The organism is Pseudomonas sp. PGPPP1, assembly GCF_002255865.1.
Lineage (GTDB): Bacteria > Pseudomonadota > Gammaproteobacteria > Pseudomonadales > Pseudomonadaceae > Aquipseudomonas > Aquipseudomonas cremoris.
Genome location: NZ_NKIG01000013.1, coordinates 1 through 56215, shown reverse-complemented (window position 1 = coordinate 56215; position 56215 = coordinate 1). Strand labels below are relative to the sequence as shown.

54 protein-coding genes (1 of these 54 cut by a window edge) are annotated in these 56215 nt (G+C 61.3%); 27 read left to right on the top strand and 27 right to left on the bottom strand.

Features of this window, described 5'->3' with window-relative positions; genetic code table 11:
• The 3 genes in view from CFE47_RS15920 to CFE47_RS15910 are tightly spaced (at most 12 nt apart) and all read left to right on the top strand, a layout consistent with a single transcriptional unit that may run on beyond the window.
• Nucleotides 1-185, top strand: the 3' end of a protein-coding gene (locus tag CFE47_RS15920; protein WP_286838349.1) for an ABC transporter substrate-binding protein. It extends 1156 nt beyond the left edge of the window; 185 of the gene's 1341 nt are visible here — the last part of the coding sequence; its start codon lies off the left edge, out of view; its stop codon occupies nucleotides 183-185.
• A gap of 3 nt (nucleotides 186-188) precedes the next feature.
• The gene (locus CFE47_RS15915) at nucleotides 189-956 is read left to right on the top strand and encodes an ABC transporter ATP-binding protein (RefSeq protein WP_185706552.1); all 768 of its coding nucleotides are present in this window, start codon (nucleotides 189-191) and stop codon (nucleotides 954-956) included.
• A 12-nt stretch (nucleotides 957-968) separates the two neighbouring features.
• The gene (locus tag CFE47_RS15910; protein ID WP_286838347.1) at nucleotides 969-2363 is read left to right on the top strand and encodes an FAD/NAD(P)-binding protein; all 1395 of its coding nucleotides are present in this window, start codon (nucleotides 969-971) and stop codon (nucleotides 2361-2363) included.
• Between the two features lie 103 nt (nucleotides 2364-2466).
• On the opposite strand, the gene CFE47_RS15905 is transcribed toward CFE47_RS15910, so the two are convergent.
• The 4 genes from CFE47_RS15905 to CFE47_RS15890 are packed head-to-tail and all read right to left on the bottom strand — an operon-like array spanning nucleotide 2467 to nucleotide 7078.
• On the bottom strand, nucleotides 2467-3714 hold the full coding sequence (locus CFE47_RS15905; RefSeq protein ID WP_286838345.1) for an efflux RND transporter periplasmic adaptor subunit: 1248 nt from the start codon (nucleotides 3712-3714) through the stop codon (nucleotides 2467-2469).
• Nucleotides 3704-5182, bottom strand: coding sequence for a TolC family protein (locus CFE47_RS15900; protein WP_286838343.1), 1479 nt, complete (start codon nucleotides 5180-5182; stop codon nucleotides 3704-3706). Before CFE47_RS15900 ends, CFE47_RS15905 begins: the two co-directional genes overlap by 11 nt.
• Nucleotides 5175-6374, bottom strand: a complete 1200-nt coding sequence (locus tag CFE47_RS15895; RefSeq protein WP_286838341.1) for an ABC transporter permease — start codon at nucleotides 6372-6374, stop codon at nucleotides 5175-5177. The genes CFE47_RS15900 and CFE47_RS15895 overlap by 8 nt, the downstream gene beginning before the upstream one ends.
• Nucleotides 6371-7078: an ABC transporter ATP-binding protein gene (locus CFE47_RS15890; protein ID WP_286838339.1), complete on the bottom strand. Its 708-nt coding sequence runs from the start codon at nucleotides 7076-7078 to the stop codon at nucleotides 6371-6373. The genes CFE47_RS15895 and CFE47_RS15890 overlap by 4 nt, the downstream gene beginning before the upstream one ends.
• Nucleotides 7079-7435: 357 nt before the next feature.
• Here CFE47_RS15890 and CFE47_RS15885 point away from each other — a divergent pair, with 357 nt between their 5' ends.
• Nucleotides 7436-8197, top strand: a complete 762-nt coding sequence (locus CFE47_RS15885) for a TetR/AcrR family transcriptional regulator (protein WP_286838337.1) — start codon at nucleotides 7436-7438, stop codon at nucleotides 8195-8197.
• Between the two features lie 180 nt (nucleotides 8198-8377).
• Here the strand turns inward: CFE47_RS15885 and CFE47_RS15880 are convergent, their stop codons facing one another.
• Entirely contained in the window at nucleotides 8378-9436 is a 1059-nt protein-coding gene (locus tag CFE47_RS15880) for an FUSC family protein (protein WP_185706567.1), read from the bottom strand.
• A 183-nt stretch (nucleotides 9437-9619) separates the two neighbouring features.
• Nucleotides 9620-11236, bottom strand: a complete 1617-nt coding sequence (locus CFE47_RS15875; protein ID WP_286838333.1) for an NADP-dependent glyceraldehyde-3-phosphate dehydrogenase — start codon at nucleotides 11234-11236, stop codon at nucleotides 9620-9622.
• A 138-nt stretch (nucleotides 11237-11374) separates the two neighbouring features.
• Between CFE47_RS15875 and CFE47_RS15870 the strand changes: the two genes are divergently transcribed.
• From CFE47_RS15870 to CFE47_RS15835, 8 genes are all read left to right on the top strand, one after another.
• Complete coding sequence (locus CFE47_RS15870; RefSeq protein ID WP_286838331.1) at nucleotides 11375-12238, top strand: Dyp-type peroxidase; 864 nt, start codon at nucleotides 11375-11377, stop codon at nucleotides 12236-12238.
• Nucleotides 12239-12463: 225 nt separating this feature from the next.
• Nucleotides 12464-12736, top strand: a complete 273-nt coding sequence (locus CFE47_RS15865) for a BufA1 family periplasmic bufferin-type metallophore (protein ID WP_178922626.1) — start codon at nucleotides 12464-12466, stop codon at nucleotides 12734-12736.
• The gene (locus CFE47_RS15860) at nucleotides 12733-13146 is read left to right on the top strand and encodes a DoxX family protein (protein WP_286838329.1); all 414 of its coding nucleotides are present in this window, start codon (nucleotides 12733-12735) and stop codon (nucleotides 13144-13146) included. Before CFE47_RS15865 ends, CFE47_RS15860 begins: the two co-directional genes overlap by 4 nt.
• 12 nt (nucleotides 13147-13158) lie before the next feature.
• Entirely contained in the window at nucleotides 13159-13920 is a 762-nt protein-coding gene (locus CFE47_RS15855; protein ID WP_286838326.1) for an alpha/beta fold hydrolase, read from the top strand.
• 25 nt (nucleotides 13921-13945) lie between these two features.
• Entirely contained in the window at nucleotides 13946-14218 is a 273-nt protein-coding gene (bufA2, locus tag CFE47_RS15850; RefSeq protein WP_286838324.1) for a BufA2 family periplasmic bufferin-type metallophore, read from the top strand.
• A gap of 80 nt (nucleotides 14219-14298) precedes the next feature.
• Entirely contained in the window at nucleotides 14299-15123 is an 825-nt protein-coding gene (gene bufB, locus CFE47_RS15845) for an MNIO family bufferin maturase (protein ID WP_286838321.1), read from the top strand.
• Nucleotides 15120-15869 carry an HvfC/BufC N-terminal domain-containing protein gene (locus CFE47_RS15840; protein WP_286838320.1) on the top strand — a complete coding sequence of 250 codons (750 nt, stop codon included), beginning with the start codon at nucleotides 15120-15122 and terminating at the stop codon, nucleotides 15867-15869. Before bufB ends, CFE47_RS15840 begins: the two co-directional genes overlap by 4 nt.
• Nucleotides 15862-16317, top strand: a complete 456-nt coding sequence (locus CFE47_RS15835) for an alpha/beta fold hydrolase (protein WP_286838318.1) — start codon at nucleotides 15862-15864, stop codon at nucleotides 16315-16317. The genes CFE47_RS15840 and CFE47_RS15835 overlap by 8 nt, the downstream gene beginning before the upstream one ends.
• Here CFE47_RS15835 and CFE47_RS15830 read toward each other — a convergent pair whose 3' ends face one another.
• Nucleotides 16318-17046, bottom strand: coding sequence for a carbonic anhydrase (locus CFE47_RS15830; protein WP_286838315.1), 729 nt, complete (start codon nucleotides 17044-17046; stop codon nucleotides 16318-16320).
• Nucleotides 17047-17245: 199 nt separating this feature from the next.
• Here CFE47_RS15830 and CFE47_RS15825 point away from each other — a divergent pair, with 199 nt between their 5' ends.
• Together CFE47_RS15825 and CFE47_RS15820 are read left to right on the top strand one after the other, a co-directional pair.
• Entirely contained in the window at nucleotides 17246-18610 is a 1365-nt protein-coding gene (locus CFE47_RS15825) for an MFS transporter (protein ID WP_286838313.1), read from the top strand.
• A 46-nt stretch (nucleotides 18611-18656) separates the two neighbouring features.
• Nucleotides 18657-19790, top strand: a complete 1134-nt coding sequence (locus CFE47_RS15820; protein ID WP_286838311.1) for an MFS transporter — start codon at nucleotides 18657-18659, stop codon at nucleotides 19788-19790.
• A gap of 32 nt (nucleotides 19791-19822) precedes the next feature.
• Here the strand turns inward: CFE47_RS15820 and CFE47_RS15815 are convergent, their stop codons facing one another.
• Nucleotides 19823-20344, bottom strand: coding sequence for a DUF3087 domain-containing protein (locus CFE47_RS15815; protein WP_286838309.1), 522 nt, complete (start codon nucleotides 20342-20344; stop codon nucleotides 19823-19825).
• Between the two features lie 117 nt (nucleotides 20345-20461).
• Here CFE47_RS15815 and CFE47_RS15810 point away from each other — a divergent pair, with 117 nt between their 5' ends.
• Both CFE47_RS15810 and CFE47_RS15805 read left to right on the top strand, forming a co-directional pair.
• Entirely contained in the window at nucleotides 20462-20638 is a 177-nt protein-coding gene (locus CFE47_RS15810) for a hypothetical protein (RefSeq protein WP_286838308.1), read from the top strand.
• A 14-nt stretch (nucleotides 20639-20652) separates the two neighbouring features.
• Nucleotides 20653-20847, top strand: a complete 195-nt coding sequence (locus tag CFE47_RS15805; RefSeq protein WP_185706594.1) for a DUF6021 family protein — start codon at nucleotides 20653-20655, stop codon at nucleotides 20845-20847.
• A gap of 32 nt (nucleotides 20848-20879) precedes the next feature.
• Here CFE47_RS15805 and CFE47_RS15800 read toward each other — a convergent pair whose 3' ends face one another.
• Nucleotides 20880-21116 (bottom strand): DUF6555 family protein, encoded by a 237-nt coding sequence (locus CFE47_RS15800; RefSeq protein WP_135288835.1) that lies wholly within the window; start codon nucleotides 21114-21116, stop codon nucleotides 20880-20882.
• A 120-nt stretch (nucleotides 21117-21236) separates the two neighbouring features.
• On the opposite strand from CFE47_RS15800, the gene CFE47_RS15795 reads away from it, so the two are divergent.
• The 11 genes from CFE47_RS15795 (at nucleotide 21237) to tssK (ending at nucleotide 35434) form a co-directional block, all read left to right on the top strand.
• The gene (locus tag CFE47_RS15795) at nucleotides 21237-22064 is read left to right on the top strand and encodes an arylamine N-acetyltransferase family protein (RefSeq protein WP_286838304.1); all 828 of its coding nucleotides are present in this window, start codon (nucleotides 21237-21239) and stop codon (nucleotides 22062-22064) included.
• Nucleotides 22065-22292: 228 nt separating this feature from the next.
• The gene (locus CFE47_RS15790) at nucleotides 22293-23300 is read left to right on the top strand and encodes a type VI secretion system protein TssA (RefSeq protein ID WP_286838301.1); all 1008 of its coding nucleotides are present in this window, start codon (nucleotides 22293-22295) and stop codon (nucleotides 23298-23300) included.
• 37 nt (nucleotides 23301-23337) lie between these two features.
• Complete coding sequence (gene tssB, locus CFE47_RS15785; protein ID WP_286838299.1) at nucleotides 23338-23838, top strand: type VI secretion system contractile sheath small subunit; 501 nt, start codon at nucleotides 23338-23340, stop codon at nucleotides 23836-23838.
• Nucleotides 23839-23917: 79 nt separating this feature from the next.
• Nucleotides 23918-25417 (top strand): type VI secretion system contractile sheath large subunit, encoded by a 1500-nt coding sequence (tssC, locus tag CFE47_RS15780; protein ID WP_286838297.1) that lies wholly within the window; start codon nucleotides 23918-23920, stop codon nucleotides 25415-25417.
• 21 nt (nucleotides 25418-25438) lie between these two features.
• Entirely contained in the window at nucleotides 25439-25918 is a 480-nt protein-coding gene (locus CFE47_RS15775) for an Hcp family type VI secretion system effector (protein WP_286838294.1), read from the top strand.
• 167 nt (nucleotides 25919-26085) lie between these two features.
• Nucleotides 26086-26604, top strand: a complete 519-nt coding sequence (gene tssE, locus CFE47_RS15770; protein WP_286838291.1) for a type VI secretion system baseplate subunit TssE — start codon at nucleotides 26086-26088, stop codon at nucleotides 26602-26604.
• Nucleotides 26601-28478: a type VI secretion system baseplate subunit TssF gene (gene tssF, locus CFE47_RS15765; RefSeq protein ID WP_286838289.1), complete on the top strand. Its 1878-nt coding sequence runs from the start codon at nucleotides 26601-26603 to the stop codon at nucleotides 28476-28478. The genes tssE and tssF overlap by 4 nt, the downstream gene beginning before the upstream one ends.
• Nucleotides 28463-29482, top strand: coding sequence for a type VI secretion system baseplate subunit TssG (gene tssG / locus CFE47_RS15760; RefSeq protein WP_286838287.1), 1020 nt, complete (start codon nucleotides 28463-28465; stop codon nucleotides 29480-29482). The genes tssF and tssG overlap by 16 nt, the downstream gene beginning before the upstream one ends.
• A complete protein-coding gene (gene tssH / locus CFE47_RS15755) occupies nucleotides 29475-32111 on the top strand; it encodes a type VI secretion system ATPase TssH (protein WP_286838285.1) in 2637 nt (878 codons plus the stop codon). Before tssG ends, tssH begins: the two co-directional genes overlap by 8 nt.
• Before the next feature lie 6 nt (nucleotides 32112-32117).
• The gene (locus CFE47_RS15750) at nucleotides 32118-34076 is read left to right on the top strand and encodes a type VI secretion system Vgr family protein (protein ID WP_286838283.1); all 1959 of its coding nucleotides are present in this window, start codon (nucleotides 32118-32120) and stop codon (nucleotides 34074-34076) included.
• Nucleotides 34077-34102: 26 nt separating this feature from the next.
• A complete protein-coding gene (gene tssK, locus CFE47_RS15745; RefSeq protein ID WP_286838281.1) occupies nucleotides 34103-35434 on the top strand; it encodes a type VI secretion system baseplate subunit TssK in 1332 nt (443 codons plus the stop codon).
• Between the two features lie 89 nt (nucleotides 35435-35523).
• Here the strand turns inward: tssK and CFE47_RS15740 are convergent, their stop codons facing one another.
• From CFE47_RS15740 to CFE47_RS15655, 18 genes are all read right to left on the bottom strand, one after another.
• Nucleotides 35524-35838, bottom strand: a complete 315-nt coding sequence (locus tag CFE47_RS15740; RefSeq protein WP_286838279.1) for a helix-turn-helix domain-containing protein — start codon at nucleotides 35836-35838, stop codon at nucleotides 35524-35526.
• Nucleotides 35839-36186: 348 nt separating this feature from the next.
• Nucleotides 36187-37650 carry an NADH-quinone oxidoreductase subunit NuoN gene (gene nuoN / locus CFE47_RS15735; protein ID WP_286838276.1) on the bottom strand — a complete coding sequence of 488 codons (1464 nt, stop codon included), beginning with the start codon at nucleotides 37648-37650 and terminating at the stop codon, nucleotides 36187-36189.
• 7 nt (nucleotides 37651-37657) lie between these two features.
• The gene (gene nuoM, locus CFE47_RS15730) at nucleotides 37658-39190 is read right to left on the bottom strand and encodes an NADH-quinone oxidoreductase subunit M (protein ID WP_010209575.1); all 1533 of its coding nucleotides are present in this window, start codon (nucleotides 39188-39190) and stop codon (nucleotides 37658-37660) included.
• Between the two features lie 49 nt (nucleotides 39191-39239).
• Entirely contained in the window at nucleotides 39240-41093 is a 1854-nt protein-coding gene (gene nuoL / locus CFE47_RS15725; protein WP_185706626.1) for an NADH-quinone oxidoreductase subunit L, read from the bottom strand.
• On the bottom strand, nucleotides 41090-41398 hold the full coding sequence (gene nuoK / locus CFE47_RS15720; protein WP_003174727.1) for an NADH-quinone oxidoreductase subunit NuoK: 309 nt from the start codon (nucleotides 41396-41398) through the stop codon (nucleotides 41090-41092). The genes nuoL and nuoK overlap by 4 nt, the downstream gene beginning before the upstream one ends.
• Before the next feature lie 2 nt (nucleotides 41399-41400).
• Nucleotides 41401-41904 carry an NADH-quinone oxidoreductase subunit J gene (nuoJ, locus tag CFE47_RS15715; protein ID WP_016974048.1) on the bottom strand — a complete coding sequence of 168 codons (504 nt, stop codon included), beginning with the start codon at nucleotides 41902-41904 and terminating at the stop codon, nucleotides 41401-41403.
• 9 nt (nucleotides 41905-41913) lie between these two features.
• Nucleotides 41914-42462: an NADH-quinone oxidoreductase subunit NuoI gene (nuoI, locus tag CFE47_RS15710; RefSeq protein WP_003174725.1), complete on the bottom strand. Its 549-nt coding sequence runs from the start codon at nucleotides 42460-42462 to the stop codon at nucleotides 41914-41916.
• Nucleotides 42463-42473: 11 nt separating this feature from the next.
• On the bottom strand, nucleotides 42474-43481 hold the full coding sequence (gene nuoH / locus CFE47_RS15705; RefSeq protein WP_185706628.1) for an NADH-quinone oxidoreductase subunit NuoH: 1008 nt from the start codon (nucleotides 43479-43481) through the stop codon (nucleotides 42474-42476).
• A complete protein-coding gene (nuoG, locus tag CFE47_RS15700; protein ID WP_286838270.1) occupies nucleotides 43478-46192 on the bottom strand; it encodes an NADH-quinone oxidoreductase subunit NuoG in 2715 nt (904 codons plus the stop codon). Before nuoG ends, nuoH begins: the two co-directional genes overlap by 4 nt.
• 135 nt (nucleotides 46193-46327) lie before the next feature.
• A complete protein-coding gene (nuoF, locus tag CFE47_RS15695; protein ID WP_105698604.1) occupies nucleotides 46328-47683 on the bottom strand; it encodes an NADH-quinone oxidoreductase subunit NuoF in 1356 nt (451 codons plus the stop codon).
• On the bottom strand, nucleotides 47680-48177 hold the full coding sequence (gene nuoE, locus CFE47_RS15690) for an NADH-quinone oxidoreductase subunit NuoE (RefSeq protein WP_286838268.1): 498 nt from the start codon (nucleotides 48175-48177) through the stop codon (nucleotides 47680-47682). The genes nuoF and nuoE overlap by 4 nt, the downstream gene beginning before the upstream one ends.
• A 2-nt stretch (nucleotides 48178-48179) precedes the next feature.
• A complete protein-coding gene (gene nuoC / locus CFE47_RS15685) occupies nucleotides 48180-49964 on the bottom strand; it encodes an NADH-quinone oxidoreductase subunit C/D (RefSeq protein ID WP_286838266.1) in 1785 nt (594 codons plus the stop codon).
• Nucleotides 49965-50037: 73 nt separating this feature from the next.
• Nucleotides 50038-50712 (bottom strand): NuoB/complex I 20 kDa subunit family protein, encoded by a 675-nt coding sequence (locus CFE47_RS15680; RefSeq protein ID WP_016975544.1) that lies wholly within the window; start codon nucleotides 50710-50712, stop codon nucleotides 50038-50040.
• Between the two features lie 10 nt (nucleotides 50713-50722).
• The gene (locus CFE47_RS15675; protein WP_003219575.1) at nucleotides 50723-51136 is read right to left on the bottom strand and encodes an NADH-quinone oxidoreductase subunit A; all 414 of its coding nucleotides are present in this window, start codon (nucleotides 51134-51136) and stop codon (nucleotides 50723-50725) included.
• Between the two features lie 644 nt (nucleotides 51137-51780).
• On the bottom strand, nucleotides 51781-53106 hold the full coding sequence (gene aceA, locus CFE47_RS15670; protein WP_105698602.1) for an isocitrate lyase: 1326 nt from the start codon (nucleotides 53104-53106) through the stop codon (nucleotides 51781-51783).
• Nucleotides 53107-53601: 495 nt separating this feature from the next.
• Complete coding sequence (locus CFE47_RS15665; protein WP_286838262.1) at nucleotides 53602-54339, bottom strand: secretin N-terminal domain-containing protein; 738 nt, start codon at nucleotides 54337-54339, stop codon at nucleotides 53602-53604.
• Between the two features lie 229 nt (nucleotides 54340-54568).
• On the bottom strand, nucleotides 54569-54991 hold the full coding sequence (locus tag CFE47_RS15660) for a GNAT family N-acetyltransferase (RefSeq protein WP_185706636.1): 423 nt from the start codon (nucleotides 54989-54991) through the stop codon (nucleotides 54569-54571).
• Nucleotides 54984-56150, bottom strand: a complete 1167-nt coding sequence (locus CFE47_RS15655; protein ID WP_185706638.1) for a ribosomal protein uL16 3-hydroxylase — start codon at nucleotides 56148-56150, stop codon at nucleotides 54984-54986. Before CFE47_RS15655 ends, CFE47_RS15660 begins: the two co-directional genes overlap by 8 nt.
• Nucleotides 56151-56215 lie beyond the last annotated feature (65 nt).

The window sequence follows — 56215 nt, the reverse complement described above, 5'->3', positions numbered from 1 at the left end:
CGTGCCGCGATCACGAAGGCGGCGGTTCGGCGCGGGTGCAGCAGTGGGACGGTGCCAACTGGACCCTGGTGAGCGAGTGGATTGCTGCCGACCGCGCATTACTGCGTCCGCTGATCGACGAAAAATCTGCCGCGTTTGCCAAGGAAAAAGGCCTGACGCCACGCACCTGCACCGGGGATGAATAAACCATGAGCCAGCCCGCCACCGACGCTGCGAACCCGTCGCTACTGACCGTCAACGACATTGAAGTGATCTACGACGGCGCGATCCTGGCGGTGGCCGGGGTGTCGTTGCAGGTGCCCAAGGGAGCCATCGTGGCCTTGCTCGGCGCCAATGGTGCGGGCAAGAGCACCACCCTCAAGGCCATTTCGGGGTTGGTGCGGGCCGAGCGCGCCGAGGTCAGCCGAGGGGTGATCGAATATGCAGGCCTGGACCTGGCGGGTGTCGACCCCAGCCAGCGCGTGCGCCAAGGCATGGTCCACGTGTTGGAAGGCCGCCATGTGTTCGGCCAACTGAGCGTGGAAGACAACCTGCGCAGCGGCGGCTTTGTACGGCGCCTGAGCCGCAAGGACATGGAGCACGACCTGGAACGTATCTACGCCTGGTTCCCAAGGCTCAAGACCAAACGTCACACCCGCGCCGGCCTGACCTCGGGCGGCGAGCAGCAAATGGTCGCCATTGGCCGTGCGTTGATGACCCGTCCTACTTTGGTACTGCTCGATGAACCGTCCATGGGTTTGGCGCCTATGATCGTGCAGGAGATTTTCGCGATCATCGCGCAGCTCAACCGCGAGCAGCAGGTGAGCTTTTTGATCGCCGAGCAGAACATCAACGTCGCGCTGAACTATGCGTCTCACGGTTACGTGCTGGATACTGGCCGAGTGGCCTTGAGTGGCAGCGCCGCCGAATTGCTGGCGCGGGGCGATTTGCATGACATTTATCTGGGTAAACAGTAAAGGCGAACTTGCATGACTGAATCCATCCGCAACGCTGATGTCCTGATCATCGGCGGCGGGCTAAGCGGCACGATGCTCGCGGTACAACTGTTACGCCTGCCGGGCCAGCGCGAGATCCTGGTGATCGAACCGCGCGCCGAGCTTGGCCGGGGCGAGGCCTACAGCGCCGTCGAACTGGGCCACACCCTGAACGGCAATGCGGCGCGCATGAGCGTCGATCCCGACAACCCTGACGACCTGACGCAATGGCTCACCGACTACATCGGCGCCGGTGGCTGGCCGGAGTCGGACCAGCAGCATGTGCCGATCAGCGAATTGTTCCCGCCTCGCGGGATCTTTGGCTTATATGCGCAGCAACGGCTGGCCGAAGCCAAGGCGCTGTCGGCGTCCACGGTTGCGCATGTGCGCGGCGAAGTGGTCGACCTGCAAGTCGATGAAGCCTCGACGCTGCTGACCCTCGATAACGGCCAGCAACTGCGTGGTGCGTTTGCTGTATTGGCCACCGGTATGTTCCCGGCGGCGCGCACGCCACAGACCGAGTCCAGCGGTTTGAACGCGGCGGCGGTAGACCCTTGGGACGTGCAAACCATGACGCGGATCGACCCGCACGCCACGGTGCTGATCATTGGTTCCGGACTGACCATGGTGGATGCCGTGGTGTCCCTGGAACAGGCTGGCCATCGCGGGCCGATCGAGATTTTTTCGCGCCACGGCCTGCTGCCCCATGTGCGTCGGCAACCGCCGAGCTGGGTCGACTTTCTGGGCGAAGACCACAGCCTGCGCAGCCCTAGGCAGTTGCTGCGCGAGGTGCGCCGCCAATGCCGGATTGCGCAGGCGCAGGGCATTGATTGGCAGTCGCCGCTGGACACGGTTCGCGCGCATATCGGCCGCTTGTGGAGCCAGGCCAGCGAGCGTGAAAAACGTCAGTTCGTGCGGCATGTGCGACCGTGGTGGGAAAGCCATCACCACCGTTCGCCACCGCTGAGTGCGCAGTTGGTGGCACGCTTGCATGAAGCGGGGCGGTTGCGGATTCGCGCTGCGTCGTTCAAGGGGCTTGAGCCTTCGTCCGACGGCGTGACCATCCGCTTGCGTCACCGTGGCGAGCACGCCGTTACGCAGGTGTCAGGTGCGGCGCTGATCAATTCCAGCGGCATCGAATACGACTGGCGCCGCGTGGCCCGGCCGTTGCCGCAGCAGTTGCTCAAGCGTGGGCTGATCCAGCCCGGGCCGTTGGCGTTGGGGATTGCGGCGGATAAGTCGGGGGCGGTAGTGGATGCGGCGGGGCAGGTGAGCCAAAGACTGTTTGCCATGGGCCCGCCATTGCGCGGGATGTGGTGGGAAAGCACGGCGGTGACCGACGTGGCGATCCAGGCCAAGGCGCTGGCCCTGAGGCTGACAGAAGTCTGAATGTGGGAGCTGGCTTGCCTGCGATGGCGGTGGTTCAGTTGAAGGTGTATCTACTGACAGCCCGCCATCGCAGGCAAGCCAGCTCCCACAATTGATCGGTGTTTCAACTCCCTACCTTCACAAATCCAGCCTTCAAGCCAAACACCTCAACGCCCTGCGGAGTTGACTGCCCGGTGGTGACTTTCACCCGCTCCACCGGCTTGTCCATCGTTTCCCGATATTCCACCTCACCCCCCGTGATCGCTTGCGCCGGCACTACAATCGCCTGCTCATTGTTGTAGGTCACAATGGTCAACCGCGCGCTCATGCCCAACCGCACGCGCTGCAACTGCTGCGGCGTGAGCTTGGGAATCGACAGGGTCACCGGAAACTGCGCACTGCCCGGGCTATCGTTGGCAATCGCCAGCCCACTCACCACGCTGACAGACCCCGTCAGCCGTTCGCCATCGAAGCCGTCACCCAGCACTTCCACCGCCTGGCCCTGATGCAGCTGGTTGATGTCCAGCTCCGACACCTTTGCGGTGATTTTAAGCCGCTCGATATTGGCCAGGCCAAACAGCACCTGACCCTGGCTGACCTTGCTGCCGGCCTGGACCGGGGCGTTGTTGTTGCCTCCGCCCTGGGACGAGGAGCTATTGCCCGGTGCAGGCACCACGATGCCGGAGAACGGCGCCTTCACCTCCCTGCCATCAAGCAACTGGTGCAGCGCGTCGTATCGCACGGTGGCGTTGGTCAATTCCATGTCGGCGATCTGGCGGTATTCGCCTTTGCCTTGGTCGAGGGCCTGTTGCAGCTCGCTGCGGGCCGAGACGAGGTCCAGCTGTTGTTGCTGGGTTTGTTGCTTGAGGTCGTCCAGTTCGTTGCGCGGGATGATGCCGCGTTGAAACAGGTTTTCACTTTCGGTGAGTTTGCGCTGAGTGTTGCCGGCGGTCATTTCAGCGGTGCGCAGGGTGCGGCGGGCGCGGGCGACGGCGGGGCTGCTGTCCCAGTCTTGCATCTCTTGCACGGTGCGCCGCGCCTTGAGCTGGGTGGACAGGGCGTCACGCAGTTGCACTTCAAGGGTGGATGGGTCCATGCGCAACAGCACTTGGCCGGCCTCGACGCGTTGGCCTTGCTCCACCAGGTTGGCCTGCACATTGCCGTCGAACGGCGCGGTGAGGGTGATGGTGGTGTCGGGCTCGATCTTGCCCACCAGGCCGATCTGGTGCACCAGCGGGTCAGGTTTGACTGCCAGCCATTGCTCGGCCGTGTTGGACGATTCGGTGGCCGGACTGCGCAGGCCGAGTAGCCCGACAGCGACAAGCACTAGCACCACGGCAGCGCCGAGCAGGCGTTTTTTATTAGTAGTCATTGAGGGCGATTTCCCAACTTTCCAGCGTCATGCCCAGGGTCAAGTCGAGCTGGGTCTGGGCGTTCAGGTAAGCGATCAGCGCATTGAGCTGCGCGTTTTCGGCGTTGCGCAAATCAGTCTCGAAACTCAGCACCTGGAAGTTGGTGGAGCGCCCGGCGCTGAGTTTTTCCCGTTCGATCTCGATCTTGCGCCGTGACAACTCCACGGCGCGCTGGGAGATTTCATATTGGCGCCAACGCGTGCCCAGGTCGCGCACCACGTCGTTGACGTTGCGTTCCAGTGCCTGGCGGGCGTCGGTGATGCGGATCTCCTGGTCTTCCACGTTGACGCGGGCGCGCACCTCGGCCTGGCGCGTGCTGATATCGCCGATAGGGATTTGTACCTGTACACCGGCATAGCTGTCCCAGGTGCGATTGTTGCTGCTGCCGGCGTCGTTGTTGTAGGCATCACGGACCTGGTTTGCACCCGCCACCAAATCGACCTGCCAACGCCCGGAATCCTTGGCGATCACCAGGTTAAGGTCCGCCTGCTGGCTGCCGAGCAGGGCGGCGAGGTATTCCGGTTGCTGGTTTTGCGCCAGGTTGAACGCCTGGCGTTTGTCGATCTGCATAGGCTTGGCTTCCAGGGCTTCGCTGGCGCGAACCGGCGTGGACAGGTCCAGGGCCAGCAGGCGCAGCAGGGACAAGCGGCTGGTGTCGAGTTGGTTCTGCGCTTCTTCCACACCCAATTGCTGGGTGGCGATATCGGCCTCGGTCTGCACGATTTCGAATTCGGCCATGCGCCCGGCTGCGATCAGTGCCTTGTTCACTTCCAGCAAGGTGCCCGAGCGTTTGAGCGCGTCCTGCACGATGGTCAGTTGTTCCTGGGCGCGCAACAGCTCGCGGTAGGTGGCGATGATCTGGCTGATGGTCTGCGCCACGGTGGCCTTGAGGTTCAGCCGGTTGGCTTGCTCCGACAGGCGCGACAGGCGCAGCGGCGCGGTGGTCGCGTCCCAGCCGGCACCACGCATCAAGGGCTGGATGATCGCCAGGTCGAGGCCATCGCTGCGGTAACGGCCGGCGCGGTCGGCGTTGTTCAGTTGCTGGGTCCAGGCCATGCTCAGGCGGGTGCCGTACTCGCCGAGCAGGCTGGTGGCGGGTGCCACATTGGCGTTGCGCGCGTTGTCGGCCGAGCCTCGGGTATTGCGGTAGTAACTGTTGAGGGTGAGCTTGGGGTTGAAGACGTCTTCGGCCACGCGCAGGTCGAACTTCTGTGCGACCCGTTGCAAGTAGGCACTGCGAATCGCCGGATTGTTGCGCAGGCCCAGGTAGACCGCATCCCCCAAGGTCATGGTGGTGACCTGGGCATTCAACGACACGCCACGGTCGTAGCCGCTGCGGGTGCTGCTGGGCGCCGAAGGGTTGATCACCACGTTGGTGGCCATGGCAGGCAGGCTTACAAAGGTCAGCAGTACGAGCCATTTATTCATCGCGCAGGGCCTCCACCGGTTGCAACCGTGAGGCTGACACCGCCGGGTAGATGCCAAAGAACAATCCCACCAGCAAGGTACTGCCCACCCCCAAGGGCAGCGCGGCGACCGCCAGGGAGAACGCCCAACCCGACAGCCACGCGTAGAACCACGCGGCGGTCATGCCCAGCACCGCGCCGCACAGTGCACCGACGGCGGTGAGCGTGACGGCTTCAAGCAGGAACAGGTTGCGGATATCTCGCTGGCGCGCACCCAGGGCCATGCGGATGCCGATCTCGCGGCGACGCTCCGAGACGTTCATCAACATCACATTCATCACCCCGACGCCGCCGCCCACCAGGGAAATCGCCCCCAGCGCCAGCAACAGGTAGGCGAAGGTGCGGCTTTGGCGGGTCATGCCGTCGATCATTTGCTGGGGCACCTGGATGTCGACTGTGTGGTCGGGGAGCTGGCGTTGCAGCGCTGCCGCTGCGTCCTCTGCCATGCGTTCCATGTCTTGGCCGGGCAGGGCGCGGATGATGACGTTGCCGATCTGCGGGGCGGCGTAGATGCGGCGCATGCCTTCGGCGGGCATGAACAATGATTCGCCGCCCTGAATGGGCATCAGCAGCGCGCGGGGTTGGTCGTGCAGGATGCCGATAATCAGGAACAGGTAATCGTTGATGCGCACTCGGTCGCCCAGCTTCAACGGGGCGCCGGGGGAGCTCAGGGCTTGAGCGACTTGGGCACCGATCACGGCGTAGGTTTCATTGGCGTCGAAGTGCGACAGGAAGCGGCCTTCGCTCAAGGTCAGGCGCATGGCCTGTTGGATGTCGGACGTGCTGCCGACAAAGTTGGCATTGGTGGTGCGCCCATTGAACACCGCAGGCCCGCTGAACAGGCTGATTGCGCCGATATGGGCGATGCCCGGCACGGCTTGGCGCACGGCGTCGAGGTCCAGGTGCGTGCGCATGGGGCGGTTGCTGCCGACTTTGCTAGGGAACTGTGCCACCAGGGTGTCGGTGCCCATGTCCTTGAAGATCATGGCAGCATCCACCGCCGCGTTGTGGCCGATGTTGATCAGCGCCACCACCGACGAGCTGCCGATCACGATGCCCAGCAGGGCCAGCACCGAGCGCTTGCCCAGGGTGCGCAGGCTGACGAACGCTTCATGCAGCAATTGGCTGAGGCTCTGCTCGACCCGCAGGCTCATGGGCGTGCGTCCTCATGGACGACGCCGTTGCGCACCAGAATCTTGCGTTCCAGGCGCTCGGCAATATGCGGGTCGTGGGTGACGATGATCAGCGTGACCTGTTGCTCACGGTTCAGCGCCAGGAGCAGGTCCATGATGTCCTGCGCGGTGGTGCTGTCGAGGTTGCCGGTGGGTTCGTCGGCGAGGATCACTGAGGGCTTGCCGACTAACGCGCGAGCGATGGCGACCCGTTGGCGTTGGCCGCCGGAGAGGTCGGCAGGGCGATGATGGGCGCGGTCGGCCAGGCCGACCTGATCGAGCATGCGCAGGGCTTGCTCCACCGACTCATGGCGCGACACGCCGCGATAACTCAACGGCAGGGCGACGTTATCCAGGGCGCTCAGGCGCGGCAGCAGGTTGAAACTCTGGAAGACGAAGCCGATCTGCTGGTTACGAATCGCGGCCAATTCATCCGGGGTGGCGTTGAAAATGTCGTGGCCGGCAAAGTGATACTGGCCGCAGTTGGGCAAGTCCAGCAGGCCGAGGATATTGAGCAGGGTACTTTTGCCCGAGCCGGAGGCGCCGAGGATGCCGCAGCTGTCGCCACTGTCGATAGACAGGCAGACGTCATTGAGAATGGATAGGTGTTGCCCGGCCAGCTGATAGCTTTTGCCGATGCCCTGCAGGGAAATCAAGCCTGGGTGCGCGGGGGTATCTGTCATCATGACTACGCCTTCAGTCTCGACGGTGCCGTCATGCCCCCGGTAAAGGCTTGTAACAAGTTCGGGAGCTGCCTGGTACGCGTCACGGACTGGTTTTGTTTCTTGTTTTTAAAATATTGTTTGAATAGTAACTGCCTTCCCTGCGGTTCGCCAGCCGTGGAGGTAGAGCGGTTTTACCCTTTGAAACGATTTTTCCAGAGGCATTACGGGCCTTCCAAAACCCCTTCGACTACCCTCAGCGAGCCCGCAGGCAAGGGCTTTGGATAATATGGCGGTGTGTCACTACTTGCTTTCGACGGACGGCCCCGGTATAAAAAATCAAATTATTTTTTAAAACAATATTTCCGTCGTGGAACTCTTATGGTCGCGAAGAAACTCAGCGCTCCAAACGTTACCAAAACTCGATTGCTGGATGCGACTGAGGCCCTCTTCATTAAGTACGGATACGACGCGGTTTTGTTACGCCAGATTACTGAGCGTGCCCAGGTCAACCTGGCCGCCGTGAACTACCACTTCGGGGATAAGGACTCCCTGATGCAAACCCTGCTGAAACAGCGCCTGGAGCCGCTCAACGAGCAGCGCCTGGAACTGTTGGCGCGCTGCGAGGCCGAGTCCGACGGCCCGCTGGACTGCGACACGCTGTTGGGTGTGCTATTTGCTCCGGCGATGGGCCTGGAGCGCAGTGATCCGGCCGGAGCCAATGGGGAAGGGCGTTCGTTCATCCGCTTCCTGGGCCGCGTCTACAGCGACACATCGCCGTTTATCCAGGAATACCTCAAGGTGCACTACCAGCCGGTGTTCCAGCGCTTCTTCGAAGCCTTCGCCCTGGCTTTGCCAGACCTGCCGCGTAACGAACTGGGGGTGCGCCTGCAGTTTGCCCTCAAGGCGATCTCCGGCGTGATGGCCGGTACTGAGTTGCGCCTGCTCATGAACTCCATGAGCCTGGGCCGCCCGGCCACGGATGCCGAGGTGATGGCCAAGCTGATCACCCTGGTGTCGGCGGCGATTCGCGTGCCACAACAAAGCCCGGAAGCCGAAAATGCGTTGGCCAAGGTACTGGATACCCAGCGGGCCATTCGTGAACAAGCGGCGGTGCCCACCGCTGTAAAGGCGACGCGATAAGCCAAATTCGAGGCAAAAAAAACCCGCTGGGGCGGCGGGTTTGATGTGCAACATTTGTAACGGATGAGGCTTCACACTACGTTCCGGGATGTGAATAAAACGTGAAAACTTTGTAAGGCAAAGTGTGAAAAGTTTGAGAATTGTAAAAAAGTCGGAAGTTTACGATTGCGCCTGTCGGGTTCAGATTTTCCAGTGGCCAGCGCTCTTGGCCAGCCGCTGACGCATGCCATCCACATTCTGCGCCAGCTGCAACGTCAATAGCCGGTAGCCATCCAATGCGCTGTAAACCGGTGCATCCAGCGCGGGTTCAATGGCGGCGTGACTCGGCCGCTCCAGCCGCTCGGTCACCCCCGACTTCAGCGCCCGCGCCATTCCCACCAGTTGCACTCGGATCTGCCGGTGCTCGGCTTTCAGCATCACCTGCATCCGTGCCATCGCCTGTTCGTCACGAGGGTCGGGGCGCGTGTTGCCGAGAATCTCCAGGGTGCTGATGCACATGCGCAGATGGCGTTGGATGGCATCCAGCTCCGTCATGGAGATGCGCACTTCCTTGGACACCGAGGGCATCAGCGAGCGTAGTTGCAGCATCGCCGCATTCAAACGGTTGAGCAGCTTGAAGTGTTCATCATCAGTCACCGACCGGCCACTGATGATCCGGCTATAGATCTCGGCGCAATCACGCAATGCACTGGCCAGGTTGTAGCGCCACGAATACACGGCGTACAGCGGCAAGGCGAACGAGAAGGCCAGGGCCAATACAATGCCGATCAGGATATCCACGGTACGCCACAGCCCGTCCGACACCGGGTTGTCGCCATGCCCGGCGACGATAAACACCGTGATCGCCGACAGCAGCGCGATGTAGCCGCCCTTGCCGATGGCGTGATAGGAAAAGAACCCGCACACCACAGACATCAGCAGATACGTCAGCAGCGGCTGGCCCAGGTAAGCCTGTTGCACCACCAACAGCAAACCCACGCTGGCGCCGATCAACGTGCCATAGGCGCGCTCCACGGCTTTTTTGCCGATGTTGCCGTGGTGCTGCAAGCCGCCGATCACGATCAGCATGGTCACCGACGCCCACTCGCCGTGGGGCAGGTTGATGCCGGTGGTCAGCAGGATCGTCGCCAGCAGGCCGATGGACACGCGCACCGCGTGGATCAGCTTGGCGTGGCGGTAGCGGCGGTACGGGTCGAGCAGCGGGCGCAACAGGCGCCGGGCAAACATGGGCAGGTTCATCGGTAGTAAAGGGGCCTCGATATCAGGGATGTGCTCGATCTAAATGTTGGAGCAGGCTTGTGTGGGAGCTGGCTTGCCTGCGATAGCATCAACTTGATCTCATGCAAAGACCGAGGTGCCTGCATCGCGGGCAAGCCCGGCTCCCACACTAGCCCGACTCCTGCCTTGAGTACGGCGTCGCTTTTAGAATATGTAGTCGGTCGTCAGGAAGCTCGAGTCACGGTTTCGCAAGATATCGCTGACCAACGCCTTGTTGCTCTCCTGGAACTTGGTCGCCACCAGGGTACGGATCGAGAACACGCGCAAGGCGTCATGTACCGACAGCGTGCCTTCGGCCGAGTTCTTGCGGCCGTTGAACGGGAAGGTGTCCGGCCCGCGCTGGCACTGGGCGTTGATATTGATACGGCCCACTTGGTTGGCGAAGGTGTCGACCAAGCGCCCGACTTCCTCAGGGTTGGTGCCGAAAATGCTGAGCTGCTGGCCGAAATCCGAGTCCAGTACGTATTCGGTCACCGTCTCCAGGTCACGGTAAGGCACGATCGGCACCACGGGGCCAAACTGTTCCTCGTGGTACACGCGCATCTGCGGGTTCACCGGGTACAGCACCGCCGGGTAGAAGAACGAACCTCGGCTGGTGCCGCCATTGTCATTCACCACCTGCGCGCCGTGCTGCGCAGCATCGGCCACCAGGCCATTGAGGTAATCCACCTTGCCCACTTCCGGCAACGGGGTCAGCGACACACCGTCTTCCCAAGGCATACCGGGCTTGAGTGTGGCCAGTTTCTTGTTGAATTTCTCGATGAAGCTGGCAACCACGTCTTCGTGCACAAACAGGATTTTCAACGCGGTGCAGCGCTGGCCATTGAACGACAGGGAGCCGGTGACTGCCTCGCTCACGGCATTGTCCAGGTCCACCTCAGGCAGCACGATGCCGGGGTTTTTCGCGTCCAGGCCCAATGCCGCGCGCAAGCGGTGGGGCTTGGGGTGCAGCTTTTTCAAGTCACTGGCGGCCTTGTTGGTGCCGATAAACGCAAAGATGTCGATCTTGCCGCTGGCCATCAACGCGCTGACGGTTTCGCGGCCGCTGCCGTAGATCACGTTGATCACCCCGGCCGGGAAGCTGTCGCGGAACGCTTCGAGCAATGGGCGTATCAACAGCACGCCCAGCTTGGCCGGCTTGAACACCACGGTGTTGCCCATGATCAGCGCCGGGATCAAGGTGGTGAACGTCTCGTTCAGCGGATAGTTGTAAGGGCCCATGCACAACGCCACGCCCAACGGCACGCGGCGGATTTGACCGAGGGTGTCCTGTTCCAGCTCGAAGCGGCTGGAGCGGCGGTCGAGTTCCTTGAGCGCATTGATAGTGTCGGTGATGTAGTCGCAGGTGCGGTCGAACTCTTTCTGCGAGTCCTTGAGGTTCTTGCCGATCTCCCACATCAGCAGCTTGACCACCGCGTCGCGTTGTTCACGCATGCGGCGCAAGAACGCCTCGACGTGCTGGATACGATCGGCCACGCGCATTGTCGGCCACTCTCCCTGGCCTCGGTCGTAGGCGCGCACGGCAGCGTCGAGGGCGGTGAGGGCGGTCTCGGCATCCAGCAGCGGCGTGCTGCCGATATGCACCCGCGTGTCGCCAAGTTGCACCGGGCTCTGCACTTGGGCCAACGGGCCGTTCCACACCTGCAACTGGCCGTCGACCAGGTAATCACGCTGTTCAATGGGCGCCGCCAGGCGGAATTGTTCGGGAATATCGGCGGCGGAGGCTGGAAACAGCTGTGCGAGCAAGTTGCTGGTGGTCATGTCGCTACCCCTGGAATAGTTGCAAAACATGACTAGAGAGTCACCCAACACAGGGCTCTATGGCAAGGCTTGTGCGCTTTCTCCTACGCAGCGCGCTGATCGCCGGTTAAACTGCGCGGCTTTCTTGAAGGAGTTCACATGAGTCACTACCAGCCGGGCATTCTTGCCGCACCGGTGCCGTTGCAGGCACGCCATCTGTTTTTTGCCGTGGATTCCCTGGCTGCCGTACCCGCTGCGCTGGACGCGCTGGTGCAGTTGACCGATTCGGCGGCAGTGGTCGGTTTTGGCGAGCCGCTGGTAACCGCACTGGGTGCACGCATCGACGGCCTACGCAGCTTCCCTGCCGTCAGTGGGCCCGGCGCGCATAACCCATCTACCCAGCACGCGTTGTGGGTGTGGTTGCACGGTGTAGACCGCGGTGAACTGTTGCTGCGCAGCCGCGCGTTTGAAAAAGCCCTGGCCCCGGCGTTCAGCCTGGTGCAGATGACCGAAGGCTTCCGTTACAAGACCGGTTTCGACCTCACCGACTACGAAGACGGCACCGAAAACCCCCACGACGATGCCGCCATTGAAGCCGCCCTGACCGACAGTGGCGCCAGCTTCGCCGCGATCCAGCAGTGGCAGCACGACCTCGACGGTTTCGCCGCACTGCCGGCCCAGGAGCGCGACCACATCATCGGCCGCCGCCATGGCGACAACGAAGAACTCGACGACGCCCCTGAATCCGCGCACACCAAGCGCACCGCCCAGGAAAGCTTCACTCCGGAAGCCTTCGTGGTGCGCCGCTCGATGCCATGGGCCGAGAACGGCCAGGCCGGGTTGATGTTCCTCGCGTTCGGTCATTCGTTTGATGCATTCGAAGCGCAATTGCGCCGCATGAGCGGGCTGGAAGACGGGATCGTCGACGGCCTGTATCGCATCAGCACGCCGTTGACCGGTGGCTACTACTGGTGCCCGCCGATCAACGCGGGGCGCCTGGACCTGAGTGCACTGGCAAGCTGATCACTCAACCCAAGCCCTGACAGAACGCGCCATGACCCCGACGGTCATGGCGCGTTTTTTTATGGCTGTGTATCACACTGTGTCCCCGGGCCTCTCTGATACACCGCCATGATCTTGCTGGCAGTTCGCGACACAGACCGGATACACGCCTGGCTTTAAATCTGCCTACCAGCTGGCGCACCTACCGCGCCCTGGTTTCTTCAGACAAGCCAGGAGACTCACCCCATGAAGCGTCCTTACGCTGCCCTCGCTGCAACCCTCGCCCTGTCCCTCAGCGCCTTCGCGGCGGTGGCCCATGCCGATGAGGCCAAGCCCCAGGAAAAATGCTTCGGCGTGTCCCTGGCCGGTGCCAACGATTGCGCCGCCGGCAAGGGTACCTCGTGCGCCGGCACCGCCACCGCCGACTACCAGGGCAACGCCTGGGTGCTGGTGGACAAAGGCACCTGCACCCAGATCAAGACCCCCAAAGGCTACGGCAGCCTGACGGAGCAACCGTGATCCAGCGGCTGTTGCCCGAAGCGCTGCTGTTGCTGGTGGCGCGCGTGGGGATCGCGGCGGTGTTCTTCCTGTCGGGGCGCACCAAGGTCACCGGGTTTATTGAGCTTAAGCCGTCGACCTACACGCTGTTCCGTTCGGAATACGCCTTGCCGCTGATCCCGCCGGAGTGGGCGGCGCACCTGGCGACCTACGCCGAGCACCTGTTCCCGCTGTTGCTGGTGTTGGGGCTGCTGACCCGCCCGGCAGCCGCTGCGCTGCTGGGCATGACGCTGGTGATCGAGGTGTTTGTGTACCCCGATGCCTGGCCGGTGCACCTGACCTGGGCAGGCCTGTTGCTGCCGTTGCTGGCGAAGGGCGGTGGGGCTTGGTCGCTGGATCGCCTGTTAGCGGGCAAACGTTTATCACTTTGATGGAGACTTCTTATGCGCATGCTTTCTTCCCTGGCCCTTGCCGTGGCCATGACTGTTCCCGTACTGGCACAGGCCGCTGATGCGCCGCAGCCCGGCACCGGTAAAAGCGTGGTGATCGTGCCCGGCTCGTTTGTCGACGGTTCCGGCTGGCGGGTGGTGCACGACATCCTGATTCACAAGGGCTACAAGGTCACCGTGGTGCACCAGGGCCACGAGAGCCTGGCCGCCGATGTGGCCGAGGCGCGCGAGGTGCTGGAGCAACAAGTGGGCCCAGTGGTGCTGGTGGGCCACAGTTCCGGCGGCGGGGTGATCTCGATTGCCGGCGACCGTGGCAAGGTCAAGTCGCTGGTCTACGTCTCGGCCCTGCAACCGGAAGTAGGCGAGAACATGGCCCAGTTGATCGGCTCCATGCCGTCCCCAAGCGATGACATCAAGCCGAGCCGTGACGGCCACCTGTTTTTCGATCGCGCCAAGTTCAACGCGGATTTCGCCGCCGACCTGACCACCAATCGAACCGACTTCATGGCCGCCTCGCAAGTGCCGGCCACCGCCACGCTGTTCGGCGGCACCGTGTGGGCCGCCGCCTGGCATAACAAACCGACCTACGCCGTGGTGTCCACCGAAGACCGCGCCTTGAGCCCCGACCTACAACGTTGGATGTACAAGCGCGCCGGTTCCAAGGTCACCGAAATCAAAGCCAGCCACGCGGTGTACATCTCCCAGCCTGAGGCTGTGGCGAAGGTCATCGAAGACGCGGCTTCCGTTATCAAATAACCCATCACACCCTGGAGCAATACCCATGAACACTGAACTTAAATCCCGCTTGAGCCTCGCTGCTGCCGCAGCCTTGATCGCCATGGCGTCTGCGTCGTTCGCCACGGCTGCCAGCGCCGCCGACCAGCAGGAAAAACCCGGCCGTTGCTACGGCGTCAACACCTGCAAAGGCACCAGCCTGTGTGCCACCGCCAAGAACGACTGCAAGGGCCTCAACAGCTGCAAGGGCGAGGGCGTGATCGTCAAGACGCCGTCCGAGTGCCTCAAGGCTGGCGGCACCCTGACTGAGCCGAAATAACTCAACCTCCACCAGGGGCGGTTTTTTGTGGTGAGGGCGCCACAAAGAGCTCGCCCTACAGGTTCAATCGAGAATCCCTCATGCCGACACCCAACCCACACTTTTCAGGCTACGGCCTGGGGCTGCGCAAGGAGCATTACTGCGATTTCCTGGAAACCACCGTGCCTGTGGATTTTGTCGAAGTGATCTCCGAGAACTTCATGGTCGCCGGTGGCCAGCCCAGGCACATCCTGCGTCAGGTCCGCGAGCGCTACCCGGTGGCGCTGCATGGCGTGTCGATGTCCATCGGCACTGCCGAAGGACTCGATGCCGACTACCTGCGCCGCCTCAAAGCGTTGGTCGATGAAATCGACCCGCTGTTTGTTTCCGATCACTTGAGCTGGTCACGCAGTGGCGCCTTCAACTCCCATGACTTGCTGCCCGTGCCTTATACCGACGAAGCGTTGGACCGGGTGTGCGCCAATATCCATCAAGCCCAGGACCTGCTGGGCCGCACGATGCTGTTTGAAAACCCGTCCAGCTACCTCGCCTTCGAGGGCGCGTCCATGAGCGAGTGGGAATTTATCGCCGCTATGGCCAAACGCACCGGCTGCGAACTGTTGCTGGACGTCAACAATGTGTTTGTCAGCGCCAGTAACCATGGCTTCGATGCGCTGGCGTTTCTGGATGGCATCCCTGCCGAGCGGGTGCGTCAGGTACATCTGGCTGGGCATAGCCAGGGCCGCGGGCTGTTGATCGACAGCCATGACAGCCCGGTGTGCGCAAGCGTCTGGGAACTGTATGCCCAGGCCATGGCCAGGCTGGGCCCGGTGGCAACCATGATCGAGCGCGATGATGAAATCCCGCCGCTGGGCGCGTTGCTGCAAGAGCTGGGCATGGCCCGAGCCTTGGGAGCGCAGCGATGAACCTGGCGCAGTGGCAACACACGTTTCGCCATTGGTTGGTGAGTGCGGCGGATGAGTCTGCACAGCGCCTGGGCAATAACCACGCAGGCCTGGCGGTGTACCAGAACAACTACCGCGCGCAGTTGGTGGGGTGCCTGGAGCAAGCGTTTCCTAACGTGCGGCGCTGGGTTGGCGAGGAGGCGTTTTTGACAGCCTGCATTACGCATATCGACCAGCAACCGCCCCATGCCTGGACGCTTGACGCCTATCCCGAAGGGTTTCACTCGACCTTGAACATGATGTTTCCCCATAACCCGGACGTACTGGAGTTGGCCTGGATCGAAGGGGCATTGAATGAAGCGTTTGTCGCCGCCGATGCCCAGGCCTTGCCGCTGGAAACCTTGGCCAGCGTGGATTGGGACACGGCAGTGTTGCAACTGACACCGTCGCTGCGTTGCCGCGCCTTGACCACCAACGCTGAAGCCATCTGGTCGGCGCTGTGGCAGGAAGCATCGGCGCCCGAGGCGGTGATGTTGGCGCAGGCCGGTGGGCTGCTGGTCTGGCGCCGCCAGTTCACCTCGCGCCTACGTCAGGTGGATACCCTGGAGTTGCAGGCCTTGTTGCACCTGCAGGGCGACGGCAGCTTCGCGGGCCTGTGTGAGTTTCTGGTGACGCACCTGGGCGAAGCGGCAGGCGTAGCGCAAGCCGGTGAATACTTGGCCACTTGGCTGGGCAGTGAATTGATCGTGGGAGTGAGTGATGTTTGATCGTCGTGGTTTTTTGCTGTTGGCAGCCGTGGTGGCAGCGGCACCGGCATTGGCGGTGCAGCGGGTGAGTACCGACGATGACCGGGAGATCCGCTATGAGCAGTTCGGACCGGAGGAAGGGCGCGCGATTATCCTGTTGGCGGCAGATGGGCAGGTGTTTGCCCAGGTGACTGCACCGTTGGCGGCCCAGGGGTTTCGGGTGATTGTTCCGTACCTGCGTGAGCAGGACGATGCGGTGCTTGGCCAGGATGTGCTTGAGCTGATGAACGCCCTGCATATCCCTGAAGCCGTGCTGGCCGGAGTCGAGCAGGGTGGGCGTGTGGCTATCCGAGCGGCTGGCTTGAAACCGAGCCGCTGCGTGGCGCTGTTGACGTTGAACAGCGCACCCCTGGCGGGTTTTGCCGAGGCGGTCGGGCTGATGGCCAAGGCCGGATACTGGCGGACCTGATTAGGCGATCAACTCCACGGCGCCGCTGTGCAGCCGGTAAATGCCGCCGACGATACTGAGCTTTCCTGCGCCAAGGGCATCGGCCAGCAGCTGGGATTCACTGTTGAGCCGGGCCACAGTGTCCCGGACGTTCTGCGCAATCGCGTTATCCAGCAGAGTGCCGGGAGCTTGCAACACCTTGCTCACCGAGGGTTTGAGCGCATCGGCCAGGCCCTGGATCTTGCCGGGGAAGGTGGCGTTGTCCTTGACGGCCTTGACCCCGGCAGCAACGGCGCCACAACTGTCATGCCCCAGCACCAGGATCAGCGGCGTACCGAGTACCGCGATGGCATATTCAAGGCTGGCGAGCCCTTCGTCAGTGACGAAATTGCCCGCAACCCGGACCGAAAACAGCTCGCCCAGGCCGGTGTCGAACACGTATTCGGGGGCGATCCTCGAGTCCGCGCAGGCCAGCACCGCCGCGAAGGGGTGCTGGCTGTCTAACAGCGCGACGCGCTCGACCATCAGGTCACGGCGCTTTGTCACGTCGGCGGCATAACGCTTGTTGCCCTCCATCAGCCGTGCCAAGGCTTGCTCCGGGTTGACTACCGTGAGTGGCGTGGGCGCCGCTGCATGGGCGATAGCGTTCGGCAGCGCCCCCGACAACAGCAGGGCCCCGGCGCTGGCAGTGGCCAGGCGCAAGAAGTTTCGACGATCGTCAGAAGGAGCCTTGTCGCGATTGTTACGCATCGGTTGGGTTCTCGGGGGGAGGGGGAGACGCGCCAAGGTTGCAAACAATGCTGCGCAAAAAATGTAGGGGGTTTCCTTTAATAAACGTCCAGGGTTGTAGGGCTTGAACATGAAAAATCCGACAGCCAAGCAATCCCTCACTGAAAAAAATCGCCACTCCCCGTAATCTAATGGCCTTTGTTACCTGCGCGGACCATTCATGTCTTCTGTTGCCGATGGGTTGCCCCTGAACAAACGCCTGCCGGCTGTGATCGCGATCTCCCTGGGGATCGGCATGGCGACCCTGGACACGGCCATCGTCAACACCGCATTGCCTACTCTGGCCGAGGGCATCGGCACGGACTCCGCCTCGGTGATCTGGGTGGTCAATGCGTACCAGCTGGCGACTATCGCCATGGTGCTGCCGTTCGCGTCGTTAAGCGAAGCGCTGGGCCATCGCCGCGTGTACCTCGGTGGGCTGCTGGTGTTTATCGTTGCGTCGCTGTTCTGCGGGTTGGCCGGCTCGCTGGTCACCCTGACCGTTGCCCGAGTGATGCAGGGGCTGGGGGCGGCGGCGATCATGAGCGTGAACACTGCGCTGCTGCGGCATATCTACCCGTCGAAAATGCTCGGGCGGGGCCTGGGTTACAACTCGCTGGTGGTGGGGCTGGCGTTTACGCTGGGGCCGACTGTTGCCTCGGCGATTCTGTCGGTCGCGACCTGGCATTGGCTGTACCTGATCAATGTGCCGTTGGGGGTGTTGGCGTTGGTACTGGGCGTGCGCTCACTGCCGGCTTTGCCGATCACCGGACACGCGTTCGACCGTTTCGCCGCGTTGCTGTGTGCTGGGTTGTTTGCCTTGCTGGTGCTGGGCTTGGGGTCTGCGGTGCACGGCGCCCAAGGCGCGTTGACGCTGGGCCTGATCGCTGTGGCGCTGGTGTGCGGCGCGTTGCTATTGCGTCGTCAGGCCGATCACCCGGCGCCGATGTTGGCCGTGGACTTGTTCAAGCGGCCACTCTTTGCGTTGTCTTCCCTTACCGCAATCTGCGCGTTCGCCGCTCAGGGGTTGGCGTTTGTGTCGCTGCCGTTCCTGTTGCAGACGGTGCTGGGGCACAGCCAGGTGGAAACTGGTTTTCTGATGACGCCTTGGCCGGCCGTTGTTGCGGTGATGGCGCTGGTGGCGGGGCGCCTGGCGGATCGCATGTCGTTGGGCGTGTTGTGTGGCATCGGGTTGTTGCTGCTCAGCGCGGGCATGGCGACGTTGGCCACGTTGGAAAGCGGCGCCTCGGCTTTCGATATCGGTTGGCGCATGGCGTTGTGCGGCGCCGGTTTCGGCTTCTTCCAGTCGCCTAATCTCAAGGCGTTGATGACCAGCGCACCGCTCGCCCGCAGTGGCGGGGCCAGTGGCATCGTGGCGGTTTCGCGCCTACTGGGGCAGACGCTGGGGGCGTCGTTGGTGGCGCTGTGTTTCCACTTGTCCCTGGGCAGCGGCCCGCAATATGCCCTGTGGTTGGGCTGCGGATTTGCGTTGGTGGGCGCTGCTGCCAGTGGTTTGCGCTTGCTGCCCTATGGGAAAAGGGCGTGATTAAGGCTACCGTGGCGGCCTGAATATTTCGGGATGTTTCAGAATTATGACCAGCCAGGCCCTTCGCACCGCCGACACCCAGTCCCGCCGCGCCGCGCTGACCCTGGCGCTGTGCTTGCCCAGCGACGTGTTGCTCTACCTGCTGCTGCCCATGGAATCCCAGGCCTTCGGTATCACCTTGGCCCAGGCGGGTGTGCTGCTGGCCGCCAACCGCCTGGTGCGGATTTTCGGTTACCGGCATGTGCTCAATTTCTACGCGCGCAACGGTGACCGTCTCACCTGCATGATCGCCGCCGGCGCCGCAACGCTGTGTGCCGTGGGTAACTCGATGTTGTCCGGCTTCGCCGCGTTGCTCGGCCTGCGATTGGTGTGGGGCCTGTGTTTTGCAGCGCTGAACCTGTCGACCCAGGTATTGGCCACTTCAGAACCGACGGGCGCCGCACGTAGAGCCGGGCGTTCGCGGGCATTGATCGCCCTTGGGCCGATGCTCGCGCTGCCCCTGGGTGGGTGGCTGACACTGTGGGCCGGGCCACGTCCAATTTTTCTGATCCTGGCGGGTTGCTGCCTGGTGGGTTTGTGGATGGCGCGCGGCTTGCCGGCACTCGGCCACAACCTGCACAGCACGCCGGGACGGCGCTTCAAGTGGCCGGACAGCGTGGCAATGTGGTCGTTTATCGAAGGCGTGGCACTGGATGGGCTGTTTATCTTCGGCTTGTCGATCCAGGCGCAGAAACTGCTTGGTGGCGATGCGGTGCTGATCGCCGGCGGCTTGATGGCGCTGCGGTATGTCTCTGAAATGCTTCTGAGCCCGTTGGGCGGCAGGGCGGCACAGCGCTTTGGCGCCACGTCGATGCTGTTGCTGTTTTCGTTCCTCAGCGCCCTGGCCCTGAGCGCATTTGGCAGTTACTGGGTGATTTTCGGCGCAGCGGCGGTGCTGGTACTGCGTGCGTTGCAACTGCCATTGGTGACGACGTTGGTGGCCGAGCGTAACCCGGGGTCGATGCGTGTCTCGGCACTGGCGTCCAACGCGGTGTGGCGGGATATCGGTGCAGGCCTGGGGCCGTTGCTGGCCGGCCTGCTATTGCCGATAGCCTCGGCGCCCTGGGTGTTCGGCGTGGCCGGCGCAGCGATTGCCGTGAGCGCGGTGTTCTGCTGGCGAGCAAAGGTTTCCACGCCGTAATCGTTGGTGCCGACACTTCACGCCGCCATCATTCAAGCGTTTTTCAAACCGTCGATCCACGCGGGGTCAAAGCGTGTTTGCTCGGTATCGATGCCCAACGCCTGCATCTTCGCCTTATGCGCCTCGATCTCACCCACCATCTGCGCCTGGGCGCTGGAGTTCGCGTCCAGTTCGTGCATTTGCGTCAGCCCCAGATGATAGAAACGCAGCACTTTGATCGCCGTCGGATCATTGGCCTGCACCCGCTCAGTGACCTTGTGCATCACATTGGTCACGCTCATCAGGCAGCGCTTGAGCTGCCAGCCGTACACCGCCGCCGCCAGCCACGGCTGTGTCCAGAACGGGCCCCGTACCAGCGCCACGGTAATCAGCACGCCGGCAAATACACCGCCCACATTGAAGCGAAAGTTATCGCCGCCAGGTTCACCGAACAGCATCACTGCCAGGGTCGACAGCACCATGGCCAGCACCAGGAACAGCACGGCCACGATCAACGTGCTGCGGCGGGTTTGCTGGCGGAAGGTGACGGGGTCGCAGGGTTTGAGTTCGAACATCCGGTTCAAGTCTCCAGAAGGGGCGGGGTGGCATCTTCGCATGTCTGGGCAATCAAGTTGAACGATGCCTCATCGCGGTTTCTCTAAACCTGTGTAGACCCATTGAGGTGAACCATCATGGCCGAATACAAACAGCCGCCACCCGGCACCCCGAATCCTGACCGCACACCCGGCGAAGAGGAGCGCGACAACGATGCGTTGCGTCCCAACGACCCGGCGGAGCGTCAGAACGACGACGTGGAGCAAGTCGAGGAAAACCTGGAAAACCTGCACGACAAGGCCCGTCCACTGTAAGCGAGGAGATTGCTGTGAATAATCCTGCGAAAGGCCCGCATTCGGGTGAGCATGGGAGTGGTAAGGATGAGCTGGGGTTTGATCCGGATTCGCCGGATGTATCCGATCCTCAGGTGGACCCGGTCGGTCCGGCCATCGCGCCGTTGGACAAGCAACAGGCGCCTCAAAAAAAGCCGCCCTACGATCCGTTGGGCGACCTGAAGAAGTAAGCCAAGCCCCGCCGTCGTGCGGGGCTTGTGGTTCATTTAGGTGCGATCCACGTGACCTCGGTAATTCCAAACTTTTCTGCCCAAGGTCGAGTCGTTTTCTTCACCTGTTCATGCCCAACGCGCCCTACGCGGCTCACATGCGCAATATCCGCATCCACCGCCGCCCAGTGCCAGGCCTCGGCGTTGTTCATCACCTCGGCGCGCACCACAAAGGACTTCGGTTGACCGTGCAGTTGATAGTTAATGGTGTAGATTTTCGCGGTGCTCATGTTGCCTCCCTGTGTTGTTATCAATGGATAGGGAAGTCTTTGAAAAGGTTCATTCAAAATGACAACCTGCGTGCTGGCGCGGCATAGTGATGCCTTCGCCCTGTGCCCAAGGATCGCGCAATGTCCCGCCTGACCCATCGCTCGCTCTACCTTCAACGCCTGGGCTACGACGCGCCGCCGCCGCCCACCCTGCAAACCCTGCAGGATCTGCAACTGCGCCACGTCTGCACCTTTGCGTTTGAAAGCCTGTCGACGCTGCTGCACCTGCCGGTCCCCATCGATCTGCCCAGCGTGGAGCAGAAAGTGCTGCTGGATGGACGGGGCGGCTATTGCTATGAGTTGAACCAGATGTTCCTGACGTTGCTGCAGGAACTGGGTTTCGACGCCCGTGGTATCACCGGCCGAGTAGTGATGGGCGGTCCGGCAGATGCGCACACGGCGCGTACTCATCGCCTGAGTCTGGTGACTCTGGACGGTGTGCGCTACATCACGGATGTCGGCTTTGGCGGCATGGTGCCCAGCACTCCGTTGTTGCTGGACAGCGAAGCGGTGCAGGCCACGGCCCATGAGCCGTATCGGCTGACGTTCGACGGGCAGGGCAGTTACACCTTGTGGGCGCAGGTCGCCGAGGAGTGGCGTGGGCTGTATGTGTTCGACCTGCAAATGCAGGGGGATATCGACTACACCATCGGCAACTGGTACGTGTCCACGCACCCGGAGTCACCGTTCGTAGGCCAGCTCAAGGTTGCACGCTTGGCCGAGGGTAAACGCCATACCCTGAACAATGCCAACTACGCCGTGCACTACCTGGATCGGCCGAGCGAGAAATACACGGCCCAGAGTGCCGATGAGCTGCTGACCTTGCTGCAGGAGACTTTTGGCATTCGCTTACCCGCCCATTCCCACCTTCGGCAAACGCTGGATGCACTCGTTATGCCTAAGTACTGAGCGCGTCGAAATAGAGCCTTCGCTGAGCTTTCGTCCCCTGTTTGCAATACCACGCTAACGCGCGACGAATGCAATATAGCGCTCTGGCCCGAATCTTTACTTACCTTTACGCAGAGTTAAGTCCCACAACTCTGCATGATTCCACCTACATTTCTTCGTAGCCCATTGACCTATAAATCCCAACCGAGCTTGTTCTACTTCCAGAACACGTTGAACGAGGGATTTGAGATGGGCCTGCCCACCAACGCTCAACCATTGGATTTCACCGCGCTTGCCCAGCCCTTGGGTGAGGTCGATGGCGGTGGCCAGAACCTTGAATATGCCCCCGAATTCCTGGAACTGGAAGAGGAGGTCCTGGGTAAGCCCGAGGTGCAATACGGCGACACCATCACCCAGGCCATCGACCCCAATTGGCAGCGGGTGACACTGCTCGCCTTGCCGCTGCTGGAGAGCAGCCGTGACTTGCGACTGGCCATCTGGTTGACCCGTGCGCAGCTCAACGTGCACGGCATTGCGGGCCTGGCTGCCGGCCTGCAGTTGATCCATGGGTTGCTGGATAACTGCTGGGACGGTCTGCACCCCCAACTCGACCCCCTCGACAATAACGATCCGCTGCTGCGCATCAATATCCTGGCGTTCCTGTGCGAGCCCGGCGGTCTGCTGCGTGACCTGCTGGATGCGCCACTGGTTCGCGCCCGCAGTGTGGGGACGCTGAATCTGCGGCAGATCGATCTGGCCAACGATGAGCTAACCGGTGACCTCAGCCCGGCCTTGCTTGAGGGCGCCCTGGCCGAGGCTGACCCGCGCGAGCTGGGCGCTACCGCCCAGGCTTTGGCACAGGCCCTGGCCCTGAGCGTGCAGATCGAACATTTACTGACGGAGAAGGTTGGCGTCGGCCGCGCCATCGATTTGAGCCGTCTGGTCACACTGTTGCGGCGTGCGGCGCACGTCACTCGGCGTGACCCACCGCAAATCGATGTGCCTGCGGTTGGCGTTGCTATGCCGACGACGCGGCTCATCCGTGACGAGATCAACAGCCGTGAAGACGCGCGCCAAGCCATCGACCGCGTGTGTCGCTACTTCCAGGTTCACGAGCCTGCCAGCCCGGTGCCGTTTTTGCTGCTGCGGGCCAAGCAGTTGATCGACAAGAACTTCATGGAATTGCTGCAGGACCTCGCTCCCGACGGTCTTGCCCAGTTGGCGGTGGTCAGCGGTATGCGTGACAGCGGCAACTGATCCCTTTGCATCAGCCTCACTCAACGGAGCCAGTCCTGTGGCTAAAGAAAGCAGTCAGAAATTCATCGCGCGCAACCGGGCGCCACGTGTCCAGATCGAATATGACGTGGAGATCTACGGCGCGGAGAAAACCGTGCAGTTGCCTTTTGTCATGGGTGTGTTCTCCGATCTTTCAGGTAAACCTGCCGAGCCCTTGCCGCCGGTGGCTGAGCGCAAGTTCCTTGAGGTCGATGTCGACAATTTCGACGAACGCCTCAAGTCCATGAAACCTCGCGTGGCATTCCAGGTGCCCAACACCCTGAGCGGCGAAGGCAACCTGCCGGTAGAAATCACCTTCGAATCGATGGACGACTTCAGCCCGGCCGCCATCGCCCGCAAGGTGCCAAGCCTCAACCAATTGCTCACCGCCCGTAGCCAACTATCGAACCTGTTGACCTACATGGACGGCAAGGTCGGCGCCGAGGCGTTGTTGGCCGGCGTGCTGGCCGATCCAAGTGTGATGCAAGCCTTGAGCGCTGCGCCCAACCAACCGGAATAACCGACTGACTGCTCACCTTGCCGGAGCCTCGTTTGCCCCGGCACGAGGACGCTTTTGCCCAAAATTGGAGGATAACGTCATGTCCGCTACGCAATCGGAACAGACCGGACAGTCGCCGGTCACTGCTGAGTTCGATACCGGCGACTTCGCAAGCCTGTTGCAAAGAGAGTTCAAGCCCAAGACCGACAGGGCCCAGGAAGCCGTGGAAACTGCCGTGCGTACCTTGGCTGAGCAGGCATTGCAAGGCACCTGCCTGATACCCAATGACGTATTGGGCACTATCGAGGGGTTGATCGCTGCGCTGGACCAGAAACTCACTGAACAGATCAATCACATCCTCCATCACGAGGAATTCCAGGGCGTTGAAAGTGCCTGGCGTGGCCTGCATTACCTGGTCAACAACACCGAGACCGACGAGTCGTTGAAGATCCGGGTGATGAATATTTCCAAGAGCGAAGCGCACAAGACCTTGCGCAAGTTCAAGGGGGTGGCCTGGGACCAGAGCCCGCTCTTCAAGAAACTCTATGAAGAGGAATACGGCCAGTTCGGCGGTGAGCCCTACGGTGCGTTCGTCGCCGATTACTACTTCAACAACAGCGCGCCGGATGTGGAGTTGTTGACCCAGATGGCGCGCGTCAGTGCTGCGGCCCACTGCCCGTTGATCACCGCCGCCGACCCCAGCGTGATGCTCATGGAGTCGTGGCAGGAACTGGCCAACCCGCGTGACCTGACCAAGCTCTTCCAGACCCCGGAGCACGCAGCCTGGCGCAGTTTTCGCGACAGTGAGGACTCGCGCTATGTGGGCCTTGCAATGCCGCGCTTTCTCGCCCGTGCGCCTTATGGTGCCAAGACCAACCCGGTGGACGCGTTCGACTTCGAAGAAACCACCAGCGCCACTGGTGCCAAGGACTTCACCTGGGCCAACGCCGCCTACGCGATGGCGGTGAACATCAACCGTTCGTTCAAGCACTACGGCTGGTGCTCGCAGATTCGCGGTATCGAATCCGGTGGTGTCGTGGAGGGGCTGCCGGTGCATACCTTCCCGACCGACGACGGCGGTGTGGACATGACCTGCCCAACCGAAATCGCCATCAGCGACCGCCGTGAAGCGGAGCTGGCGAAGAACGGCTTCATGCCCCTGGTGCACAAGAAAAACAGCGACCTGGCGGCCTTTATCGGCGCGCAGTCGATGCACCGACCCGCCGAGTACGACGACCCAGACGCCAGTGCCAACGCCAACCTGGCCGCGCGCCTGCCGTACCTGTTTGCCACTTGCCGTTTCGCGCATTACTTGAAGTGCATCGTGCGCGACAAGATCGGCTCGTTCAAAGAGCGTGACGACATGCAGACCTGGCTCAACAACTGGATCGGTCGCTACGTGGAGCACAACCCGGCCACGGCCTCGGACGCTGACAAGGCGCGCAAACCGCTGGCCGGTGCCGAAGTGGTGGTGGAGGAAATCGAAGGCAACCCAGGCTACTACAGCGCCAAGTTTTTCCTACGCCCGCACTACCAGCTTGAAGGCCTGACCGTGTCGTTGCGGTTGGTTTCGAAGCTGCCTTCTACCCAATCAAATTAACCCACCTGAAAGGTAATCCGCATGATCCTGATGAACTTCACTGGCACCCCAATCAAAGGCACCTCCACTGTTGACGCGCACAAAGACTGGATCACCCTCGACGCGCTTCAAATGGGCGTGGGCCGGGCGATTTCCACCAGTGGCGGCGGCGACCGTGACACCAGCAATCCATCGTTTTCGGAAATCTCCCTGACCCGGGTTACGGACCTGTCTTCCGCCGACCTGTTTATGCAAGCAGTCTGCGGCAAGAGCCTGGGGGATGCCGAGATCCACTTCATCCAGACCGGCGGTTCGGACAAGAAACAGCAGGTGTTTCTCAAGCTCATCCTGGGCGGCGCGATCATCAGCGCCTACTCCGCCAGCAGTAACGGCGAGCGCCCGACTGAAACCATCGCCATCAACTTCACCACCATCAGCTACGAGTTCAACGCCTTTGCCGGCGACACCGTGAAAACCGGCACGCCGAAGAAGTGGGACCTGGAAAAGAACCAACCCATCTGAGCCTTGTAGTGAGCGGGCTTGTCCCGCGCTGGGCTGCGAAGCAGCCCTAATTTGGCCGACGCGCTCTGCCAGGTAGAGCCCAGTTTTCCGGTTTTGGAGCCGCTTCGCCCCCCAGCGCGGGCGGTGCGACGATTCGACAAGCCCGCTCACTACAGGAGCAATAAATCATGGGGGAGCTGACCAGTCGGGAGCGCCTGCAACCGTCGTTGCTTGACCGTCTGAGCGATGACGACCGCGAGCAGGTCGTAGAGCCACGGGACAAACGCGTGTTGTCCATGCGCGATTTGCGCAAGGCGGTGCTGCGCGATCTCGGCTGGCTGCTCAACAGCAGCAGCCTGGGCAGTTTTCGCGACCTCAGTGCCTACCCGTTGGCCAGTCAATCGGTGCTCAATTTTGGCCTGTTGGACTTGGCCGGCAAAACCGCCGCTGGGTTGGATCGTGAAGCGTTGGGGCGGCGTATTCGTCAGGCAATCTGGGATTTTGAACCACGCATTTTGCGTGACAGCGTGCGCGTGATACCGGTCGCACCGTCCGGCAAAACAGCGGGCCCGAACCAGATGGCCTTTGAAATTCACGGCGAACTTTGGGGCCAACCGTTGCCCGAGCGCCTGTACCTCAAGACCGAACTCGACCTGGAAGCAGGTGAGGCTCGGCTATTCGATATCGAGACAAGGGACGTGCGGTGAACGCCAAACTGCTGCGCTACTACGAACGTGAACTGGCTCACCTACGGGAAGGTGGCGCTGAATTCGCCCGCGAATACCCCAAGGTCGCCGGTCGCCTGGGCCTGGAAACCTACGCCTGCGCCGATCCCTATGTGGAGCGCTTGCTGGAGGGGTTCAGCTTTCTGGCGGCGCGGGTGCAGTTGAAGATCGATGCCGAGTTCCCGCGTTTTACCAATCACCTGCTGGAACTGGTCTACCCGCAATACTTGGCGCCCACGCCATCGATGGCGGTGGTGCAGCTTCAGCCGGACCTGAGCGAGGGTAGCCTGGCCGCCGGTTTCAAGGTGCCCCGTGGCACTGCACTGCACAGCCAACTGGGCAAAGGCGAGCAAACAGCCTGCGAGTTTCGCACCGCCCACGACGTGACCCTGTGGCCAGTAGAGCTGGTAGAGGCGCGCTACTTTGCCTGTGGCGGGCAAGTCGCGGGTGTCGACCTGTCGCGTCTCGGCCCGGTCAATGCCGCCTTGCGCCTGCGCCTTCGCACCGGTGCCGGCCTGGCATTCAGCGACCTGGCGCTTGATCAGTTGCCGCTGCACATGCGTGGCGGCGATGCCATGCCCGCGCGCATCCTCGAACACCTGTTGGCCCAGGCGGTCGGGGTGCTGGTGATGCCGGTGAAGACGCCTGCGGACTGGCACCACTTCTTGCCCAAAAGTGCGATTCGCAGCGCCGGGTACAGTGATAGCGAAGCGTTGCTGCCCTGCGGCCCGCGTTCGTTTCAGGGCTATCGGCTGCTGCAAGAGTACTTCGCCATGCCCGAGCGTTTCATGTTTGCGCAAGTGACCGGGCTGGCAAGCAGCATCAGCCGGTGCGCTGATGAACAACTGGACGTGATCGTGTTGTTCAAGAAACTCGACCCGTTGCTGGAGCAAGGCCTCAGCGCCGCCAACTTCGCCTTGTACTGCACCCCGGCGATCAACCTGTTCCCGATGCGCGCCGAGCGCGTGCACCTGTCCGATCAGCAAGCGGAGTACCACGTGGTCCCCGACCGTACCCGTCCGATGGATTACGAGATCTACCAGATCCAAGGCGTGACCGGTTATGGCAATGATACCCAGGCCAGCCAAACCTTCGAGTCGTTCTACCGCGCCAATGACCTGCAAGGGCACACACCGCCGAACGCCTATTACCAGGTGCGCCGCGATGCGCGGGTATTGTCCGAGCAGCAGCAACGTCAGGGCCCGCGCTCCAGCTACCTGGGCAGCGAAGTGTTCCTGTCCCTGGTGGACGCGTTTGACGCCCCTCACAGCAGTGATCTGCGCCAGTTGGGCATCGACACACTGTGCAGTAACCGCGACTTGGTGCTGAGCATGCCGGTGGGCGGGGGCCGTACCGATTTCAGTGTCGAGTCCGGCGCGCCAGTGCAGGCGGTGCGTTGCATGACCGGGCCGACGATGCCCGCGCCATCCTTCGCCGAAGGCGAGACGGCGTGGCGGCTGGTCAGCCACTTGTCCCTCAATTACCTGTCGTTGCTGGGCCAGGACAAAGGGCAGGGCGCCAACGCCTTTCGCGACCTGTTGCGGCTGTATTGCCGTGTCGAAGATGAGGTGGCCCACAAGCAGATCGAGGGCCTGTGCTCGGTGAGTGCCCAGAGCATTGTGCGGCGCCTGCCATTGCCGGGGCCGATCAGTTACGGGCGGGGTTTGCAGGTCTGCGTGACCCTGGACGAAGCGGCGTTCGAAGGTGCCGGCGTGTTTGTTCTGGGGGCGGTGCTGGAGCAGTTTTTTGCCAGGTACGTGTCGCTTAATAGCTTCACCGAAACACTGATCAAAAGCACCACGCGTGGAGTGATCATGCAGTGGCCAGCACGGGTGGGCCGATGCGAGATCCTCTGACCTTGCTCGATGCCCTTGAAGCGCACCCGGCACGTTTTGATTTCTACGCGGCTTTGCGCCAGTTGGAGTGTGCATTCCCGCACTTGCCGCGGATCGGTCAGGCTGCGCGTTCTGCGGATGAGACGGTGCGATTTGGCCAGCAACCGTCACTGGCGTTCGAACCGGCGATGCTCGCAGCGCTCAAGCCGGGTAACACGCCTAAGCTGCTGCTGAATTTCTTCGGCCTGATGGGCGCCAATGGCCCCTTGCCGATTCACTTGACCGAATACGTTCGTGACCGCCAGCGCAATCGGAATGACCCGACGCCCGCTGCATTTTTCGATGTATTCCATCACCGCATGATCAGCCTGTTCTACCGCGCCTGGGCCAGCGCCCAACCGGCGGTGAGCCTGGACCGGCCAGGGGCAGATCGGTTCGCCCAGTACCTGGGGTCATTGATAGGGATCGGCCAGGCATCGTTGCTGGGTCGCGACACGCTGCCGGACGTGGCCAAGCTGCATTTTGCCGGACGCCTGGGGCCCCAGGTGCGCAATGCCGAAGGCCTCGCTGCGTTGCTGGGTGATTACCTTGGGATGCCCGTGCAGGTGAAGCAGTTTGTTGGCCACTGGATGAAGTTGCCCGAGGATGGCCTGTGTGTGTTGCGCAGCGGCCCGCAAGCCGCTGTGCTCGGCCAGGACACGGTCATGGGCAGGAAGGTCTGGAATGCCCAGCACAAATTCCGCCTGGAGATCGGCCCTCTGGACCTGGCACAAACCCGGCGCCTGCTGCCCGGCGGTGACAGCTTGCCCCGGGTGCGGGACTGGGTCCGCCAGTACGCCGGCCTGGTGATGGACTGGGATATCAACCTGATCGTCAAGAAACAACACCTGCCAGGCTTGCGCCTCGGTTCCGCGCCCTTGGGCCGCATCAGTTGGCTGAGAAGCATGGCCCCTTTGGCAGATGACCGGCAGTTGCTGATCAATCCACGTCTCTCTTTTACTTCACAAGGACCTGACCATGGCTGATATCAGTCGCGTCGCGCTGTTCGGCAAACTCAACAGCCTGTGCTATCGGGCGATTGAAAGCAGCACAGTGTTCTGCAAGCTGCGTGGCAACCCCTATGTGGAACTGGTGCATTGGCTGCAGCAGTTGCTGCAACTGGCCGACTGCGACCTGTTGCGGCTGGTGCGTCACTACGGCCTTGACACGAGCGTACTGGCACGCGACCTGGCGGCGGCTCTAGACCGTTTGCCCCGGGGTTCCACTTCGGTTACCGACCTTTCTTCACAGGTGGAAGAAACCGTCGAGCGCGCGTGGGTCTACGCCACGCTGATGCTCGGTGAGACCCAGGTACGCTCCGGTCATTTACTGCTGGCACTGCTGAAAACCCCGGCCCTGCGCAATGGGTTGTATGGCGTGTCCCGTGAGTTCAACAAGGTCGGGGTCGATGACCTGAGCGAGCAGTTCGACACCTTGCTCAATGGCTCTCCCGAAGCGTTGATGGAGGCTCGCGAGGGGCATCAAATGCCGGGCGAAGACCTCGGGGCGCTGGCTCCCGCAAATCAGCAGGCAGCGTTGAAGCGTTTTACCGTCGACCTCACTGAGCAAGCCCGCAACGGCAAGATGGACCCCATCGTCGGCCGTGATCCAGAGATCCGCCAGGTGATCGACATCCTCATGCGCCGCCGGCAGAACAACCCGATCCTGGTGGGCGAGGCGGGCGTGGGCAAGACCGCCATCGCTGAAGGGCTTGCCCAACGCATCGCCCGTGGCGATGTACCGCCCAGCCTGAAAGACGTGCAACTGCTCGCCCTTGACGTTGGCTTGTTGCAGGCGGGCGCCAGCATGAAAGGCGAGTTCGAACAGCGCCTGCGTTCGGTGATCGATGAAGTACACGCCAGTGTCAAACCGGTGGTGTTGTTTATCGACGAAACCCACACCCTGGTGGGCGCCGGTGGGGCGGCGGGCACGGGGGATGCAGCTAACCTGCTCAAGCCGGCACTGGCCCGTGGCACCTTGCGCACGGTGGGCGCCACGACGTTTGCCGAGTACAAGAAGCACATCGAAAAAGACCCGGCGCTGACACGGCGTTTCCAGGTCGTGCAAGTGGATGAGCCCGACGAGGCGCGAGCTCTGTTGATGCTGCGTGGCCTTGCCGAAACCCTGCAGGATCACCACCAAGTGCACATTCTTGATTCGGCGCTGGAAGCCGCCGTGCGCCTGTCCAACCGCTATATCCCGGCGCGGCAGTTGCCGGACAAGGCGGTCAGCCTGATCGACACCGCTTGCGCCCGTGTTGCCATCAGCCTGCACGCCACTCCGGCTGAGGTGGACGACAGCCGTCGACGTATCGATTCCCTGGAAACCGAGTTGACAATCATCGAGCGTGAGACGGCCATTGGCGTGGACACCCTCAGCCGCCGCGTTTCGGTGCAAGCGTTACTGGCGAGCGAACGCCAACGTCTGGATGAGGTAGAAGGGCGCTGGAATAACGAGCGGGCCCTGGTGGAGCAGATTCAGCACCTGCGCCGCCAACTGGGCGAAGCGACTGATTGCGCCGACGGCCTGGCGCAACTGCGCCAGTTGCAGGACCAGTTGGCAACCCTGCAAGGCGAGCATCCGCTGGTGCTGACCTGCGTAGACGAACAGGCCGTTGCTTCTGTAGTACAGGACTGGACGGGTATTCCCGTGGGTCGCATGGTCAAGAATGAAATCGACAACGTGCTGCGCCTGGCCGAGCGCCTGGGCCAGCGGATTATTGGCCAGGATCACGCGCTGGAGATGATCGCGCGACGCATCCAGACCTCCCGCGCTGGCCTCGACAACCCCGGCAAACCGGTGGGTGTGTTCATGCTCGCGGGCACCTCCGGGGTGGGCAAGACCGAGACCGCCCTGGCCCTGGCCGAGTCGTTGTATGGCGGCGAACAGAACGTCATCACGATCAACATGAGCGAGTACCAGGAAGCCCACAGCGTTTCCACCCTAAAGGGCGCGCCGCCCGGCTACGTGGGCTATGGCGAAGGGGGTGTGCTCACCGAAGCGGTGCGGCGCAAGCCCTACAGCGTGGTGTTGTTGGATGAAGTGGAGAAGGCCCATTCGGATGTACACGAGCTGTTTTTCCAGGTGTTCGACAAGGGCTGGATGGAGGACGGCGAAGGCCGAATCATCGACTTCAAGAACACGTTGATCCTGCTCACCACCAACGTCGGCACGCCGCTGATCAGCCGCCTGTGCCGTGATCCGCAGGCCGTTCCAGCCCCGGATGCGATAGCCAAGGCTCTGCGCGAACCGCTGTTGCAGGTATTTCCTCCCGCGTTGCTCGGGCGCCTGGTAGTCATCCCTTATTACCCACTGAGCGACGTCATGCTAGGCAGCATCATCCGCCTGCAATTGGGGCGGATCGAACAACGCATCGCCGCTGCTCACAAGGTGCCGTTCACCTACAGCGAAGCGGTGGTGCAACTGATCGCCAGTCGTTGCACCGAACTGGAAAGCGGCGGGCGGATGATTGACGCGATTCTGACTCATTCGATGTTGCCGGCTATCAGTACTGAATTTCTCAATCGCTTGTTACTCGGGACACCGGCAACCCAGGTTCAGGTTCGTGTAGAAAACGGTGAGTTTGCCTATGTCTTTTCCGAGTCCGCGAGGTAACGCCCTATGGCAACGACACAGACTCACCGTGAAATACAGGTCACCAGTGTCTTGGGCGCCGATGCGCTGCTGTTTCGACGCATGCAGGCCCGCGAGGGGTTGTCCGAGCTCAGCGAGTACCAACTCGAATTGTTCAGCGAGCGCGCCGACCTGAATATCGATGATGTGCTGGCCACCCAGATGAGTATCGCAGTGGACCTGCCCACGGGTGGCAGTCGCTACTTCAGTGGGCATGTCAGCCAGTTTGCATTCACCGGTCGTCAGGGCCGCTACGCCACTTACACGGCGGTGCTGCGCCCGTGGTTGTGGTTTCTGAGCTTGGCCAGCGATTGCCGGATCTTCCAGGCGCTGAGTGTGCCGCAGATTCTCAAGCAGGTATTCGCGCCCTACAGCATTGCCGATGTCGATACGTCGGGTCTCAGTGCCAGCTACGCGGAGCTGACCTACTGCGTGCAGTACCGTGAGAGCGATTTGAACTTCGTCAGCCGCCTGATGGAGCAAGAGGGGATTTACTACTACTTCAAGAGCGCCGCCGGGCGACACACCTTGGTATTGGTCGACGCCTACGGCGTGCACTCGCCAGCTCCTGGATACGCGCAGATGCCCTACAGGCCTGGCGCAAGCGAGGCAATTTATGACTGGTGCATGAGCGGTGAGGTGCAACCGGGTGGCTACACGCTGCAAGACTTCGACTTTGAAAAGCCCACCGCCAACCTGTTGGCGAAGTCGGTGCTGGCCGGCAACTACCCGCAATCGCGCCATGAGCGCTACGACTACCCGGGCAAATATACAGAGCGCAAGAACGGTGAGTCCTATGCGCGCACCTTGATTGAGTCCTTGCACACAGGCGCCCAGCGCGCCACGGGTGTCACGCACGCGCGGGGCCTGTTTCCCGGGGCGTTGATGACCCTCACCGAGCACCCGCGCAGCGAGCAGAATGCGCACTATTTATTGCTGGAGGCACGTTATGAGTTGTCGTCGGACACCTACGAGCCAGCGCCGCCGGATAATCCTGCGCCCGTGATGAAGTGCACATTCGTCGCGCTGTCCCGCCAGCAGCCATTCCGTGCGCCGTGCCTGTCGCGCAAACCGCTGATGCACGGTCCGCAAACGGCAATAGTGGTGGGCAAGCAGGGCGAGGAGATCTGGACCGACAAGTACGGACGCATCAAGGTGCAGTTCCATTGGGACCGCGAGGGCCAGCGTGACGAAAACAGTTCGTGCTGGGTTCGCGTGGCCCAGGGTTGGGCCGGCAAACGCTGGGGCAGCCTGTACACGCCGCGCATCGGCCAGGAAGTGGTGGTCAGTTTTCTTGAAGGTGATCCCGACCAACCGTTGGTGACCGGCAGCGTCTACAACGCCGACACGATGCCCCCCTGCACGCTGCCGGAACACGCCACGCGCTCGACGATCAAGAGCCGTTCATCCAAGGGGGGAGGTGGGTACAACGAGCTGCGTTTCGAAGACAAAAAGGGCGCGGAGCAAGTGTTCCTGCATGCGCAGAAGAATCTCGACCAACGTGTGCTCAAGGACTCCCTGGACTGGGTCGGCGGTGACCGCCACTCCAAGGTCGACCAGGACCTGCGCGAGCAGGTGGGCGGCGACCGGCACTCGGCGGTGGGGGGTAATCGCCATGAGAAGGCCGGCGGTGATGTGTCGTTGGCGACCGAGGCCAACATGATCATCAGCGGCGGGCTGAAAACCGGCATCACTGCAGACCAGGGCATCTACATCAAGGGCGGCGACAACGTGGTGATCGAGGCCGGCTCGGCCATCACGCTGAAAGTCGGCGGGACGTTCCTGACCCTGACGCCGGCAATGGTGGCGGCATCCATGCTCGCTGCTTCGATTATCCCGCAGCCCCAGCCCGGCGCCGCCTCGGCCGCCACCGCCTTGGCCCTTGCCGCTGCCACCGGGCCGGCGAGCGAGCCGTTACCGCCCAACGCGGCCGATGACGGCCAGTAGCGCTGCCCCTATCAAGAGAACCTCCTATGTCCTGGAATAACAAAGTCGTCTGGACCGAAGGCATGCTGTTGCAGCCTCAACACCTGCAACAGCATGACCGCTTCCTGCAAACCCAACTGGAGGCCCGGGTCTTTAACCTGCGCGCCTATGGCTGGGGCTTTTCCAGATTGGAAATCGACCCGCAGCAGTTGGCGATGGGCAAGGTGTCGTTGCTGACGTATAGCGCCGTGATGCCGGATGGCACGCCGGTCGGTTTGCCCTTTGGCGATGAAATGCCGTTGCCCCTGGACATACCGGCTGACGCACGTGACCTGAAGGTAGTGCTGGCATTACCCAGCCTGCGCCTTGGTGTGCCAGAGGTGGACGATAATCCCGGTGTTGAAAATTGTGCTCGCTATCGCTGCGGCGAATACGAAGCCTGGGACAGCAATGGTTTGGACAGCAGCGCCTTGATGAGCGTCGGCAAACTGCGCCTGCGCCTGGCCTTTGAAAAGGATGTTGCCGATACCTGCACCACCCTTGGCATTGCCCATGTGGTGGAGAAACGTGCCGATAGCAGCGTGCTACTCGACCGTGACTACTGCCCACCGTGCCTGGATATTCGCGCGGCGACGCGCTTGGTCGGGCATGTCGATGAGCTGTTGGGCCTGGTGCCGCAACGGATCGAAGTCCTGGCTGCGCGCCTGAACCAGCCGGAAGGTAGCAACGCGGCGCAAATTGCGGACTTCTTGTTGTTGCAGGTGCTCAACCGTTGCTTGCCGTTGGTGCGCCACCTGTCGACGATGACCGGCCTGCACCCGGAGCAGCTGTACCGCGATCTCGCCTCGTTGGCGGGTGAATTGGCGACCTTTACCCGCAACGACAGGCGCACTACCACCTACCCGGTGTACCGTCACACGGCGCTGGCGCAAACCTTTGCCCCGGTGTTGCTCGACCTGCGTCGTGCATTGTCCCAGGTGATGGATGCGCGGGCCATCGCCATCCCCCTGGAAGAGCGGGAATATGGCATTCGCGTAGCGGTGCTGCCCGACCGTGAACTGTTGCGCTCGGCCACCTTCATCCTGGCCGTGCAGGCGCAGATGCCGGCCGAAAGCGTGCGCAGTGGTTTTGCACCTCAGGTCAAGATCGGCTCGGTGGAGAAGATCCGTGACTTGGTCAACCTGCAACTGCCGGGTATTGGCCTGCGGCCCCTGTCGGTATCGCCACGGCAGTTGCCGTTCAATGCCGACTTCACCTATTTCGAGCTCGACCGTAACAGCGAGTATTGGCAATTACTCAGCCATTCGGCGGGCTTCGCGATGCATATCGCAGGGGCGTTTCCGGGGCTTGAGCTGCAGTTTTGGGCTATTCGGGATTAAGAGAAGCTGGCAGGAGGGGGCGTTTACGAAAATGTCTGTAGCGCAGTGCGTTGCATGAAAAAGCCCCGGACTTGCCGGGGCTTTGCTTATCAATTTAGTGCGGCAAGTTGCGCCACGGTTTCTGGAAATCGCGCCACCAGACGAATCAAGGTCGTGGCCTGGGCATTGGGTTTGGCCCGCCCTTGCTCCCAGTTCTCGAGCGTGCGGGTATTGGTCCGCAGGTACATGGCGAATACGGCGCGGGACAGGTTGAGCTGTTGACGTACAGCGATCACTTCCTCAGCGGTGAGTGGTGCCAGCTTTTTGAGATGAACCTTATGTGTTCGTAGGGTGACTTTGCCTTGACGCTCGTCTGCGAGGGCGTCGAAGCCTTCGACCAGTTCGGAAAAGATTTCACGTTTCATGATGTGTTCTCGCTTTGATTTCCCTGTCCAGCATGTGTTTGAGGGCTTTACTCAGAGAGTCCTTGCGATGCCGTTCGAGGGCGGGCAGTTCAATAAATAGAGCATCCATGTTCTGTACGTAGTCTGCGTATAGTTTGGTGGCCCACTCGCTATGGGTCAAGTGACCCGGCTGTGGGAACTTTCCTAAAACGCAGACACCTTACGGCGCACTCAAGCGGGTAGATGCCAGATGAAGCAGGCAAGGCCAAGAGGAGTTTTCAGCAAGCGATGAAGGGGAGCGTATCGGTTCCCGCAAATGCAAAACGGCGCCCTAAGGCGCCGTTTTGTTTACCGCATTATGCTAAGCGATCAAACACCCAACACCGCGTGCTGCACCAGGGTGAGCAACGGTTGCGGGTACACGCCCAGGAAGAACGCGAGCAGGGCGATGGCCAGCAGCATCACGCCACCTGCTTTCTGTTCCCAATGCAGCTCGGCATCCACACGGCGCAGGTTTGGCTCGATCAGGTACAGGGTGACCATCACGCGCAGGTAGTAGAACACGCCGATGGCGCTGCCCAGTACCAGGGAGGCAACCAGCCACCATTCGTGCGCTTCAACACCGGTTGCGACGATGTAGAACTTGCCGATGAAACCGGCGGTCAGCGGGATACCGGCCAGGGACAACATCATCACGGTCAGTACGGCAGTCAGGTACGGACGGCGCCAGAACAGGCCGCGGTATTCGTACAGGGCGTCGGCGTCACGGCCTTTGAATGGCGAGGACATCAGCGTGATCACGCCGAATGCGCCGAGGCTGGTGATGACGTAGGTGACCAGGTACACGCCCATGGCTTCCACGGCCAGGCCTTTGCTCGCCACCAGGGCGATCAGCAGGTAGCCGAAGTGAGCGATGGAGGAGTAACCCAGCAGACGCTTGAGGTTGTTCTGGGTCAGGGCCAGCAGGTTGCCGAACAGGATCGACGCAATGGCGATCACGGTCAGCACATTGCTCAGCACACCGGTGTTGGCGGCAGGGGAGATCTGGAACAGACGCACCATCACCGCAAACACTGCAACCTTCGACGCGGTCGCCAGGAACGCAGCCACCGGCGCCGGGGCGCCTTCGTACACGTCTGGGGTCCACAGGTGGAACGGTACCAGCGACAGCTTGAATGCCAGGCCGATCAGCATCATCGCCAGGCCCAGTTGGGCAATCGGCGCAGGCATGCTGGTGGCAGCCAGGGCGTGGCCGATACCGGTGAAGCTCAGGCTACCGGCTTCGGCATAGAGCAAAGCCATACCGAACAACAGGAACGCAGAACCGGCCGCCGACAGCACCATGTACTTGATGCCGGCTTCCAGGGAGCGCTTGTTGAAGAACGCGTATGCCACCAGGCCGTAGGTCGGGATCGACAGCAGTTCCAGACCAATGAACAGGCCGGCCAGGTGCTGAGCGCTGACCAGCACGATACCGCCGGCCGCAGCCAGCAGGATCAGCAGGTACAGCTCTTCCTTGTTGCCTGGGTAACCGGTGCCGCCTTCGCCCATGTAGGCGTGGGCGAGGGTGACGCAAGCCAAAGTCGCGACCAGGATCAGCGCGATGTACAGCAGTGCGAAGTCATCGACCATCATCAGAGGCGTAACCGCCAGTGGCGCGACCTTGAGGGCCGGGATGATCGACAGCAGCGCCAGGTTCAAACCGGCACAGGACAGCAGGAACGTTTGCGAATGATTGCGGCGCCAGGCGATGGCCAGCATCACCGCAACAACGGTGAGGCTGGTAATCAGCAGCGGCGCAAGCGCGATAAAGTGTTGGATCGTGAATTCCATAGCGCTCTTACCGGGCCGAAGCGAGTTGAGAGAAGGCGGTGCCGAACCACTGCTGCACGCCATGCATCGTCGCGGCAGAAGTGTCCAGGAACGGTTGCGGGTACACGCCGATGTAGATCAGCAGGACCGCAAGGCCGAGCACCATGATCAGTTCGCGAGCATCCATCCCTTGCAGGACGGTGTCGGACTTGGCCGGGCCGAAGTAGGCGCGGTGGATCATGATCAACGAGTAAACCGAACCGAATACCAGGCCGGAGGTAGCAATGGCGCTGATCCATGGCGTTTGCACGAAGGCACCCATGAGGATCAGGAACTCGCCGATGAAGTTACCGGTACCCGGCAAGCCCAATGACGCTGCGGCGAAGAACAGGCTGATCGCCGGCAGGTAGGCAATACGCGACCACACGCCACCCATTTCACGCATGTCACGGGTGTGCAGGCGCTCGTACAGCTGGCCACTCAGGATAAACAGGGCAGCGGCCGACACACCGTGGGCCAACATCTGGATCACTGCACCTTGCAGTGCCAGTTGGCTGCCGGAGTAGATGCCGATCAGTACGAAACCCATGTGGGAAACGGACGAGAAGGCGATCAGACGCTTGATGTCGGTTTGGGCGAAGGCCAGGAACGCACCGTAGAAGATCCCGATCAGACCCAGGGTCATGGCGATCGGCGCGAACTCGGCCGAGGCATTCGGGAACAACGGCAGGGCGAAACGCAGCAGGCCGTAGGCCGCCGTCTTCAACAGGATACCGGCCAGGTCCACGGAACCCGCAGTCGGCGCCTGGGCGTGAGCATCCGGCAGCCAGGAGTGGAACGGCACCACCGGCAGCTTCACCGCGAACGCGATGAAGAAGCCCAGCATCAGGATGTACTCGGTGGTCAGGGACATCTTGGTTTTCAACAGGTCGGCGTAGTTGAAGGTGATCACGCCAGTGTTGTTGAAGTTGACCAGTACCAGACCCAGGATCGCCACCAACATGATCAGGCCGGAAGCCTGGGTGAAGATGAAGAACTTGGTCGCCGCGTAGATCCGGGTTTTCTTGCCGTCCGAAGAACTGTGACCCCAGAGCGCGATGAGGAAGTACATCGGCACCAGCATCATTTCCCAGAAGAAGAAGAACATGAACAGGTCGAGGGCGAGGAACACGCCCACCACACCGCCCAAAATCCACATCAGGTTCAGGTGGAAGAAGCCCACGTGACGCTGAATCTCTTTCCAGGAGCAGAGTACCGAAAGGATACCCAGCAGGCCGGTCAGCAGGATCATCAACAGCGACAGGCCGTCGAGGGCCAGGTGCACGTTGATGCCGAAGCGTTGGATCCACACGTGCTTGAATTCAAGCGCGAAGGTGGGATCGACACCCGGTGCCGGAGCAAATGAATAGTCGCCATGGGCCCACAGCCAGAGGCCGAGTGCGAGTTCCAGGGACATGGTCAGCAACGCAATCCAGCGGGGGAGGGTGGCGCCGAAGCGTTCACCCATCCAGCAGAGCAGGCCGCCGATAAAGGGGATCAGGATTAGCCAGGGCAGAATCATGACAGGCTCGTTTCCTTTCGCAAGTTCGCAAAGATCGCAATGTTCATAGTCATACCGCTACCACAACGATGGCGCCGATCACCAGCACGGCACCGGCCGCCATCGACGCTGCATACCAACGCAGTTGACCGGTCTCGCTGCGGCTCAGGGCGGTGTGACCGGCCTTGGCGGCGCGCGGGATCAAACCGATGGTCTGATCGAGCGGGTCTTTGCGCAGTACATGGCTGATGGCCAGGTAAGGCTTGACGAACAGTTTGTCGTAGATCCAGTCGAAGCCCCAGGCAGCGAACCACCAGGCTGACAGGAAGCGGCCAATGCCACTGTTGGCAACCGCAGTCACGAAGCGACGCTTGCCAAGGAACAACAGCGCGGCCAGCAAGATACCTGCGATGGCGATAGCGCCCGAGGCGATTTCCAGGCTGTGCTTCGCAGCGCCGCCGGCATGCCCAGCGCTTTCCGGCAGTACGCCGGCCAACGGTGGAGTGATCATGGCGCCGATGAAGGTCGACAGCACGATCAGGACCGACAGTGGCAGCCAATGCGAGATGCCGTGGCCTGCGTGCGCTTCGGTCTTGGCTTCACCGTGGAAGGTGATGAAGATCAGGCGGAAGGTGTACAGCGAGGTCATGAACGCACCCACCAGGCCTGCGTACAGCAGGTTCTGGTTACCGCTGGCAAAGGCTTCCCAGAGGATTTCATCTTTCGAGTAGAAACCGGCGGTCACCAACGGCAGGGCGGCCAGGGCGGCACCACCGACGATGAAGCTGGCGTAGGCCAGTGGCAGTTTCTTCCACAGGCCGCCCATCTTGAAGATGTTCTGCTCGTGGTGGCAGGCAACGATCACCGCACCGGAAGCAAGGAACAACAGGGCCTTGAAGAAGGCGTGGGTCATCAGGTGGAAGATCGCCGCGTCCCAGGCGCCAACGCCCAGGGCCAGGAACATGTAGCCGATCTGGCTCATGGTCGAGTAGGCGAGGATACGCTTGATGTCGGTCTGAACCAGCGCGGCGAAGCCGGCCAGCACCAGGGTCACGCCGCCAACCAGGCCTACCAGGTGCAGGATTTCCGGCGCCAGGGTGAACAGGCCGTGGGTACGGGCGATCAGGTAGACACCGGCGGTTACCATCGTTGCGGCGTGGATCAGTGCCGACACCGGGGTAGGACCGGCCATCGCATCCGCCAGCCAGGTTTGCAGCGGCAGTTGCGCGGATTTACCCACAGCGCCACCCAGCAGCATCAGGGTAGCCAGGGTGATCCAGAAGTCGCCAACCTGGAACTTCTGCGGTGCCAGCACCAACAGTTCCTGGATGTTCAGCGTGCCCACTTGTTGGAACAGGATGAACAGGCCGATGGCCATGAACACGTCGCCGATACGGGTCACGATGAAGGCTTTAAGGGCTGCGTTACCGTTGTTGCGGTTGCTGTAGTAGAAACCGATCAACAGGTACGAGCAAAGGCCCACGCCTTCCCAACCGAAGTACAGAAACAACAGGTTATCGCCCAGCACCAGGAACAGCATGCTGGCGATAAACAGGTTGGTGTACGAGAAGAAGCGCGAGTAACCGGCTTCACCGCGCATGTACCAGGACGCGAACAGGTGGATCAGGAAGCCTACACCCACCACCACGCCAAGCATGGTGATCGACAGGCCGTCGACGTAGAGGGCGAAGTTGGGCTTGAAGCCCTCCACCGACATCCACTGCCACAGCACCAGGGTGTAGTGACCGCCTTCCGGCGGCGCCACGTTGAATTGCCAGATGACGTAGGCGGCCACGATGGCCGACAGGCCAATGGAACCCACGCCAACCAGGGCAGAGAGGTTTTCCGACCAGCGCCCGCGAGAGAACGACAGCAGCAGGAAACCGATCAGGGGAAATACGAAAGTCAGAAAGATCATGTTCATCCGCGCATCTCACTGGCAGCGTCGATATCAAGCGTGTGGAAGCGACGATACAGTTGCAGCAGGATCGCCAGGCCAATACTGGCCTCGGCGGCTGCCAGGCTGATCACCAGGATGAACATGACTTGTCCATCCGGCTGGCCCCAACGTGCACCGGCAACGATGAAGGCCAATGCCGCAGCGTTCATCATGATTTCCAGGCTCATCAACACGAACAGAATGTTACGGCGAACCATCAGGCCGACCAGGCCAAGGCAGAACAGGATGCCGGCGACCGCCAGACCATGCTCCAAAGGGATAGCAGGCATCGTCATTGCTCCTTGGCTTCGTTGCGGCCCAAGTGGAAGGCGGTGACGGCTGCAGCGAGCAGCAGCATCGACGCCAGTTCGACCACCAGCAGGTACGGGCCGAACAGGCTGATGCCCACGGCCTTGGCGTCTACGGTGGTGTGGCCGATGGCCTGGCCGCTCTGGTGAGCGAACAGCACATACAGCAGTTCACCCAGCAGCAGGGCTGCCAGCACAACCGGGCCGAGCCAGATGCCGGGCTTGAGCCAGACGCGCTCCTGGGCGACCGAGGCCGGTCCCAGGTTGAGCATCATCACCACAAACACGAACAGCACCATGATGGCGCCCGCGTAGGCGATCACTTCCAGCACACCGGCGAACGGTGCGCCGAGGCTGAAAAAGGTCATGGCCACGGCGATCAACGAAATGATCAGGTAGAGCAGGGCGTGCACAGGATTGGTGTTGGTGATCACGCGAAGCGTGGACACCACTGCAATACCGGACGCGAAATAGAAAGCGAATTCCATCTTTCTTCCTTAAGGCAGCAAGCTCTTCACGTTGATCGGCTCGGCTTCGTTTTGTGCGGCGCCTTTCGGCTTACCGGCAACGGCCATACCTGCAACACGATAGAAGTTGTAATCAGGGTTTTTACCGGGACCAGAGATCAACAGATCTTCTTTCTCGTACACCAGGTCCTGACGTTTGAACTCGGCCATCTCGAAATCCGGTGTGAGCTGGATTGCGGTGGTCGGGCAAGCTTCCTCGCAGAGGCCGCAGAAAATGCAGCGCGAGAAGTTGATGCGGAAGAAGTCCGGGTACCAGCGACCGTCTTCGGTTTCAGCTTTCTGCAGGGAGATGCAACCCACCGGGCAGGCCACGGCGCACAGGTTGCAGGCTACGCAGCGTTCTTCGCCATCGGGGTCGCGGGTCAGTACGATACGGCCGCGATAACGTGGCGGCAGGTACACCGCTTCTTCCGGGTATTGCAGGGTGTCGCGTTTGCGAAAGCCGTGACCGAACACCATCACCAGGCTTCGCAACTGGGTACCGGTACCCTTAACGATGTCGCCAATATATTTGAACATGGGTCAAATCCTCACTGAACCGCGCCGGCGGGCGTGTTCAACAACACAACGGCAGCCGTCACCAGCAAATTGATCAGGGTCAGCGGCAGGCAGAAGCGCCAGCTGAAATCCATCACCTGGTCGTATCGTGGACGCGGAATGGAAGCGCGCAGCAGGATAAACAACATGATGAAGAACGCGGTCTTGAGGAAGAACCAGAAGAACGCCAACTGCGGCAGGATGCCGAACGGACCGTGCCAGCCGCCGAAGAATAGCGTGACCAGCAGGGCCGAGATCAAGATGATGCCGATGTATTCACCAACGAAGAACATGCCCCATTTCATGCCGGCGTATTCAATGTGGTAACCGTCGGCCAGTTCCTGTTCCGCTTCCGGTTGGTCGAACGGGTGACGGTGAGTCACGGCGACGCCAGCGATGAAGAAGGTACAGAAGCCGAAGAACTGCGGAATGATGAACCACAGGTTCTGCGCCTGGTACTCGACGATGTCGCGCATGTTGAACGAGCCGACCTGCACCACGATGCCCATCAGCGCGAGGCCCATGAACACTTCGTAGGACACGGTCTGGGCCGAAGCCCGCAAGCTGCCCAAGAGGGCGAACTTGTTGTTGCTCGACCAACCGGCGAACAGCACCGCGTAGACCGACAAACCGGCCATGGCGAAGAAGAACAGCAAGCCGATGTTCAGGTCCGCCACGCCCCAGGTCGGGGTGATCGGGATGATCGCGAAGGCGATCAGCAAGGCGCTCATGGCCACGACCGGTGCCAGGGTGAAGATCACCTTGTCGGCAAACGGCGGGGTCCAGTCTTCCTTGAAGAACATTTTCAGCATGTCGGCGGCGATCTGGAACATGCCGAACGGGCCAACGCGGTTCGGACCATAACGGTCCTGCCACCAGCCCAGCAGGCGACGTTCGACGAAGCTGAGCAGGGCGCCCGCCACGACCACGGCCAACAGGATCACGATGGCTTTGAGGACCGAGATGATCACGTCGATCACTTCAGGAGTGAACCAAGTCATTGCGCTGCCTCCTGCAGACCGTCAACGGTTTTGCCAAAGATCGCCGCTGGAATGCCGGCGACGCCTTTTGGCAGTGCAACCAGGCCGGCACCCAACTCGTCGTTGATACGCAGCGGCAGACGCAGGGTCTGGCCAGCCACGTTCAGGCTGAGCAGGGCACCGTCGTTGACGCCCAGGCGGTCGGCTTCGGACTTGGCCACGGACACGTAGGCAGCCGGGATGCGCTCTTGCACCGGTGCGGCCTTCGAGGAGTTTTCCTCACTGCCGAACAGGTGGAAGAACGGCACAACCTGCCAGGTACCTTGGGCCGGGTTGAACGGACGCGGTACGGCGGCGAACCAGTTCAGCGAGTCACCGGTGCTTTCGATCAGGCGGGTGCCCGGGTCGCCAGCGCGGATGTGACCACCGACTTCGTCCTGGAACTTGTTCCACGCTTGTGGCGAGTTCCAGCCCGGCGACCAGGCGAACGGCACCTGCTGACGCGGCTCGACCGAACCCGAGTAACCTTCCATGGAGAAGGCAAATGCGGTGTCCGGGTCTTGCGGAGTACGTGGTTCGTGCACGCTGATATTGGCGCGCATGGCGGTACGACCGGAGTAACGCAGCGGTTCACGGGCCAGTTTCATGCCCTTGATGCGGAACGCGGCGGACGGTGCGGCATCAACGATGCGTGCCAACTGCGGCACGCTGGCAGCGGTGGCGGCGGTCACGTGGTCGAGCTGGGTCCAGTCGATCGGCTGGTTCAGCAGGGTGGCGCGCAGGGCATGCAGCCAGCGCCAGCCTTCGTGAACCAGGATGCTGGCGTCCATGTACTTCGGATCGAACACCTGGAAGAAGCGCTGGGCGCGACCTTCCTGGCTGACCAGGGTACCGTCGCCTTCGGCGAAGGTGGCGGCTGGCAGGACCAGGTCGGCACGGTCGCTGGTAGCGGTCTTCTGGTGGTCGGCAACGATCAGCACCTTGGCGGCGTTGAGCGCGGCGTCGACCTTGGCCGAATCAGTGCGGGTGTACAGGTCGTTTTCCAGCACCACGATGGCGTCGGCATTGCCGTCGATCACCGCTTGCAGGCCAGCGTCCAGGGACTCGCCACCGAGCATGGCCAGGCCAAGGCTGTTGGCTTCCGGCACGACCAGGCTGATGGAACCGTTCTTGTCGCGCAGCTTCAAGGCCTTGGCGATGTTGGCAGCGGCTTCGATCAGCGCCTTGGAACCCAACGAGGTACCGGCAATGATCAAGGGGCGCTTGGCCGCCAGCAGGGCGTCGGCGATACGCTGGGCCAGTTCAACGGCTTCAGTGTCCAGGCCTTCGACAGCCGGGGCGCTGGCGTCGAGGGCATGGGCCACGGCGAAACCGATGCGGGCCAGGTCGTCGGGTGCTGCGTGCACGCATTCTTCGGCGATGTCGTCGAGCTTGGTTTCAGCCAGGCTCGCGATAAACAGCGGGTTCAGCGCGTGCTGGCCGATGTTTTTCACGGCGGCGTCGAGCCACGGCTGGACGCGCATGGCGTCGGCCATGTCTTCAGCCTTGCCTTTGACCGACTGACGCAGGGACAGGGCCACACGGGCAGCGGTCTGAGTCAGGTCTTCACCGAGGACGAAGATCGCGTCGTGGTCTTCGATGTCGCGCATGTTCGGAACCGGCAGCGGGCTGTCGTTCAGCACTTGCAGGACCAGGCGGATACGCTCCAGCTCACCGGCTTCGATACCGCTGTAGAAGTGCTCGGCGCCGACCAGCTCGCGCAACGCGTAGTTGCTTTCGAGGCTGGCACGCGGCGAACCGATACCGACGATGTTGCGGCCGCGCAGCAGGTCGGCGGCTTTATCCAGCGCGTCGTCCAGGCTCAGTTTGCCACCGTTGGCCAGCAGTGGCTGGCGTGGACGGTCCTTGCGGTTGACGTAGCCATAGCCGAAGCGGCCACGGTCGCACAGGAAGTACTGGTTGACCGAACCGTTGAAGCGGTTTTCGATCCGACGCAGTTCGCCGTAGCGCTCGCCCGGGGAGATGTTGCAACCGCTGGAGCAGCCATGGCAGATGCTTGGCGCAAATTGCATGTCCCACTTACGGTTATAGCGCTCGGAGTGAGTCTTGTCGGTGAACACACCGGTCGGGCAGACCTCGGTGAGGTTGCCGGAGAACTCGCTTTCGAGCACGCCGTCTTCAACGCGACCGAAGTACACGTTGTCGTGGGCGCCAAATACACCCAGGTCGGTGCCGCCGGCGTAGTCTTTATAGAAGCGCACGCAGCGATAGCAGGCGATGCAGCGGTTCATCTCGTGGGAAATGAACGGGCCGAGGTCCTGGTTCTGGTGGGTACGCTTGGTGAAGCGATAACGCCGCTCGTTGTGGCCGGTCATCACCGTCATGTCTTGCAGGTGGCAGTGACCGCCTTCTTCACAGACCGGGCAGTCGTGTGGGTGGTTGGTCATCAGCCATTCGACGACACTGGCGCGGAACGCCTTGGATTCTTCATCTTCGATGGAGATCCAGGTGTTGTCGGTGGCTGGGGTCATGCACGACATGACGATACGACCACGGGTGTCGTTCTCGTCGGTGTATTGCTTGACCGCACACTGGCGACAGGCACCGACGCTACCAAGTGCGGGGTGCCAGCAGAAATACGGGATGTCGAGGCCTAGTGACAGACATGCCTGTAACAGGTTGTCCGCCCCATCGACTTCGAGCGCTTTGCCGTCTACGTGGATAGTGGCCATGGTTCAAAGTTCTTCGTTGGCCCGTTGTCAGCGGGCGTGGCTAATGGAATCTTGTTATTCATGTGCATCTACACAGCCATCAAGGCGTCAGCACATGAGAAAGCGAAGGGCACGGACCCTTCGCTTCTTTAAGCGTTACGCGCCGACTACGATCGGCCTTGCCAGAGGCGGGACGGCGGCGCTGGTAGGCGCGATGCCGGCTTCGAACTCCGAGCGGAAGTATTTGATAGCGCTGCCCAATGGCTCTACGGCGCCCGGTGCGTGAGCACAGAAGGTCTTGCCTGGGCCGAGGAAACCGACCAGACCCAGCAGGGTCTCGATGTCACCCTCGCGGCCTTCGCCTTTTTCCAGGGCCATCAGCAGCTTGACGCTCCACGGCAGACCGTCGCGGCATGGGGTGCAGAAGCCGCAGGACTCACGGGCAAAGAACTGTTCCATGTTGCGCAGCAACGAGACCATGTTCACGGTGTTGTCGACCGCCATCGCCAGGCCAGTACCCATCCGGGTGCCCACCTTGCCGATACCGCCGGCATACATCTGTGCGTCGAGGTGCTCGGGCAGCAAGAAGCCAGTACCGGCGCCACCTGGCTGCCAGGCTTTCAAGGTGTAGCCGTCGCGCATGCCGCCGGCGTAGTCCTCGAACAGCTCGCGTGCGGTCACGCCAAATGGCAGTTCCCACAGGCCAGGGTTCTTGACCTTGCCGGAGAAGCCCATGAGCTTGGTGCCCATGTCTTCACTGCCTTCACGGGCCAACGATTTGTACCAGTCCACGCCGTCGGCGATGATCGCCGGCACGTTGCACAGGGTCTCGACGTTGTTCACGCAGGTCGGCTTGCCCCACACGCCCACAGCGGCAGGGAAGGGCGGCTTGGAACGCGGGTTGGCGCGACGGCCTTCGAGGGAGTTGATCAGTGCGGTTTCTTCACCGCAGATGTAACGCCCGGCGCCGGTGTGCACGAACAGCTCGAAATCAAAACCGGAACCGAGGATGTTCTTGCCCAGCAGGCCCGCTGCCTTGGCTTCTTCCACGGCACGGTTGAGGTGCTTGGCGGCGGTGGTGTACTCGCCACGCAGGAAGATATAGCCACGGTAGGTTTTCAGCGCGCGGGCGCTGATCAGCATGCCTTCGATCAGCAGATGGGGCAGTTGCTCCATAAGCATGCGGTCTTTCCAGGTGTTCGGCTCCATTTCATCCGCGTTGCACAGCAGGTAGCGGATGTTGATGGATTCGTCTTTTGGCATCAGGCCCCACTTAACGCCAGTGGGGAAGCCTGCACCGCCGCGGCCTTTAAGGCCGGCGTCTTTCACGGTCTGGACGATGTCGTCCTGGGCCATGTCGGCGAAGGCTTTGCGCGCAGCGGCGTAACCGTTCTTGGCCTGGTATTCGTCGAGCCATACCGGCTCGGCATCGTCACGCAGGCGCCAGGTCAGCGGATGGGTCTCAGGCGAACGCTTGATCAGGTTGGCCGGGCCGAAAGATGTAAGGGTCATGGGTAGCCCTCAAGCAATTGGGTCACGCCAGTTGCCTGTACGTCACCGAATGTGTCGTCGTCGATCATCAACGCCGGCGCCTTGTCGCAGTTGCCCAGGCAGCACACCGGCAGCAGCGTGAAACGCCCGTCTGCAGTGGTCTGGCCAAGGCCGATGCCCAGCTTGCTCTGGATCGCGTCAACCACGGACTCATGGCCGCCGATGTAGCAGACCATGCTGTCGCACACGCGAATGATGTGGCGGCCTACCGGCTGGCGGAAGATCTGGCTGTAGAACGTGGCCACACCTTCAACGTCGCTGGCGGGGATGCCGAGGATCTCGCCGATGGCGTAGAGGGCGCCGTCCGGCACCCAACCACGTTCCTTCTGAACGATCTTCAGGGCTTCGATCGACGCCGCGCGCGGATCTTCGTAGTGATGCAGCTCGTGCTCGATGGCCGAGCGCTCGGTTTCACTCAAGGTGAAACGGTCTGTCTGGATAAGCGTGCTGTTCATGCTTAGCGGTCCACGTCGGCCATAACGAAATCGATACTACCCAGGTACGCAATCAAGTCCGCGACCATCTCGCCTTTGATCACCGAAGGGATCTGCTGCAAGTGGGCAAAGCTTGGGGTACGAATCCGGGTGCGGTAGCTCATGGTGCCGCCATCGCTCGTCAGGTAATAACTGTTGATACCCTTGGTCGCTTCGATCATCTGGAAGGATTCGTTGGCCGGCATGACCGGGCCCCACGAAACCTGCAGGAAGTGCGTGATCAGGGTTTCGATGTGCTGCAGCGTGCGCTCTTTCGGCGGCGGCGTGGTCAGCGGGTGATCCGCCTTGTACGGGCCAGCCGGCATGTTGCGCATGCACTGCTCGATGATCTTCAGGCTCTGGCGCATTTCTTCGACGCGCACGATGCAACGGTCGTAGGCATCGCCATTCGCCGCCAGCGGGACTTCGAATTCGAAGTTCTCGTAGCCGGAGTACGGGCGCGCTTTACGCAGGTCGAAGTCGCAACCGGTGGAGCGCAAGCCAGCACCGGTGACGCCCCATTCCAGGGCCTCTTTGGTGTTGTACTGGGCGACGCCGATGGTACGGCCCTTGAGGATGCTGTTATCCAGCGCAGCCTTTTGGTACTCGTCCAGACGCTTGGGCATCCAGTCGATGAATTCCTTGACCAGGCGATCCCAGCCGTTCGGCAGGTCGTGAGCCACGCCGCCGATGCGATACCAGGCCGGGTGCAGGCGGAAGCCGGTGATGGCTTCGATGACCTTGTAGGCGCGCTGACGGTCGGTGAAGGTGAAGAACACCGGGGTCATGGCGCCGACGTCCTGGATATAGGTACCCAGGAACAGCAGGTGGCTGGTGATCCGGAAGAACTCGGCCATCATGATGCGGATGGTGTCGACGCGGTCCGGTACCTTGATGCCGGCCAGCTTCTCGACCGATAGCACGTACGGCAGGTTGTTCATCACGCCGCCGAGGTAGTCGATACGGTCGGTGTACGGGATGAAGCTGTGCCACGACTGACGCTCGGCCATCTTCTCGGCACCACGGTGGTGGTAGCCGATGTCCGGCACGCAGTCGACGATTTCTTCGCCGTCCAGTTGCAGGATGATACGGAAGGCACCGTGAGCCGAAGGGTGGTTCGGGCCCAGGTTGAGGAACATGTAGTCCTCGTTGGTGCCGGAACGCTTCATGCCCCAGTCTTCCGGATGGAAGCGCGCGGCCTCTTCTTCAAGCTGTTGCTTGGCGAGGTTGAGGCTGAACGGATCGAATTCGGTGGCGCGGGCAGGGAAGTCCTTGCGCAGCGGGTGACCTTCCCAGGTCGGCGGCATCATGATGCGCGTCAGGTGCGGGTGGCCCGGGAAGTCGATGCCGAACATGTCCCACACTTCACGCTCGTACCAGCTGGCGTTCGGCCAGATACCGGTCACGGTCGGGATGCTCAGGTCGCTTTCGCTCAGCGCGACCTTGATCATCACGTCGCTGTTACGTTCCAACGACATCAGATGATAGAACACGGTGAAGTCGGCGCCGCTCGGCAGGCCCTGGCGCTTGGTGCGCAGACGCTCGTCCACGCCATGCAGGTCATAGAGCATGACGTACGGCTTGGGCAGGTTACGCAGGAAGGTCAGGACTTCGACGAGCTTGGCACGCGCCACCCACAGCACCGGCATACCGGTGCGTGTGGCCTGGGCGGTGAAGGCGTCAGGGCCAAAACGGTTATTGAGTTCGACGACCACATCCTGGTCGTCTGCCTTATAAGGCGGGATGTACAGAGCGCTGCCTGTAGTCATGGTTTTTTTATCGCTTTCGGTCAACGTAAAGAATGAAGCCAGGTGTTCGTTCTATAAAAGAAGCGGTGCTGGATCAGACTTCGTCAGGGCTGCGCAGGTTGGTGACTGCGATTCGCTGTTCGCGGCGCTCTTCCTTTTGCGAAGGCATCTCGGCGCGGTATACGCCTTGATCGCCGACGACCCAGGAAAGCGGGCGACGCTCCTTGCCAATCGATTCCTGCAACAGCATCAAGCCTTGCAAGAACGCTTCAGGGCGGGGCGGGCAGCCAGGCACGTAGACGTCCACGGGCAGGAACTTGTCCACCCCTTGAACGACGGAGTAGATGTCGTACATGCCACCGGAGTTGGCGCACGAACCCATGGAGATAACCCACTTCGGTTCGAGCATTTGCTCGTAGAGACGCTGGATGATCGGCGCCATCTTGATAAAGCAGGTGCCGGCGATAACCATGAAATCCGCCTGGCGCGGTGATGCCCGGATAACCTCGGCGCCGAAGCGTGCGATGTCGTGGGGCGCCGTGAAGGCGGTGGTCATTTCCACGTAGCAGCAGGACAGACCGAAGTTGTACGGCCACAGGGAGTTTTTACGCCCCCAGTTGACCGCGCCACTCAGCACGTCTTCGAGCTTGCCCATGTAGATGTTTTTGTGGACTTGATCTTCTAACGGATCGGAAACGGTTTCCCGTTCGCCGATAGGGTACTGATCGTTAGGAGCATCCGGGTCGATCCTGGTGAGATTGTATTGCATCGCCAAAGCCTCATTGTTTCAGCTTCGCTTGCCGCTTACGACGAGCTTCCGGAGCCCAGTCAAGGGCGCCCACTCGGAATAGGTAGACAAGGCCTGCCAACAGAATTGCTATGAAAACGAGAGCTTCGACGAATCCGGTCCAGCCGCTTTCGCGGACAGACACAGACCAGGCAAAGAGAAAGAGGGCTTCGATATCGAAGATCACGAACAGCATCGCGACCAGATAGAATTTGGCTGAGAGCCGCAAGCGGGCGCCACCTGTAGGCAGCATGCCGGACTCGAACGGTTCATTTTTGCTGCGGCCCCAGGCTTTTGACCCGAGGAGGCTGGAGACGCCGAGCATGAAGGCGCAAAGGCCGACAACACCGAGGAGGAAAATGGCAAAGCCCCAGTTGTGGGCCATGAGTCCTGTCGCTTCGGTCATGCTGGAAATCCTTAACAGAGAGCAAAGGTCTCTGAGCTCGAAAAAGTAACGATGCAGTGACGATATGTCGCACTGCAATCAATCGCGGTGATTTTATGGCTAAACACCGGGCAAGTAAAATTCCTATAGCGAAATTATTCGATGGAATAAGGACATAGTGCACCTTCGTGGGGCTGTAGCCCTTGCGGCATGGGCATTAGCGGGCTTTTGATCAATTATGTTTTGTTTAACCTGTAACGAAGTTTTCATGCGCTAAATGATAATGACTATTGTTTGCGCAGGGTTTAAGCGAATGTTTCTCGTGTGGCGGGGGAAGTTGCCGTTACTTGCTCGATTGCCGCTTAGTTATTGACGGGGATCTTTTAACTGATCTGGTTGAGGCAGATACCGCTCTAGATCAATGTTTTGCGCAAAATCTTCGTCTCGACGCGTTCCCTGTGGGAGCCGGGCTTGCCCGCGATGGCGGTGTATCAGATATGGATGTGGTGTTTGACCCACCGCTTTCGCAGGCAAGCCAGCTCCCACATTGGACTTGTGGTGATCTCGAGATAAAAAAACGCCCCGAACAGGTCGGGGCGTGATTGTGGTGCGGCACGGCGGTTAGGTCTTCCTTGGGGCTGCCGTGGCCGTGTACGCGATGTTACTTAGTGGAACTGCTCTTCTTCAGTCGAACCGGTCAGCGCGGTCACGGACGAGGTGCCGCCCTGGATCACGGTGGTCATGTCGTCGAAGTAGCCGGTGCCCACTTCCTGCTGGTGAGCCACGAAGGTGTAGCCTTTGGCGGCGTCAGCGAATTCCTGCTCTTGCAGCTTCACGTAGGCAGTCATGTCGTTGCGGGCGTAGTCGTGCGCCAGGTTGAACATGCTGTGCCACATGTTGTGAATGCCGGCCAGGGTAATGAACTGGTGCTTGTAGCCCATGGCCGACAGTTCGCGCTGGAATTTGGCGATGGTCGCGTCGTCCAGGTTCTTCTTCCAGTTGAAAGAAGGCGAGCAGTTGTAGGACAGCAGTTGGTCCGGGTATTCCTTCTTGATCGCTTCAGCGAAACGACGGGCTTCGTCCAGGTCCGGCTTGGCGGTTTCGCACCAGATCAAGTCGGCGTATGGCGCGTAGGCCAGGCCACGGGCGATGGCTTGGTCGAGACCGGCGCGCACCTTATAGAAGCCTTCCTGAGTGCGCTCGCCGGTTACAAACGGCTGGTCGTACGGATCGCAGTCCGAGGTCAGCAAGTCAGCTGCGTTGGCATCGGTACGCGCCAGGATGATGGTCGGCGTGCCGGCAACGTCAGCTGCGAGGCGGGCTGCGGTCAGCTTCTGCACAGCTTCCTGGGTGGGTACCAATACTTTGCCGCCCATGTGGCCGCATTTCTTCACCGAAGCCAGTTGGTCTTCAAAGTGCACGCCGGCAGCGCCTGCCTCGATCATGCTCTTCATCAGTTCATAGGCGTTCAGTACGCCACCGAAACCGGCTTCGGCGTCAGCCACGATTGGTGCGAAGTAGTCGATGTAGCCTGCGTCGCCTGGGTTCTTGCCGGCTTTCCACTGGATCTGGTCGGCACGACGGAACGAGTTGTTGATGCGCTTGACCACGGTTGGAACCGAGTCCACCGGGTACAGCGACTGGTCGGGGTACATGGATTCAGCGGAGTTGTTGTCCGCTGCCACTTGCCAGCCGGACAGGTAGATCGCCTGGATACCGGCTTTTACCTGTTGGACTGCCTGGCCGCCAGTAAGGGCGCCCATGCAGTTGACGAAATCTTTGTCGGGACGGAAGGAAGGCTTGGCACCTTGGGTTACCAGGTTCCACAGCTTCTCGGCGCCGAGTTTTGCAAAGGTGTGCTCTGGTTGAACCGAGCCACGCAGGCGGACGACGTCAGCAGCGGAATAAGCGCGGGTCACGCCTTTCCAGCGTGGGTTTTCAGCCCAATCTTTTTCAAGGGCTGCAATTTGCTGTTCGCGTGTCAGTGCCATGGGGAAAAACCTCGTCGCATAGGTCTAGGTGGAAAATTCCATTTGCCAGCCACGTATTCAGTGCGTGGGTATGGCGGCTCGCTGACCAGAAGCTTAGGTGTTCAAGCCAGGTTTGGCGGGGAAGGCGACGGGATGAACGAGTGGCTCAAGGGGAGAGTTGAGCAGGTAGGGGCGAACTGCGAACAGTCTTCGGGCGTCGTGGGCCTTTGTACGATCCATCAGTGTGTAGCCGGGTTACCTGGTTAGCTTCCGTCCCTCGGGACAACTTCGTTCCAGTCGCAACCTCGTCAAACACACCTTGTGGGCGGTACAGACACGAATCGGCTCAGGTGGGTAGCTTAGAGCGACGATCCGAAGGCCCTTGCCAGGGCCCCTGATTAGCGGGAGCGAGGCCATCATGCCCATGCTTTTTTAGATCGTCAAATGTTTTGTAGTGCTTTTTTTCAAGCACTACATCTTTAGTCTAAGACGACTCATCAGTCAGTTTTTGGTGCTTCAGTTCAAGGTGTCGACCTTGACCCGCAAAGTCAGGTCATCGCGGCCCTGAGTAGAATACGTGCGGGTTGTAGAGGATTTGTCGGCCTGGGTCTCGCGGTTGATGCCGGCCAGGGTGATCCATTCGCCAAGGCGGCCGCTGACACTTGTGTCGGTGCTTTGCACGTTCACTACATCGGGACGCTCCTGGCTCATGCGGTCACGGTTTGTATTGATTGCCAAGTGCACGGTCTCACCGGTGACGCTGGCAGTGACGTAGAAACCTTGGGTGACGTTGCGATACTGAGTCTGGTTTTGCGGGCGACCATAGGCATCGGGTTGGGTCGTGGTGAGCGGTACACTCTGGCCGACTTGGATCAGCGCGGGCACGCCTTCGCTGGCCTGAATCTGCTGGATGCCGCCGTCGCGACTAGCGGTGCCATAGCTGATGATGCGGGTCTGGCTGTCGCCACTGTTCTGCTGGTTGGTTTCGTTGGTGTCTACGGTGATCAGCAGGCGCTTGGCCGGTGTGTCCAGTTGGGCAAGCAAGGCACGCAAGTCCTGGATCTTGCCGGCGTCTGCCTTGACGATAAGCTGGTTGCCATAGGCGCTGACGGTGCCGTCCTTGCCGATGAAGTTCTGTGCGACGGGCAGCAGATCCGCGCTGGTGCGGTTGCTCAGGTTGACGACTTCGGTGTCTGCCATGGCGGTGACGCTGGCAGCCAGGAGAAGGGCGGTGAGCAGGGTGCGTAGGGACATGTCCGTTATCTCTGCGAGTCATTTAGGCGTGATAGTGCCAGTTTGTCGGCTGGGCGGGGTGCTTGTTGAATCGTAGACGGCAAAATGCCCTGCATGGCAGGGCATTTGTAGTGGTGCTGAAATAGCCTTCGCGAGCAAGCCCGCTCCCACACTCGACCGCATTCCAAGGGATGTACTCGGTCAAATGTGGGAGCGGGCTTGCTCGCGAAGGGGGCGAATCGGTCTCGAATCAGTCCCCTCGCACCATATCGACATGCGGAATTCCAACTTCCAGGAATTCCTCGCTGACGATCTTGAAACCCAGTCGCTCATAAAATGGCGCTGCATACACCTGTGCGCTAAGGAACTGCTTGGTCTGGCCGCGTTTTTCAGCCGCGCCAATCACCGCTTCCATCAGCTTGTCGCCGACTTTAAGTCCGCGCCAGTCTTTGAGCACCGAGACACGCCCGATTTCGCCGCTGGGCAGCAGGCGAGCGGTGCCTATCGGAAAGTCGCCTTCGAATGCCAGGAAATGCACCGCGTCGGCGTCATCCGCATCCCATTCCAGCTCGGGTGGAACCGATTGCTCTGCGATAAAAACCGCTTCACGAATGCGCCGAATCTCAGCGATATCCTTTTGCCAGTCCGCGACACTTACGTGAATCTTATTCATCGGCAAACCCCAGGCTCCCTTGCTTGACCAGTTCGCACAGCAGGTCGCGCCCGTCTTCGTCCGCCAGCCATGGGCCGAGGTTTTCGGCGTGCAGGGCGTCAGCGGCGCAGATCAGTTTGAGCAGTTCGCGCAGTTTGCCCGGCAGGTAACGGCTCTGGCCGCTGGCGAACAGCAGTACGTCGTCGTCTACTTCCGACCAGGCCATGCGCGCGCTTGGGTTGCGTACCAGGATCGCACCGTCTTGCAGGGCGCTGATGAAGTCGTCTTCGCCGAGTTCTTCGCCAGCCACCAGTTCCGGGTAGCGCGGCTCGGTCATGAATTGGCCGAACCAGGTCAGCAGCATGCGCTCGTCGCTCATGTGCTCGGCCAACAAGCTTTTCAGGCGATCGAGAGCATCGGTCTGAATCTGGTGCGGGTCGCTGACCGGCTGGGCGTCAGCATCGGTGTAACGCTCTTCGTCTGTCAGGTACTGGCTGAGGAAGTCAGTGAAGTGGGTCAACACTTCGGCGGCGCTCGGTGCGCGGAAACCCACGGAGTAGGTCATGCAGTCATCTTCGGCAATACCGAAGTGTGCCAGGCGTGGTGGCAGGTAGAGCATGTCGCCCGGCTCCAGCACCCATTCGGCGCTTTCTTCGAATTCGGCGAGGATGCGCAAGTCGGCATGCTGCAGCAGGGGGCTTTCGGAGTTGCACATCTGGCCGATCTTCCAGTTGCGCTTGCCTTGGGCTTGCAGCAGGAACACGTCGTAGTTGTCGAAGTGCGGGCCAACGCTGCCGCCCGGTGCGGCGAAGCTGATCATCACGTCGTCGATGCGCCAGCTAGGCAGGAAGCGGAATTGTTCCAGCAGTTCGGCCACTTCCGGCACGAATTGGTCAACCGCTTGCACCAGCAGGGTCCACTCGCGCTCAGGCAGGGTGCTGAAAGCATCTTCGGCAAACGGGCCACGACGCAGTTCCCACGGACGCTCGCCGTGTTCGATCACCAGGCGCGACTCGACTTCTTCTTCCAGGGCCAGGCCTGCCAGTTCGTCGGCGTCGATCGGGCTTTCGAAATCAGGGATGGCCTGGCGGATCAGCAGGGGTTTTTTCTGCCAGTAATCGCGCAGGAATTCCCGTGCCGTGATGCCGCCCAGAAGTTGAAGAGGGATGTCAGGATTCATGTGTAACCTATTGAAAGAAAGCACTTTTCAGACTGGAATAAAAACGCCCGGCGCGGCCGGGCGTC

Bases quoted from the DNA above. Each gene is read 5' to 3' on its own strand.
- CFE47_RS15915 (WP_185706552.1), top strand. From the start codon at position 189: ATGAGCCAGCCCGCCACCGACGCTGCGAACCCGTCGCTACTGACCGTC.
- CFE47_RS15910 (WP_286838347.1), top strand. From the start codon at position 969: ATGACTGAATCCATCCGCAACGCTGATGTCCTGATCATCGGCGGCGGG.
- CFE47_RS15905 (WP_286838345.1), bottom strand. From the start codon at position 3,714: ATGACTACTAATAAAAAACGCCTGCTCGGCGCTGCCGTGGTGCTAGTG.
- CFE47_RS15900 (WP_286838343.1), bottom strand. From the start codon at position 5,182: ATGAATAAATGGCTCGTACTGCTGACCTTTGTAAGCCTGCCTGCCATG.
- CFE47_RS15895 (WP_286838341.1), bottom strand. From the start codon at position 6,374: ATGAGCCTGCGGGTCGAGCAGAGCCTCAGCCAATTGCTGCATGAAGCG.
- CFE47_RS15890 (WP_286838339.1), bottom strand. From the start codon at position 7,078: ATGATGACAGATACCCCCGCGCACCCAGGCTTGATTTCCCTGCAGGGC.
- CFE47_RS15885 (WP_286838337.1), top strand. From the start codon at position 7,436: ATGGTCGCGAAGAAACTCAGCGCTCCAAACGTTACCAAAACTCGATTG.
- CFE47_RS15880 (WP_185706567.1), bottom strand. From the start codon at position 9,436: ATGAACCTGCCCATGTTTGCCCGGCGCCTGTTGCGCCCGCTGCTCGAC.
- CFE47_RS15875 (WP_286838333.1), bottom strand. From the start codon at position 11,236: ATGACCACCAGCAACTTGCTCGCACAGCTGTTTCCAGCCTCCGCCGCC.
- CFE47_RS15870 (WP_286838331.1), top strand. From the start codon at position 11,375: ATGAGTCACTACCAGCCGGGCATTCTTGCCGCACCGGTGCCGTTGCAG.
- CFE47_RS15865 (WP_178922626.1), top strand. From the start codon at position 12,464: ATGAAGCGTCCTTACGCTGCCCTCGCTGCAACCCTCGCCCTGTCCCTC.
- CFE47_RS15855 (WP_286838326.1), top strand. From the start codon at position 13,159: ATGCGCATGCTTTCTTCCCTGGCCCTTGCCGTGGCCATGACTGTTCCC.
- bufA2 (WP_286838324.1), top strand. From the start codon at position 13,946: ATGAACACTGAACTTAAATCCCGCTTGAGCCTCGCTGCTGCCGCAGCC.
- bufB (WP_286838321.1), top strand. From the start codon at position 14,299: ATGCCGACACCCAACCCACACTTTTCAGGCTACGGCCTGGGGCTGCGC.
- CFE47_RS15840 (WP_286838320.1), top strand. From the start codon at position 15,120: ATGAACCTGGCGCAGTGGCAACACACGTTTCGCCATTGGTTGGTGAGT.
- CFE47_RS15835 (WP_286838318.1), top strand. From the start codon at position 15,862: ATGTTTGATCGTCGTGGTTTTTTGCTGTTGGCAGCCGTGGTGGCAGCG.
- CFE47_RS15830 (WP_286838315.1), bottom strand. From the start codon at position 17,046: ATGCGTAACAATCGCGACAAGGCTCCTTCTGACGATCGTCGAAACTTC.
- CFE47_RS15825 (WP_286838313.1), top strand. From the start codon at position 17,246: ATGTCTTCTGTTGCCGATGGGTTGCCCCTGAACAAACGCCTGCCGGCT.
- CFE47_RS15820 (WP_286838311.1), top strand. From the start codon at position 18,657: ATGACCAGCCAGGCCCTTCGCACCGCCGACACCCAGTCCCGCCGCGCC.
- CFE47_RS15815 (WP_286838309.1), bottom strand. From the start codon at position 20,344: ATGTTCGAACTCAAACCCTGCGACCCCGTCACCTTCCGCCAGCAAACC.
- CFE47_RS15810 (WP_286838308.1), top strand. From the start codon at position 20,462: ATGGCCGAATACAAACAGCCGCCACCCGGCACCCCGAATCCTGACCGC.
- CFE47_RS15800 (WP_135288835.1), bottom strand. From the start codon at position 21,116: ATGAGCACCGCGAAAATCTACACCATTAACTATCAACTGCACGGTCAA.
- CFE47_RS15795 (WP_286838304.1), top strand. From the start codon at position 21,237: ATGTCCCGCCTGACCCATCGCTCGCTCTACCTTCAACGCCTGGGCTAC.
- CFE47_RS15790 (WP_286838301.1), top strand. From the start codon at position 22,293: ATGGGCCTGCCCACCAACGCTCAACCATTGGATTTCACCGCGCTTGCC.
- tssC (WP_286838297.1), top strand. From the start codon at position 23,918: ATGTCCGCTACGCAATCGGAACAGACCGGACAGTCGCCGGTCACTGCT.
- CFE47_RS15775 (WP_286838294.1), top strand. From the start codon at position 25,439: ATGATCCTGATGAACTTCACTGGCACCCCAATCAAAGGCACCTCCACT.
- tssE (WP_286838291.1), top strand. From the start codon at position 26,086: ATGGGGGAGCTGACCAGTCGGGAGCGCCTGCAACCGTCGTTGCTTGAC.
- tssG (WP_286838287.1), top strand. From the start codon at position 28,463: ATGCGAGATCCTCTGACCTTGCTCGATGCCCTTGAAGCGCACCCGGCA.
- tssH (WP_286838285.1), top strand. From the start codon at position 29,475: ATGGCTGATATCAGTCGCGTCGCGCTGTTCGGCAAACTCAACAGCCTG.
- CFE47_RS15750 (WP_286838283.1), top strand. From the start codon at position 32,118: ATGGCAACGACACAGACTCACCGTGAAATACAGGTCACCAGTGTCTTG.
- tssK (WP_286838281.1), top strand. From the start codon at position 34,103: ATGTCCTGGAATAACAAAGTCGTCTGGACCGAAGGCATGCTGTTGCAG.
- CFE47_RS15740 (WP_286838279.1), bottom strand. From the start codon at position 35,838: ATGAAACGTGAAATCTTTTCCGAACTGGTCGAAGGCTTCGACGCCCTC.
- nuoN (WP_286838276.1), bottom strand. From the start codon at position 37,650: ATGGAATTCACGATCCAACACTTTATCGCGCTTGCGCCGCTGCTGATT.
- nuoM (WP_010209575.1), bottom strand. From the start codon at position 39,190: ATGATTCTGCCCTGGCTAATCCTGATCCCCTTTATCGGCGGCCTGCTC.
- nuoL (WP_185706626.1), bottom strand. From the start codon at position 41,093: ATGAACATGATCTTTCTGACTTTCGTATTTCCCCTGATCGGTTTCCTG.
- nuoK (WP_003174727.1), bottom strand. From the start codon at position 41,398: ATGCCTGCTATCCCTTTGGAGCATGGTCTGGCGGTCGCCGGCATCCTG.
- nuoJ (WP_016974048.1), bottom strand. From the start codon at position 41,904: ATGGAATTCGCTTTCTATTTCGCGTCCGGTATTGCAGTGGTGTCCACG.
- nuoI (WP_003174725.1), bottom strand. From the start codon at position 42,462: ATGTTCAAATATATTGGCGACATCGTTAAGGGTACCGGTACCCAGTTG.
- nuoH (WP_185706628.1), bottom strand. From the start codon at position 43,481: ATGACTTGGTTCACTCCTGAAGTGATCGACGTGATCATCTCGGTCCTC.
- nuoG (WP_286838270.1), bottom strand. From the start codon at position 46,192: ATGGCCACTATCCACGTAGACGGCAAAGCGCTCGAAGTCGATGGGGCG.
- nuoF (WP_105698604.1), bottom strand. From the start codon at position 47,683: ATGACCCTTACATCTTTCGGCCCGGCCAACCTGATCAAGCGTTCGCCT.
- nuoE (WP_286838268.1), bottom strand. From the start codon at position 48,177: ATGAACAGCACGCTTATCCAGACAGACCGTTTCACCTTGAGTGAAACC.
- nuoC (WP_286838266.1), bottom strand. From the start codon at position 49,964: ATGACTACAGGCAGCGCTCTGTACATCCCGCCTTATAAGGCAGACGAC.
- CFE47_RS15680 (WP_016975544.1), bottom strand. From the start codon at position 50,712: ATGCAATACAATCTCACCAGGATCGACCCGGATGCTCCTAACGATCAG.
- CFE47_RS15675 (WP_003219575.1), bottom strand. From the start codon at position 51,136: ATGACCGAAGCGACAGGACTCATGGCCCACAACTGGGGCTTTGCCATT.
- aceA (WP_105698602.1), bottom strand. From the start codon at position 53,106: ATGGCACTGACACGCGAACAGCAAATTGCAGCCCTTGAAAAAGATTGG.
- CFE47_RS15665 (WP_286838262.1), bottom strand. From the start codon at position 54,339: ATGTCCCTACGCACCCTGCTCACCGCCCTTCTCCTGGCTGCCAGCGTC.
- CFE47_RS15660 (WP_185706636.1), bottom strand. From the start codon at position 54,991: ATGAATAAGATTCACGTAAGTGTCGCGGACTGGCAAAAGGATATCGCT.
- CFE47_RS15655 (WP_185706638.1), bottom strand. From the start codon at position 56,150: ATGAATCCTGACATCCCTCTTCAACTTCTGGGCGGCATCACGGCACGG.